General features: G+C 65.5%; 42 protein-coding genes and 1 pseudogene. 23 read left to right on the top strand and 20 right to left on the bottom strand.

Translation table 11 applies throughout. The features are described from left to right. Positions 1–334: 334 nt before the first annotated feature. From CSQ99_RS26245 to CSQ99_RS26220, 6 genes are all read right to left on the bottom strand, one after another. Complete coding sequence (locus CSQ99_RS26245; protein ID WP_099041925.1) at positions 335–1,099, bottom strand: enoyl-CoA hydratase/isomerase family protein; 765 nt, start codon at positions 1,097–1,099, stop codon at positions 335–337. Between the two features lie 16 nt (positions 1,100–1,115). Then, positions 1,116–1,559 carry a TIGR03618 family F420-dependent PPOX class oxidoreductase gene (locus tag CSQ99_RS26240; RefSeq protein ID WP_099041924.1) on the bottom strand — a complete coding sequence of 148 codons (444 nt, stop codon included), beginning with the start codon at positions 1,557–1,559 and terminating at the stop codon, positions 1,116–1,118. 5 nt (positions 1,560–1,564) lie between these two features. Beyond that, positions 1,565–2,281, bottom strand: a complete 717-nt coding sequence (locus tag CSQ99_RS26235) for an EthD domain-containing protein (protein WP_099041923.1) — start codon at positions 2,279–2,281, stop codon at positions 1,565–1,567. Between the two features lie 26 nt (positions 2,282–2,307). Further along, positions 2,308–2,670, bottom strand: coding sequence for a thiocyanate hydrolase (locus tag CSQ99_RS26230; RefSeq protein WP_099041922.1), 363 nt, complete (start codon positions 2,668–2,670; stop codon positions 2,308–2,310). Further along, entirely contained in the window at positions 2,667–3,332 is a 666-nt protein-coding gene (gene scnC / locus CSQ99_RS26225; protein WP_099041935.1) for a thiocyanate hydrolase subunit gamma, read from the bottom strand. The genes CSQ99_RS26230 and scnC overlap by 4 nt, the downstream gene beginning before the upstream one ends. A gap of 81 nt (positions 3,333–3,413) precedes the next feature. Beyond that, the gene (locus tag CSQ99_RS26220; protein WP_099041921.1) at positions 3,414–4,250 is read right to left on the bottom strand and encodes an SH3-like domain-containing protein; all 837 of its coding nucleotides are present in this window, start codon (positions 4,248–4,250) and stop codon (positions 3,414–3,416) included. A 392-nt stretch (positions 4,251–4,642) separates the two neighbouring features. Here CSQ99_RS26220 and CSQ99_RS26215 point away from each other — a divergent pair, with 392 nt between their 5' ends. Continuing rightward, a complete protein-coding gene (locus CSQ99_RS26215; RefSeq protein ID WP_099041920.1) occupies positions 4,643–6,631 on the top strand; it encodes an FUSC family protein in 1,989 nt (662 codons plus the stop codon). Here CSQ99_RS26215 and CSQ99_RS26210 read toward each other — a convergent pair. Together CSQ99_RS26210 and CSQ99_RS26205 are read right to left on the bottom strand one after the other, a co-directional pair. Beyond that, on the bottom strand, positions 6,603–7,229 hold the full coding sequence (locus tag CSQ99_RS26210) for a PaaI family thioesterase (protein ID WP_099041919.1): 627 nt from the start codon (positions 7,227–7,229) through the stop codon (positions 6,603–6,605). The genes CSQ99_RS26215 and CSQ99_RS26210 overlap by 29 nt on opposite strands. A 37-nt stretch (positions 7,230–7,266) precedes the next feature. Then, positions 7,267–7,824 carry a TetR/AcrR family transcriptional regulator gene (locus tag CSQ99_RS26205; protein WP_099041918.1) on the bottom strand — a complete coding sequence of 186 codons (558 nt, stop codon included), beginning with the start codon at positions 7,822–7,824 and terminating at the stop codon, positions 7,267–7,269. Positions 7,825–7,900: 76 nt separating this feature from the next. Between CSQ99_RS26205 and CSQ99_RS26200 the strand changes: the two genes are divergently transcribed. From CSQ99_RS26200 to CSQ99_RS26180, 5 genes are all read left to right on the top strand, one after another. Beyond that, positions 7,901–8,719 carry an alpha/beta fold hydrolase gene (locus CSQ99_RS26200; RefSeq protein ID WP_099041934.1) on the top strand — a complete coding sequence of 273 codons (819 nt, stop codon included), beginning with the start codon at positions 7,901–7,903 and terminating at the stop codon, positions 8,717–8,719. 160 nt (positions 8,720–8,879) lie between these two features. After that, positions 8,880–9,551 carry a GntR family transcriptional regulator gene (locus CSQ99_RS26195; RefSeq protein WP_099041933.1) on the top strand — a complete coding sequence of 224 codons (672 nt, stop codon included), beginning with the start codon at positions 8,880–8,882 and terminating at the stop codon, positions 9,549–9,551. Between the two features lie 69 nt (positions 9,552–9,620). Continuing rightward, on the top strand, positions 9,621–11,027 hold the full coding sequence (locus CSQ99_RS26190) for an allophanate hydrolase (protein ID WP_099041917.1): 1,407 nt from the start codon (positions 9,621–9,623) through the stop codon (positions 11,025–11,027). Further along, positions 11,024–11,716, top strand: coding sequence for a cysteine hydrolase family protein (locus CSQ99_RS26185; RefSeq protein WP_099041916.1), 693 nt, complete (start codon positions 11,024–11,026; stop codon positions 11,714–11,716). The genes CSQ99_RS26190 and CSQ99_RS26185 overlap by 4 nt, the downstream gene beginning before the upstream one ends. An 11-nt stretch (positions 11,717–11,727) precedes the next feature. Beyond that, positions 11,728–13,338, top strand: a complete 1,611-nt coding sequence (locus CSQ99_RS26180; RefSeq protein WP_099041915.1) for a SulP family inorganic anion transporter — start codon at positions 11,728–11,730, stop codon at positions 13,336–13,338. A gap of 47 nt (positions 13,339–13,385) precedes the next feature. Here the strand turns inward: CSQ99_RS26180 and CSQ99_RS26175 are convergent, their stop codons facing one another. Continuing rightward, positions 13,386–14,033 (bottom strand): hypothetical protein, encoded by a 648-nt coding sequence (locus tag CSQ99_RS26175; RefSeq protein ID WP_099041914.1) that lies wholly within the window; start codon positions 14,031–14,033, stop codon positions 13,386–13,388. A 192-nt stretch (positions 14,034–14,225) separates the two neighbouring features. On the opposite strand from CSQ99_RS26175, the gene CSQ99_RS26170 reads away from it, so the two are divergent. The 3 genes from CSQ99_RS26170 to CSQ99_RS26160 are packed head-to-tail and all read left to right on the top strand — an operon-like array spanning position 14,226 to position 17,739. After that, positions 14,226–15,905: a tetratricopeptide repeat protein gene (locus CSQ99_RS26170; RefSeq protein ID WP_099041913.1), complete on the top strand. Its 1,680-nt coding sequence runs from the start codon at positions 14,226–14,228 to the stop codon at positions 15,903–15,905. Positions 15,906–15,934: 29 nt separating this feature from the next. Continuing rightward, positions 15,935–16,414, top strand: coding sequence for a nucleoside deaminase (locus tag CSQ99_RS26165; protein WP_099041912.1), 480 nt, complete (start codon positions 15,935–15,937; stop codon positions 16,412–16,414). Then, a complete protein-coding gene (locus CSQ99_RS26160; RefSeq protein ID WP_099041911.1) occupies positions 16,411–17,739 on the top strand; it encodes an alpha-amylase family protein in 1,329 nt (442 codons plus the stop codon). The genes CSQ99_RS26165 and CSQ99_RS26160 overlap by 4 nt, the downstream gene beginning before the upstream one ends. Here CSQ99_RS26160 and CSQ99_RS26155 read toward each other — a convergent pair. Next, complete coding sequence (locus tag CSQ99_RS26155) at positions 17,714–18,163, bottom strand: DUF1810 domain-containing protein (protein ID WP_099041932.1); 450 nt, start codon at positions 18,161–18,163, stop codon at positions 17,714–17,716. The genes CSQ99_RS26160 and CSQ99_RS26155 overlap by 26 nt on opposite strands. A 52-nt stretch (positions 18,164–18,215) precedes the next feature. On the opposite strand from CSQ99_RS26155, the gene CSQ99_RS26150 reads away from it, so the two are divergent. The 4 genes from CSQ99_RS26150 to CSQ99_RS26135 all read left to right on the top strand — a co-directional run bounded on the left by CSQ99_RS26150 (position 18,216) and on the right by CSQ99_RS26135 (position 24,233). Then, positions 18,216–20,375, top strand: a complete 2,160-nt coding sequence (locus tag CSQ99_RS26150; protein ID WP_099041910.1) for an adenylate/guanylate cyclase domain-containing protein — start codon at positions 18,216–18,218, stop codon at positions 20,373–20,375. Between the two features lie 2 nt (positions 20,376–20,377). Then, positions 20,378–21,778, top strand: a complete 1,401-nt coding sequence (locus CSQ99_RS26145) for a mechanosensitive ion channel domain-containing protein (protein WP_099041909.1) — start codon at positions 20,378–20,380, stop codon at positions 21,776–21,778. Positions 21,779–21,789: 11 nt separating this feature from the next. Then, positions 21,790–23,022, top strand: a complete 1,233-nt coding sequence (locus tag CSQ99_RS26140; RefSeq protein ID WP_099041908.1) for an alpha-hydroxy acid oxidase — start codon at positions 21,790–21,792, stop codon at positions 23,020–23,022. A gap of 215 nt (positions 23,023–23,237) precedes the next feature. After that, positions 23,238–24,233 carry an esterase family protein gene (locus tag CSQ99_RS26135; RefSeq protein WP_099041907.1) on the top strand — a complete coding sequence of 332 codons (996 nt, stop codon included), beginning with the start codon at positions 23,238–23,240 and terminating at the stop codon, positions 24,231–24,233. Between the two features lie 158 nt (positions 24,234–24,391). Here CSQ99_RS26135 and CSQ99_RS26130 read toward each other — a convergent pair whose 3' ends face one another. Both CSQ99_RS26130 and CSQ99_RS26125 read right to left on the bottom strand, forming a co-directional pair. Further along, entirely contained in the window at positions 24,392–25,177 is a 786-nt protein-coding gene (locus tag CSQ99_RS26130; RefSeq protein ID WP_099041906.1) for a DeoR/GlpR family DNA-binding transcription regulator, read from the bottom strand. Between the two features lie 91 nt (positions 25,178–25,268). Next, positions 25,269–26,753, bottom strand: a complete 1,485-nt coding sequence (locus CSQ99_RS26125; RefSeq protein ID WP_099041931.1) for a GntP family permease — start codon at positions 26,751–26,753, stop codon at positions 25,269–25,271. Between the two features lie 231 nt (positions 26,754–26,984). Between CSQ99_RS26125 and lon the strand changes: the two genes are divergently transcribed. From lon to CSQ99_RS31570, 7 genes are all read left to right on the top strand, one after another. Continuing rightward, positions 26,985–29,318, top strand: a complete 2,334-nt coding sequence (lon, locus tag CSQ99_RS26120) for an endopeptidase La (protein WP_099041905.1) — start codon at positions 26,985–26,987, stop codon at positions 29,316–29,318. Positions 29,319–29,395: 77 nt separating this feature from the next. Further along, complete coding sequence (locus CSQ99_RS26115) at positions 29,396–29,728, top strand: TfoX/Sxy family protein (protein ID WP_099041904.1); 333 nt, start codon at positions 29,396–29,398, stop codon at positions 29,726–29,728. Positions 29,729–29,746: 18 nt separating this feature from the next. Continuing rightward, complete coding sequence (locus CSQ99_RS26110) at positions 29,747–30,394, top strand: endonuclease (protein ID WP_099041903.1); 648 nt, start codon at positions 29,747–29,749, stop codon at positions 30,392–30,394. After that, positions 30,391–31,113 (top strand): DUF72 domain-containing protein, encoded by a 723-nt coding sequence (locus CSQ99_RS26105; RefSeq protein ID WP_099041902.1) that lies wholly within the window; start codon positions 30,391–30,393, stop codon positions 31,111–31,113. The genes CSQ99_RS26110 and CSQ99_RS26105 overlap by 4 nt, the downstream gene beginning before the upstream one ends. Positions 31,114–31,149: 36 nt before the next feature. Continuing rightward, positions 31,150–32,355: an NAD(P)/FAD-dependent oxidoreductase gene (locus CSQ99_RS26100; protein WP_099041901.1), complete on the top strand. Its 1,206-nt coding sequence runs from the start codon at positions 31,150–31,152 to the stop codon at positions 32,353–32,355. Beyond that, positions 32,356–32,958 carry a hypothetical protein gene (locus tag CSQ99_RS26095; protein WP_099041900.1) on the top strand — a complete coding sequence of 201 codons (603 nt, stop codon included), beginning with the start codon at positions 32,356–32,358 and terminating at the stop codon, positions 32,956–32,958. 91 nt (positions 32,959–33,049) lie between these two features. After that, the gene (locus CSQ99_RS31570; protein WP_245909101.1) at positions 33,050–33,211 is read left to right on the top strand and encodes a hypothetical protein; all 162 of its coding nucleotides are present in this window, start codon (positions 33,050–33,052) and stop codon (positions 33,209–33,211) included. Here the strand turns inward: CSQ99_RS31570 and CSQ99_RS26085 are convergent. The 4 genes from CSQ99_RS26085 to CSQ99_RS26070 are packed head-to-tail and all read right to left on the bottom strand — an operon-like array spanning position 33,180 to position 40,379. Continuing rightward, complete coding sequence (locus tag CSQ99_RS26085; RefSeq protein WP_099041899.1) at positions 33,180–34,643, bottom strand: acetyl-CoA acetyltransferase; 1,464 nt, start codon at positions 34,641–34,643, stop codon at positions 33,180–33,182. The two genes, CSQ99_RS31570 and CSQ99_RS26085, sit on opposite strands and share 32 nt — an antisense overlap. After that, positions 34,643–37,003, bottom strand: a complete 2,361-nt coding sequence (locus CSQ99_RS26080; RefSeq protein ID WP_099041898.1) for a CaiB/BaiF CoA-transferase family protein — start codon at positions 37,001–37,003, stop codon at positions 34,643–34,645. The genes CSQ99_RS26085 and CSQ99_RS26080 overlap by 1 nt, the downstream gene beginning before the upstream one ends. Then, positions 37,000–37,875, bottom strand: coding sequence for a TIGR03619 family F420-dependent LLM class oxidoreductase (locus tag CSQ99_RS26075; protein WP_176561228.1), 876 nt, complete (start codon positions 37,873–37,875; stop codon positions 37,000–37,002). The genes CSQ99_RS26080 and CSQ99_RS26075 overlap by 4 nt, the downstream gene beginning before the upstream one ends. Before the next feature lie 29 nt (positions 37,876–37,904). After that, positions 37,905–40,379, bottom strand: a complete 2,475-nt coding sequence (locus CSQ99_RS26070; RefSeq protein WP_425437882.1) for a phosphoketolase family protein — start codon at positions 40,377–40,379, stop codon at positions 37,905–37,907. A gap of 173 nt (positions 40,380–40,552) precedes the next feature. Here CSQ99_RS26070 and CSQ99_RS26065 point away from each other — a divergent pair, with 173 nt between their 5' ends. Then, entirely contained in the window at positions 40,553–41,317 is a 765-nt protein-coding gene (locus CSQ99_RS26065; protein ID WP_176561227.1) for a CPBP family intramembrane glutamic endopeptidase, read from the top strand. Positions 41,318–41,335: 18 nt separating this feature from the next. On the opposite strand, the gene CSQ99_RS26060 is transcribed toward CSQ99_RS26065, so the two are convergent. Next, on the bottom strand, positions 41,336–41,923 hold the full coding sequence (locus CSQ99_RS26060; RefSeq protein ID WP_099041928.1) for a CGNR zinc finger domain-containing protein: 588 nt from the start codon (positions 41,921–41,923) through the stop codon (positions 41,336–41,338). A gap of 123 nt (positions 41,924–42,046) precedes the next feature. Here CSQ99_RS26060 and CSQ99_RS26055 point away from each other — a divergent pair, with 123 nt between their 5' ends. Continuing rightward, positions 42,047–42,538: a hypothetical protein gene (locus CSQ99_RS26055; protein ID WP_099041897.1), complete on the top strand. Its 492-nt coding sequence runs from the start codon at positions 42,047–42,049 to the stop codon at positions 42,536–42,538. On the opposite strand, the gene CSQ99_RS26050 is transcribed toward CSQ99_RS26055, so the two are convergent. Together CSQ99_RS26050 and CSQ99_RS26045 are read right to left on the bottom strand one after the other, a co-directional pair. Then, positions 42,535–43,554: a zinc-binding alcohol dehydrogenase family protein gene (locus tag CSQ99_RS26050; protein WP_099041926.1), complete on the bottom strand. Its 1,020-nt coding sequence runs from the start codon at positions 43,552–43,554 to the stop codon at positions 42,535–42,537. The two genes, CSQ99_RS26055 and CSQ99_RS26050, sit on opposite strands and share 4 nt — an antisense overlap. A 15-nt stretch (positions 43,555–43,569) precedes the next feature. Next, on the bottom strand, positions 43,570–43,875 hold the full coding sequence (locus CSQ99_RS26045; RefSeq protein ID WP_099041896.1) for a GlsB/YeaQ/YmgE family stress response membrane protein: 306 nt from the start codon (positions 43,873–43,875) through the stop codon (positions 43,570–43,572). 229 nt (positions 43,876–44,104) lie between these two features. Between CSQ99_RS26045 and CSQ99_RS26040 the strand changes: the two genes are divergently transcribed. Next, positions 44,105–44,356, top strand: coding sequence for a CDGP domain-containing protein (locus CSQ99_RS26040; RefSeq protein ID WP_099041895.1), 252 nt, complete (start codon positions 44,105–44,107; stop codon positions 44,354–44,356). A 53-nt stretch (positions 44,357–44,409) separates the two neighbouring features. Here the strand turns inward: CSQ99_RS26040 and CSQ99_RS26035 are convergent. Continuing rightward, positions 44,410–45,165 (bottom strand): annotated as a pseudogene (locus tag CSQ99_RS26035) (APA family fibronectin-binding glycoprotein); the annotation flags it as partial. Positions 45,166–45,189: the final 24 nt, after the last annotated feature.

The following is a 45,189-nucleotide window of genomic DNA, read 5'->3' as shown; positions in this document are numbered from 1 at the left end:
CACCATCGTCGTTGACCAACGACCGCCGCGGCACCGACTGACTCCGATCAAACGAAAGCCGCCCCGGCATCAAAACCGGGGCGGCTTTCACCTGCCTATTGACAAACGATGCCTACATATCAGCTGTTCGCCCGGGCCGCGCCGACCGATAAGAGCCCTCGCGTCGGTCGGCCAACGACTCATGGGCGGCCCGCAGCGCGGCCATCGCCACATCCACCGGAGTCGCCAACATGATTCGAACATACAAGCGACCACCGACAAGCTCGTCGCCGCAATGTGGCCTGTGAGGCTAATTAATACCAAAGAGGCGCAAGGGAATTGACGACGCGACGGGTTATTCGGCCGGGCCGCGCTTACCGGTGAAATCGGCAAGGGCTTCCGCGTTCGCAGCGGCGCCCATCAACACCTTGAAGTGCTCGATCTCTCTGGCGGTTGCCGCGTTGATCCCGTCGCGCGTCGGCGCGATGATCGTCTGCTTCACCGCTGTCAGACTCGAAATCGGTCGAGAGGCAAGAATTTCGGCGTGTCGGCGGGCCTCTGACAACAGGTCGTCGGGCTCACAGACTTTCCACGCCAGCCCCATGCGGTACGCCTCGGTGGCATCCACCCACTCCGAGGACAACAGTAACCAGGCGGCGTTCTGACGGCCCATCAGCCGCGGCAGCAGATACGACGACGCGGCTTCGGGTGCCACACCAAGGCTGGTGAACGGGGTCTTCAGCCGTGCGGTCGATGACATGAACACAAGGTCGGCGTAGCCGAGGATGGTCGCGCCGATGCCGACTCCGACTCCGTTCACCGCGCAAATCAGCGGCTTGGAGAAGTCCGCTAGTGCGTCGATCATCGTCGAGAAGTGACTGCCCTGCTGATTGAACTCGGGATCGGTGATTCGCCTCTGCATTTCGTTGAGGTCGTTGCCCGCGCTGAACGCCCGCCCCGCACCGGTCAACAGCACTACGGCGACTTCCGGATCGGCTGCCGCCTCCCCCAGCGCAATCGCGGTGGCGTGGTACAGCTCTTCGTTGAACGCGTTGAGGACGTCGGGCCGATTGAGGGTTAGTGTCCGCACCCGCTGGTCGTCGGCAATCTCGAGAATCACGCCAGCAGCGTATGCGTTAACCGTTGCTGTACACCCGAGCGGGTGCGATAAGCACGACAGTGCGTCGCTGCTCCGCCATCACCCGGTCGTATTCGGCCCAATCGCTGTGTGTTCCACCAGCGGCCGTGAACACCTCGCGCAACAGCAGTCGAAGCTGCTCCGCATCGGTGAGCCACGCCTGTGAATCATCAGGGCCCACCAACTCGGCCCTACCCTCGACGGTGGCCCATTGCCATCCATTACGGAATGTCACGGCCAGTTGAGGACGCGCGCGTAGGTTGGCCAACTTGACCTTGCCGTACGTGACGAACCCCAGCGCGGGTTGTCCAGTGTCGGGATGCGGCAGCACACCGACATTGACCAGGGATGCCTGGACGGTGGCGTCGGCGCGGACGGTCGAGACCACCGCAAGGCCGCTGTCGTCGGCCGCCAAGGCAGACGCCTCTTCGAGTGTGGTCATCTCTATCACCCAATCCTGTTGTCGGCGACGAACGGCGTTCGATAGACGTAGCGGCTCGTCGGTACGGTGTCTATGTCGCGATTCGCACCGAATGCGGTGGTGCTGGCCACCATTCGCTCCATCCGGCGGCTGAGTTCGTCGTCGTCTGGAGCGCCGAAGAACGCGTGCAGGTCGGTGATCGCCGCTTCGGGGAAGAGTTCTTCGACGATCGCGTCGATCACCGGAGCGCTCGGCGTCAAGGCACGCACCACCGCGTTCTGGGTGTAGCCGAAGGTCGACTGCGTTTCGATCGCCACCGGTGTGTGGTTGATGTGCCACCGCTGCCGCCAAGTCGCATCGTCCAAGTCGGCCGGTCTGCGCAGTAGTGCAACGTTGGCGAAGCCATCCGTGCGCGCTCCTTCGGCCGTCGCCGGTGGCGGCAGCGGCACCGACTCGGTGACCAAATAGGCGGCCACGTGATCCGCTTCGGATTGCAGCCGCGTGAGCGCCGCAGTCACCGCCTCGCCGTAGGACTGATGCGCCCACACGGTGATGATCCCCACGACGGGCGGTTCGAGCGTTGTCAGCGTCATGAGCGAATTGCGCACGACGTCGTCGCGCACGTTGACCACTAGGCCTGGCAGTCCCAGCTCTAGTAGGTCGGCAACGACCTCAGTGCGCATCCTGGTGCACCATGCTTCGTCGGAATCGGGACGTTGCAGGGTGATGATGACTTTCTCCACGGGTCGAACCTAGCGCGTGGAGGTGGTCAGGCTTCCAGCCTCACGCGGATGCTCGCCAGACGCGCCTTGAGTTCCGCCTCGTCGATGACGCCCCTGGCCACCAGCGAATGCGCCAATGACATCAGCTGGTTCTCCGGGTAGGGCAGGTTGGCGTACACCGTGGCGGAGAGTTCGTCCTCCTCGTCGCGCCGCTGCTTGAAGTCGGGGATGTTCTCGTCACAGGAGGCTCGATCGAGCGCGTCGCACATGCCGTCAAGGCTCGTTTTCCACGGCGGCACCGGATTTTCCACACCCCACTTCGCGGCCATCCGTGACCAGACCTGGTCGCGTTCGACGATCTCGTCCAGCGGGGCGACGCGAGCAGACGCCGGATTCTGCGCTGCGCTCATCCGGCGTTGCCCGGGTGAATGGCCGGACGGGTGTCGACGATCATGTTGGTGGTGACGCCGGCCTTGGGCAGCGCCACGCCGATCAGGGTGTCGCGCGTGAGGATCTCGACAAGCTGATCCTCGGTCCAGTCCTCGGTGCCCTCAGGCTGAAGCGGCATGACCATGAAGCGGTGCTTCTGATTGGAATCCTGTACGTGGACTGTGATTTCGTCCGGCAGATAGAGTCCGAACTCAGCCAGTACCTGCCGCGGCCAGCGGACAAGGCGCCGACGGTAATTGGGTGTCCGGTACCACTCGGGCGAGTTGCCCAGGATCGGCCGCGGGTAGCACGAGCACAACGCACAGACGATCACGTTGTGCACCGTCGGTGTGTCCGCGAGGATCTGGAACGCGGTGAAGTCACTCGGTGTCCCCCACCCCGTTGGGTGCAACCAGTCCACACCGACTTCCTTGCTCGCTGTCATCGGTTCCGCGAGAGCGAGTTCCTTGAACTTCGGATCGAGCCACGCCTTTGCCACCAGACGGGCTGCCGGCGTAGGACCGATCTGCTCGGCGAACTCGGTCATGAGGCGGTGGTCCTCAGCGGTGAAGATGCCCTTCTCGATGCACAGCTCGCGCAGCGCGATCTCCAAGACTTCGAAGTCGGTGACCTCGTCGACCATCGGGGCGACGGTCCGGTCGTGGTCGTGGTCGTGGTCGTGATCGTGACCGTGGTCAGACAATGCCAATCCTTTCTCGGGCGCCTATTTGGCGGATTCGAGCCAGCGCTCGGGGATCTCGGTGGAGATGACGTCGTCAGCAGTTCCGGTGTAGCCGTACCAGAGCTCGGACATGTTGAACTTCACGACGTAGAACCACTCGGGTCGCACCGGACGGTCCCACGTCTCGTCTTCGGCGGCCGGGCTCTCATAGGCGACGGCCTCGATCTCGCCGGTCGCGCCGCGCACGTATTCCGGCGTGCGCGTGTAGAAGATCACCGGGAGTTCGCGCACCACCACCGGGTCGCCGACCTTGAACTTCGGCGGGTCGGCCTGCCCGGAATAGCATTGCGGATCGCCTTTCCCGGCCGCTTCCTCGGCATGCTCGTTGCGCTTGACGTGCGATCCGTCGCCCTCGGATTTCGGTTTGGCTTCCAGCGTCTTGCCGTCCAGCCCGCCCGCGTAACGCGCCTGGACCTCGGCCATCCGCTCGCTCAGCTCGCTCAGTCCGATGTGGTGTTTTTCCACAAGGACCCGCGCGACAGCGATCAGCCAACGGCCGTAGTACGGCAGCCCCAGATACTCCGCCCGCCCGACATCGACATTGCCGATCCGGCGTCGTTCCTCCGACAGCCAGATGCCACGCCAGCCAAGGACCTCGCAGATGACATACGTCATGTGCTCCCAGAGTTCGTACTGTTTGTTCTCGTACTTCATCGGCGCGTCCGGCTCGCCCCCGACGTCGTGGACCGGCTTGAGGTATGCCGTGATCCGACCGTGGTCCAACATGTCCGGGGTCGGCGCGTCGGGCAGTTCGGGATACGCCGACTTCAATCTGGACGTCAGTTCCAGTTGAGCCGCGCGCTCCGCTGCTGTGCTCATCGAGGGTCCCTTCGTCGGGCCGACACGCCGGCTCGCATTGCTGATGGGCGAATTTGAACGGCGGAATCTGGCGGTGTCCGGAGCAGCGGGCAGAATCCAGCAACGCCGTCGAATACGACAGCATTGATGGGCATCGGCACCTCCCGGCAGCTCTCTTGACCCGGGCCGAGTCTATCGGGCGACATGAATCTATACAGCCGAATCAAAGACGTACGGCACCGAAACGGCTGACGAATACGTAAGCGGGAGCGGGCTTGCCCAGTACCACAGGCAAACTGACGGCCGGGCAAACTACGGAGAGCGGCTATCCGAAAAGCGAAGCCGCTTAGTTGGTCGGGTGACTCGAGGCGAGTTCTAGCGTCGATCGAGGTCGGTGGCGTCAGAATGGGTGGATGGTCATGGGCAGTCGGGTCTTCGACGCTTTGCGACCGCCCACGCCGGACATCGGTGCGGTGGTTCGCAGCTTGCTCGGGGTGCTGGCCATGGCGATCCTCGCCATTGCGCTCGATACCGGTGCAGCCACGATGTGGGTGGCCGGTGCCGGGGTGGTGTGTGGTGCCATCGCGTTGCAGGACAGCCCCGGCGGACGCGTGCAACTCGTCGTCATCGTGGCGTTGCAGATGGGTGGCGCCGTCTTGGTCGGCTCGCTGACGTCGGCGTACAGCGTCCTTTTCATCATCGTCGTGGCGGTGTGGTGCCTGGCAGCCGGAATGCAGTGGGCGCTCGGGAAGAATGCGGGCCTCGTCGCTGCGGCAGGCAGCGCGCTACTGGTCGTTGCGCCGCAGGACGCACCATCGGTGACATCCGTCGCGCTGCCGACGCTCCTGACGATCGCCGCGGGCTGTGTGCAGGCGGCGCTGATCGCGGTCTGGCCGCCGCAACGCTGGCGAACGCAGGGCGATGCATTGGCATGGGCCTATCGGTCACTGGCCACCGATGCCCGGCGCATCGCCGCGGATTTCGACTCACCGCTGGAAGCGGCCCAACTGACCTGGCTGCGGGATGCGTTCGCCGACACCCAGGCCACCAGGCGGCCGGAGGCCTATCACGGCGGGCATCGGCTGCCCGAGCGGTTGATGGTGGCATTGCTCGCGCTGCGGGGAACCCAAGAAGGTGAGCGGGACCGCATTTCGCAGATGCTGAACGACGCGGCGGTCGCGCTCGATGCAATCGCCGAGAACAAGCACAACGCGCGACGCGAGGCCGAGCACGCCCTGGTCCGCGTCGACACTGCAGTGGCGACGCTGAATGGGCCGAAAGCAACAGCTGCACAACGGTTCTCGAAGCAACTGCAGGAGGCGGCCGAGTTCCGGTTCCCGGATCTGCTCCAACCTGACGTGATCAGCCCGCTGCGGACGGCCCTGACCGGAGTTCGGACACACTTGACCTGGGCGTCACCGATCCTGCGTCATGCCGTGCGGCTAGCGACGGCGGCGGCGCTGGCGACGGCCGCCGATCGGTTCGCCCCGATCGCACACGGCCACTGGATCGCACTGACGGTCCTTTTCGTCCTTCGCCCCGAGACGGCGCACACCTACACCCGCTGCGTCGGGCGCGTCGGGGGCCTGGCCGGTGGAATCCTCGTCGCGTCCCTGATCACCATGATCTGGGCGCCGACGGGTGTGACGGCCGCGGTGTTGACCGTGGCGTGTCTGGCCATCACGTACTGGGTGGAGCGGTTCGGCTACATCGCGGCAAGCGCGGGGGTCGCCGCGGCCGCGGTGTTCCTACTCGAAATCAGCGCCACCTCGGCGGGCGCAACGGTAGAAGACCGGCTGTTCTCGGTGGTGATCGGCGGCGGACTGGCGGTGATGGCCCACGTGATGTTGCCCGACCACGCGCTGACGCGGTTGCAGCAACGCGCCGGCGAACTGCTCAAGACCGAAATCGATTATGCGGCAACAGTGGTCAAAGCCTTCGTTCATGAACTCGATCATCCCGCCGATGCGATGTCGGCGGCGTGGCAGCGCGCCTTTCGCGCCCGCGCCGCATTCGAAGCAGCGTCCGGCGCAGCACGGATGGACTCGCGGGAGTTGCGGCGGTGGCTGAGGTCCTACCGGACCGCACTCAACGCGGTCACCAGCGCGTGCACGTCGCTGGAACGCAGCCTGCCGACACAATCGCCCGCCACGCTCACCCCCGATTTCATCGCGGCGGTCGACGACTACGTCGAAGCGTTGCGGGGGGCTCCGCCGAATCCGGCACTGCCCTGGACGGTCGACGTCGCCGCGTTGACGGCGGCGGACAAGCTGGTGCGGGCGCAGGCGGGGCCGTTGCCAGGCGACAACGGTGCGGCGCGGGTACTGATCTCCGAGATCGCGGCCATCACGCGCAGCCTCACCGGGATCGTCCCTAGCCGCGAGCCCACTTCGGCTGGATGAAGACACCCTCCGCCTCGACGGTGATGCCTTCGTCGTCCGCGAGATGGCCGGCTGCGTAGGCCTTGAATCCGTCGGTGCGGGTGATTCTTGCCTCGGCATGCAGCTCTCCCAGCCGGGTGGGTCGCAGATAGCGCAGCGTGATGGTGCCGGTGAAGCGCGGCGTCTCTTCGCTGGCCGCCATTTCTCCGAGCACATGATCGAGGACCAACGCGGAGACACCCCCGTGCACGTGGCCCGGCGGACCTTCGTATGCCGCACCCAGATGGAAGTCGGTGAACACCCGGCCGTCGATGTCGCGCTGGATCCGCAGCGGCGGTGCGATCGGATTGCGGATCCCGATCACCGGGTTCCCCCACGCCAAACGATCCCCACCGGTGGTGAAGCGCACCCCGAACGGCCCGTCGCACTGCTCGGACCGCAACCGTGCTGTCGCCGCGTCGATCTCGGATTTCACCGCCGCCACTTCGTCGGCGTCGACCTCGGTACGGATCGTGGCATCGATGAGCTCGCGGACCGACTCGGCGAGTGCACCGTAGACGGTGCGCATGCGGTCGACCTCCGCGGCGGAGACGTCTCCGATATCGGTGTACTGCACCATCTGTGCACTAGAACACGTTCTAGTGGAGGTTGTCGAATCAGCCCCGTACCAGATCGTTGAGGCTCGCGCGCGCGGCGGCGTCGCGGCGGCCTCGTTCGAGTTCGATCAGTGCGCATTCTGCGGTGGCCGCGACCCAGAGTCGCGCCGCCTGGCGGGGATGGGCCCAACCGAGCGCGGTGAAATCGGCCGCCACGACCTCGACATTCATCCGATTGCGCCGCGTCACCTCGTCAGCGATCGGGAGATGACCGCGCGCTTCCAGAAGCAACGCCTTGACACCGCGATCGCGCAGGCAGGCGTCGAGGTAGGTACGCGCGGCGACGCCAAGTCGGTCCCTACCCGGTTTCAGGTCGCCGATGGCAGCCGTGACCTCTTCGAACAGCACGTCGTGGAATCGACGGTGCAGGGCGACCAGATAGGACACCCGATCCGGAAAGTGGTGGAAGAACGTGCCTTTCGACACTCCTGCAGCGGCGACAACGGCGTTGACACTCAGACCCTCGAGTCCGAGTTCCTCGGCGAGCACCAAGCCGGTCTCTATCAATTTGGTGCGTGTCTGCTGGGCCGCGGCCACCCGCTTGTTGGCTACCTCCACCGTGCCTCCCTTGCCAGAACGTCGGCTCGAGCATACGGTGTATTTGACCGACCGACCGGTCAATGAAGGGATCGCGATGCCCACACTGCTGACCAGGCTGGGAACCGTGTCCTACACCGACGAGGGTTCGGGCCCGACGATTCTCTTGTTGCACGCCGCTCTGCACGACCACACCGATTTCGACTCCGTGCGCGCCGAACTCGCGCAGGGACGCCGCGTACTCACTCTCGACTGGCCGGGACATGGCGCCTCTCCACTACCATCGGTACCCCTGCGCGCCGTTCAATTCGGCGATCTGTTGGTTGAATTCGCCGAACTGCTCGACCTACACAATCTTGTCGTCGTCGGGAACTCCGTCGGCGGATACGCGGCGTGCCGGCTCGCGCTCGAACGGCAGGAGCGGGTTTCGGGCGTCGTTCTTGTCAATACGGGAGGTTTCACACCGCATAGCGTGTTCACCCGCGTCATGTGCGCCGTGATGGGGCGGCCCGTCGTGGTCAGGGCGGTGTTCGGAGCCTTCGTCCGCGCGTACATGCAGCCCAAGACCTCCACCGACGAAGCCATCGTGCGTCGCGTCGTGGGCCGCGCCAGAACCGCGGAGGGCGCGAAAATTGCTGCCGCACTGTGGAAGAGCTTCACCGATCCCGGGCACGACCTTCGGATGCGAGCCTCCCGGATCGCCGCACCCGTGCTGATCACCTGGGGCGCCAAGGATCCGACGGCCCCGATGCGCTGGGGCAGGGAGCTGGCCGAGTCCATTGAAGGCTCGACGCTCGAGGCGTTTGGAACCGGACACGTCGTGTTCTCGTCCGAGCCGGCGGCCTGGCTCGACACCGTGCTGCCGTTCGTGGATGCCACACACGGGGTCCGGCAGGGCGTCACCCGCCCACTGTGAGCCTGCCGGCGGCAGAGCCGAAGCCGCGCCAGGTGTGTCGATTGCCGGCACGGCTCAGCAGGGGCGCCAACGTCGACGCCGGCGCGACGCTGTGGTGGTGAGGTCGGGCACCCGCCGACAACGAAGCGAACCGGACGATAAGTTCCTACGATTGACCGCCATGACCGCGCCACGGATCGACGACGCGCGCAGGGCGCTGCCTGCGACGCTGGTGGAAGTCGCCGAACACCGCCTGCGCGAGGCCATCCTCAGCGGCGCGCTACAGCCCGGTCAGAAGGTCGTCGAAGAGCAACTCTGCGCCGACCTCGGAATCAGCAGAGCACCGCTGCGGGAGGCGTTGCGGTTACTTGCTCAACAGGGTCTGGTCGAACGTTTCCCGCGCCGGGGTTCACGCGTCGCGGAGTGGTCGTCGGAGGACATCCTGCAACTCTTCGCGCTACGCCACGTGCTGGAATGCCACGCGATCGAGTCGGCGCTACCGCTGGCGGATGTTGACACGTCTCTGCAATCGGTGCGGTCGGCCTTGGACGCGATGCGCGCCGCCACCGACGACCTTGGCCGCGACGATGCGCATCGTCTATTCCATGCCGCCGTGGTAGGACTCGCAGGCAACCGCCAACTCGACATCGCGCTCGAGCCCATCTTGCTGAAACTGCAGTTGCCGATGGCGATGAACATCCGTGCCGAGGCGCGCCACCGCAGCGCACATGAGGGCATCGATCGGCATCAGGCGATTCTGACGGCACTCGCGACCAACGATCAGTCGGTGGTCATCGCCGCGCTGAATGAGCATGGCCATCTCGACTATCTCGACCCGCGACTGCAGCGCTGACAAGATCGCTAACAAGAACGACACACACCCGACCCGCGATCGCCATCATTCTGTCGACAATCGACAGATATGGCTGCTGACGCGCACGGACCGTGCATCGGACCTTCCGTGGCCGAGATCCTGGAATCGCATGCAGCCGGGACCGGTTCACCGACCAAGACTGCGGCACGGGTTGCCGATGCCATTGCGGCTCGTGGTGACGACGGCACCTGGCTGTCCACAGTCCCGCGCGAACAGTTACTCGCGGCAGCCGAAGAGATCGAGACCCGTCCTGGTGCAAGGACTTTGCCGCTCTACGGTGTGCCGTTCGGCGTCAAGGACAGCATCGACGTGGAGGGCGTCGTCACGACCTTGGCGTGCCCCGATTACGCCTACGTCGCGACGGCGACCGCGCCGGTGGTGCAGAAGCTGCTCGAGGCCGGCGCGCTGTACGTCGGCAAGACCAGCCTGGACCAGTTCGCCACGGGACTGAACGGCACCCGTACCCCATACCGAATTCCGCGCAGCGTCTACGGCCGCGACTTGATCTGCGGCGGATCGAGTTCGGGTTCGGCACTTGCGGTGGCGCTGGGGCAGGTTCCGTTCGCAGTGGCCACCGACACCGCCGGGTCGGGACGTGTCCCCGCGGCACTCAACGGAGTCGTCGGTTTCAAGCCGTCGCGCGGTCTGATCAGCACGGTCGGCCTCGTCCCTGCCTGCAAATCGCTGGACTGCATCAGCGTGATGGCAGGCTCGATCGACGACGTCGACCGCGTCTTCAATGTGATGGTTGGCCGCGATGACGCCGACGCCTGGACGCGAGACCGCGGACCGCGTTACGGCGGAGACCCGATCCGGGTGGGCCTGCCTCCCGTCGAGGAACTGGAGTTCTTCGGCGACACCGTGATGCGGGACGCGCACATCGCGTTTCGTGCGCAGGCGTCTCGGGTCTGCACCGTGGTCGACGTGTCCCTTGAACCGTTTCTAGCAGCCGGCTCGCTGCTGTACCAGGGCCCATGGGTTGCCGAACGCCTCGTGGAGTTCGGTGATTTCCTTGCCGCGCGACCGGATTCCATACATCCGGTCGTGCGGGAGATCCTGCGGGGCGGTCAGAGGTACACGGCGGTCGACACCTTCGCGGCACTGCAACGACTGGCCGAACTCAAGGCATCGGCGGCGCGGCTGTGGCAGTCGATGGATGTGCTGGTGGTGCCCACCGTCGGAACCACGTTCACCGTATCCGAGGTGCTCGCGGCGCCGATCGACTGCAATACGATGCTCGGCCACTACACCCATTTCGGAAATCTGCTCGACCTACTCGGCGTCGCAATTCCGTTGGGCACCACACCGGACGGCCGTCCCTACAGTGCGATGCTGCTTGGCGCCGCCCTGACCGATGACACCGTTCTGCAATTCGCGGCGAACCTGCTCGACGAACCACGCGAACCGTCATTCCCGGAATCCGTACAACCCGCCGCCGTCGAGGAGCACATATGAACAAGCGCATCGAAGTCACGGCGGAACCTTCGCCGTTCACGCTCGTCGCAGGCAAGACTGCGCTGATAGTCATCGACATGCAGCGGGATTTCCTGCTGCCGGGCGGTTTCGGCGAGAGCCTTGGCAACGACGTCAGCCGGCTATTGAAGGTCGTCCCTCCGTTGGCGACCTTGATCGCCGCGGCGCGCGCAGCGGGAATCATGGTGATCCACACCCGCGAAGGCCATCGGCCCGACCTTTCGGACTGCCCGCCGGCCAAGCTGAATCGCGGAGCACCGTCGCAACGGATCGGCGATCCGGGCAAGTACGGACGCATCCTGATCCGCGGCGAGTACGGGCACGACATCGTCGACGAACTTGCGCCCATCGACGGTGAGGTCGTCATCGACAAGCCGGGTAAGGGCGCCTTCTACGCCACCGAACTCCAGGACGTGCTCGCCGCAGCGGGTGTCACGCAATTGCTGATCACCGGGGTCACCACCGAGGTCTGCGTGCATACCACCACCCGTGAGGCCAACGACCGCGGCTATGAGTGCTTGGTCGTATCCGATTGTGTGGGTTCATATTTCCCCGAGTTCCACCGCGTGGGCCTGGAGATGGTCAAGGCCCAGGGCGGCATCTTCGGCTGGGTTGCCGACGTAGCCGCCGTTGTCCCCGCGTTGCAGACACTGACCGCCACGGCCGCCTGAAGGGAACTGCCATGAGCACCGACGTCACCAATTCACCCGCCGACCCATCGGTGGACCCGCCCGCACCTGGTGCACCCGCTCCCGCGATCCCGTGGTGGACACGCGGTGACCTCAACGCATTCTTCGGACTCGGTTTCAACATCCTGGTCAATGTTCTGACACTGACAGTGCTGATGATCGGAGTCATCGCCGTGCCGGCAAGCGATGTGCTCGGCACGGTGCTGCCCGCGCTTGGCGTTGCGTTGATACTCGGAAACCTGTACTACACATTCCTGGCGCGCCGACTCGCCCGGCGGGAGAACAGAACCGACGTCACAGCGCTGCCCTACGGGCCCAGCGTGCCGCACATGTTCATCGTGATCTTCGTCGTCATGCTGCCGGTGTACCTGAACACCGACGACCCGATACAGGCCTGGCAGGCCGGCTTGGCATGGGCCTTCCTCATCGGCGTCATCGTCATGATCGGCGCGTTCGTCGGCCCCTACATCCGCAAGTTGACGCCTCGCGCGGCAATGCTCGGCACGCTGGCCGGGATCTCCATCACCTTCATCTCGATGCGACCCGCCGCACAGATGTGGGAGGTGGCCTGGATCGGTTTACCGGTGCTGGCCATCATCCTGATCGGGTTCTTCACCAACGTGAAGCTGCCCGGCAACATCCCGGTCGGTCTGGTGGCACTGCTGGTGGGAACCGCGATCGGGTGGGCGGGCGGCTACATGTCGGCACCCGATGTCGGACAGGCGGTTTCAGACATCGCCATCGGGATACCGGACCTGCGAATCGACATGCTGCTCAGGGGTCTGGCCGACCTCGCTCCCCTGCTGGGCACCGCCATTCCGCTGGGGGTCTACAACTTCACCGAAGCGATGAGCAATGTCGAGAGCGCCGCGGCGGCGGGCGACAACTTCAACCTGCGCAGCGTGCTGCTGGCTGACGGCGCCGGCGCAGTCATCGGCTCAGCGTTCGGTTCACCTTTCCCGCCGGCGGTGTACATCGGCCACCCGGGATGGAAGGACGCCGGCGGCCGGGCCGGCTATTCCCTTGCCAGCGGCGTAGTGATCGGAATCCTATGCTTCGTCGGGCTTTTCGGTGTGCTGGATGCGCTGCTGCCCGTTCCCGCGATCGTGCCGATCCTGCTCTACATCGGCCTTCTGATCGGCGCGCAGGCCTTTCAGGCGGTACCTCGGCTGCATGCCATCGCAGTGGTCGCCGCGATTCTGCCCAACCTCGCCCAGTGGGCCCATGGCCTCATCGACAACGCATTGAACGCGGCGGGTACCTCGGCGGCCGAGGTGGGCATGGAAGCACTCAACGGTGCGGGCGTGGTCTACGAGGGGCTCAAGACCCTCGGTGAGGGCGCGGTGCTCGTCGGCCTGATTCTGGGCACGATGGTGACGTTCATCCTCGAGAAGAAGTTCTTCTACGCCGCCATCGCCTCAGCCGTCGGCGCGGTGCTCTCGTTCATCGGGCTCATCCACGCACCTGAGGTGGCGTGGGCGGCCAGCCCGGCAGTCGCGCTGGGTTATGTGTTCTTCGGAGTCGTCTGCGTCGCGTATGCATTCCTGCCCGGCGCCAAGGACCCGGTCGAGGTCGACGAAACGGACATAGTGGCGGGCCACTGAAACGGACATCGTCGCGGGCCAGTGACCCGCGACGATGTCGCGTCCGGCTACTCCGCAGGCAGATTCGCCTCTATGGCAGCGGCCTGCTTCGTGGCGATGTCGGTGGCGACCTCCGGCGGAACCGGGTCACCGGGCTCGCTCTCGAAGTTCAGCGACACCAGCGCCCTGTCCTGGGTGAACAGGATGACGGTGACCTCCTTGCTGCCGTCGGGTGATGTACCCACGGCCATCACGCCGTTGGTACCGACCTCCAGTGGCTCCGGTGGACCGGTGACCACGGTGTTGAGCGTGGCCGTGTTGCTCTGGAAATTCGAGTCGGCGGCAGCGACGTCCGGGAAGACCAGGATCGTGTCGATGATCTGCTGCTTGCCGTCCGGACTTGCATACACCTGGGCCGCACCGGGATTGCCGCCCGGGTTCAACTGGATACCGCCCGGAGTCTGGGTGTCGCCACCCATATCGGCGGGGGGAAGGAGAAGTGTGCCGTAGTCGGTCGGCTCTGCGGGTGCGCTGGTCTCCTCCGCGGTGCTCTCCGCCGTGGCCTCCGATGAGGTTTCCTCGGCGGATGTGCTCGATGAGGTGGCCGACGTCGACTCGGACGTGGAGTCTTCGCTCTTGCTGCAGCCGGCAGCGGTGACCCCGACGACCAGAGCCGCCACCGCCAAACTCGTAACGGATAAGCGCGCGATATCCATGATTTCCTCTCCAAGAGTGCATCGGGCCATAGTCGGACCGGCGGATATACATCTACATCACCGTCAATAGCTTTGGTGTCGTTTGTGCAATCAAGATCGGCGTGTCGCGCCCCGGGACACGCGGCCGACACCGGGCGGTGATGCGTGCCTTCGGCCTCCCGTTTTGCCCGCCGCTGAATTATCGTGCGAGCCATGACGGTAGCCAGCCCCGGCGCGACCGATACGTATTACGACCTCGGCTCCTACCACCGGTCGGTCGAGTCCCCGTCGCCGCTGGCGCAGGTGTGGTGCGACCGCGGGCTGATCTGGTCCTATGCGTTCAACCACGAGGAAGCCATTCGGTGTTTCGACCGTGCCCTGGAGCTCGACCAAGATCTGGCGATCGCGCGATGGGGCGTGGCCTATGCGATCGGACCGAACTACAACAAGGCCTGGGAGGCGTTCGACCCGGTCGACCTGGGGGCCGCGTTGGCCCGCGCACGGATGGAACTGCAGCTGGCCACGACGGGTCGCGCGTCAGCGGTTGAACGAAGACTGATCGAGGCGCTGCAGACCCGCTTCCCCACCGATGATCCGAACGACGCCGACGCCCTGCAGGCTGGCTCCGGGGCATACGCCGACGCAATGACAGAGTTGGCGACCGCATATCCCGACGACATCGACGTGCAGACGCTGGCCGCCGACGCACTGATCAACCTGACGGCGTGGGCATTGTGGGACACCAGGACCGGTGAGCCCGCCCCCGGCTCACGGGTGATCGAGGCCAAACGCATTCTCGACGACGCTTTGGCCACGCCCGCGGGCCGCGAGCACCCCGGGATCCTGCACCTCTACGTACACATGATGGAGATGTCGGGCAGCCCGCAGGACGCTCTTGCCGCCGCGGACCTGCTGCGAGATCTCGTGCCCGATGCGGGACATCTGCGGCACATGCCCAGCCACATCGATGTGTTGTGTGGCAACTACCGCGATTCGGTGGTCGCGAATCTCGCAGCGGTAGAGGTGGATCGACGATTCGTCGACCGCGAGGGACCCCTGAATTTCTACTCGCTCTACCGCGCACACAACCTGCACTTCGTGGTGTACTCCGCGATGTTCGAGGGCAATTCGCGGACCGCTCTGGATGCCGCGGCCGAACTCGCCGGTCAACTCACACCTGAACTGCTGGTCATCGAGTCGCCACCGATGGCCGACTGGTTAGAGGCATTCGTGCCGTTGCGGACACACGTGCTCGTCCGGTTCGGACGGTGGGACGATCTGATCGCGGCGCCGCTGCCCGACAATCCCGCGTTGTACTGCAGCACCGCCGCCACGATCCACTACGGCCGTGGCGTCGCACACGCCGCAAAGGGCCAATTGACGCAGGCGCACGCCGAACGCGCGGCTTTCGCCGCGGCGTACGCGCGCATCCCGGAAACCCGGTACCTGTTCAACAACACCGTCCTCGACATCCTCGCGGTGGCCGCCGAGATGCTGGACGGCGAAATCGCCTACCGGGAAGGCAGATTCGATAAGGCGTTCGCCCATTTGAGACGAGCCATCGAACTCGACGACTCACTTCCCTACGATGAGCCGTGGGGCTGGATGCAACCGACCAGGCACGCCTACGGTGCGCTGCTGCTCGAACAAGGCCGCGTCGAGGAGGCCGCCGAGGTGTATGCCGCCGACCTCGGCCTCGATCCCGAATTGGCCAGGCCGTGTCAGCATCCGGGCAATGTGTGGAGCCTGCACGGCTATCACGAATGCCTGCAACGCCTCGGACGCACAGCCGAGGCGGCGATCATCGGCCAACAACTCGACTTGATGCTGGCACGAGTCGATGTGCCGATTCAGGCGTCGTGTGCATGCCGGCTAGCGATCACGGGCGCCTGACACCATCCCGGTCCGTAAACTCATCGACTGTGGCCATCGACGACGATGATCTTGAACGCCTGAGCCGTTGTGTGGAACTCGCGCGCGAAGCGCTCGCCGACGGCGACGAACCGTTCGGCTCGATCCTCGTCGACGATGCCGGCCAGGTGCTCTTCGAAGACCGCAACCGCGTCAAGGACGGTGACCGCACCCGCCACCCCGAGTTCGCGATCGCTGCGTGGGCGGTCGCGAATCTGACGCCCGACAAGCGGGCCGGCGCGACGGTGTACACCTCGGGCGAGCACTGTCCGATGTGCGCGGCCGCCCACGCATGGGTTGGTCTGGGCCGCATCGTGTACGCCACATCGTCGGAACAACTGACTCGCTGGCTGACCGAGTGGGGGGCCAACCCACCGCCGGTCGCCCCGCTGCCGATCACGACGATCGCCCCGCGCGTCGACGTCGACGGCCCAGCGCTCGAGTATGCCGATGAGATGAAGGCACTCTACGAGGGGAAGTTCCGGCCGTGACAGGGTCTTCGCGCCGACGCACATCCGCCACAGAGCCGGCGTGGGTCGAGCATGTGATCTGGTGGCAGATCTATCCCCTGGGCTTCGTCGGCGCGTACCCGGCGGAAGCCCCTCCTGGCGCCCACGAGCACCGGCTGCGCCGCATCGTCGAATGGCTTGATCACGTCATCGAACTCGGCGCATCAGGGTTGGCGCTGGGGCCGATATTCGCATCGCGCACCCACGGCTACGACACCACCGACCACTACCGCATCGATCCCCGGCTAGGGGACGAAGGGGACTTCGACCACCTGGTCGCCGAGGCGCATGGCCGCGGGTTACGGGTACTGCTCGACGGCGTCTTCAACCACGTGGGCACGGACTTCGCCAACACATCATGGTTCCGGAAGGGGGGCAACGGTTCTCAGGTCGGCTACGACACCTTCGAGGGCCACGGCGAGCTGATCTCCCTCGATCACGACAACCCCGAGGTCATCGACTACATCGTCGACGTCATGACGCACTGGCTCGCCCGCGGGGCCGACGGTTGGCGTCTCGACGCCGCCTACGCGGTGCCGGACCGGATCTGGTCCCAGGTGCTGCCCCGCGTCCGCTCGGCGTTTCCGGACGCGTGGTTCGTCGGGGAGGTCATCCACGGCGACTATTCGGCGCGGGTGCGTGACGGCGGCTTCGACGCCGTGACGCAATACGAACTGTGGAAGGCGATCTGGAGCGGCATCAACGATCAGAACTTCCACGAACTCGACTGGGCACTGGTGCGGCACAACGAATTCCTCGACACCTTCGTGCCGATGACGTTCCTCGGCAATCACGATGTCACCCGGATCGCGAGCCGCCTCGATGACATCAGGCACCTCGACCACGCGCTGGTGGTCCTGCTGACCACCGGCGGCACACCAAGTGTCTACGCCGGCGACGAGTCCGCCTACCGGGGCGTCAAAGAGGAGCGATTCGGTGGCGACGATGCGGTGCGGCCCGAATTCGGTTCTCCGCCAGAAGGTGTCGAGCGGCTCGGCCACGATGAGTTCAGACTGCACCAGTATCTGATCGGGTTGCGCAGGCGACATCCATGGCTGCACACAGCGCGCACCTCACCGCTGCAGCTGACCAATCGCCAGTACGTCTACGAGACACGCAACGGAGCCGACGTGCTGGTGGTGGCGCTCAACATCGACGATTCACCATTGTCCGTCTCGCTGCCCGAGGCCGGCTTCGATGCGGGCACCATCGTCGCAGGGTCGGGGGCACCACCTCAGGACGTCGTTTCGCACGCGGAGGTCGAGGCGCACGGCTGGCTGATCATCGCGCCAACTGCTCGACCGTGAGCGCATCCTCGACACCGTCGTAGAGCCGATCCAGGACCGCGCGGAAGTCGGCTTGCACTTCGGCGGACTCGGCGGCGCGGGCGAACAGCGTCATCGATGAACGCACTTTGAGATTGTCCGGCCAGCCGAAGATCTCGTCAGCAGAGGAGCCCCGGACGCCGGCAACCACCCGAGCACATTCCCGCAGCCGCGGGCCAAGCACCTCGTGGCCGAGATACGCCTTCGCCTCGGCCAGCGAGGCGATGCCGTAGCGGATCGCCGTCGGGCTGCGGCCGAGCGATTGCAGCTGAGGAAATACGAACCAGATCCAGTGGCTGCGTTTGCGACCGCTGCGCAGTTCGGCCAGCACCGTGTCGTAGACGCGATCCTGGGCGTCGACGAACCGCCGCAGATCGAACGGATCGGCGCGCTCAGATGACAACAATTTGCGCACACCCCCTCCTTCGCAAGTTTTGCAAGATAGTCTTTGCGATTCAATGACGACAATTGTTGATCCGGAATCGTCGACCCCGGCTGCGCGGACCAAAAAGCCCAGAAATCTGCGGCTACCGGTCGCATCCCGGGTCAGCATTCAGTCGAAGTTGTTGATGATGCTCCTCGTCACGAGCGTCCTTTCCGCGGCCGTGGTCGGCGCGATCGGTTACCAGTCCGGCCGGTCGTCATTGCGTGAGTCGGTCTTCGACCGGCTGACGGAGACTCGCCAGTCGCAGAGCCGCCAGCTGCAGGAGGGCATCGGGGACCTCAAGGACTCGCTGGTGATCTACTCGCGAGGGGCCACGTCGACGCAGGCCATCCAGGCCTTCACCGCAGGCTTCGACCAGCTCAACGCGGCGACCATCAGCCCGGCGCAACAGCAGTCCCTCGTCGACTACTACACCAACCAGTTCGCACCGACCAAAAAGGCGATCGGCGACGATGTGGACATCGACGCGGTGCTGCCGAATACCAACGCCGCGCGCTACCTCCAGGCCTATTACACCGCACCATTCTCCGATTGGGATAAGTCGATCAAGTTCGACGATGCCCGCGACGGCAGCGCCTGGTCGGCCGCCAACGCCCGGTACAACGACTTCTTCCGAGAGATCGTCACGCGGTTCGAGTTCGAGGACGCGTTGCTGTTCGACACCCGCGGCAACATCATCTACACCGCGTACAAGGGTGTAGATCTCGGTACCAACGTGTTCACCGGCCCCTTCAAGGGCGGACCGCTGGCCGCCGCATACAGTGCGGCGCTCGATTCGAACACCGTTGACTACGTAGGCATCACCGACTTCGGAGAATACGAACCGGCCGACGAGCCCACTGCGTGGTTCATGTCGCCGGTCGGCCCGCAGGGCAGGGTCGACGGGGTGCTGGCGCTGCAGTTCCCGATCTCCAAAATCAACCGGCTGATGACGATGGACCGGCGCTGGCAGGAGTCCGGCATGGGCAAGACGGGCGAGACGTTCATCGTCGGCCCCGACGATCTGATGCGGTCGGATTCCAGGCTGTTCCTCGAGGATCCCGAGGCCTACAAGCGCGACGTCGTCGAGGCCGGCACACCACCCGATGTCGCAGAGGAGGCCATCGAGCGAGGCGGCACGACCCTGGTACAGCCGGTGCCGACCGAGGCCACCAAACTCGCGCAGCGCGGACAATCGGGCACGCTGATCGCGCAGGACTATCTGGGTTACGAGACCCTGCAGGCCTACGCCCCTGCCAACATCGAGGGCCTGCGATGGAACGTCATCGCCAAGATCACCACGGCAGAGGCGTTCGCCCCGGTGTCGGCATTCACCCGCACGCTGGTGTTGTCGACGGTCGTGATCATCTTCGTCGTCTGCCTGGCCGCAATGCTGCTCGCGCGATTGTTCGTGCGACCCATCCGCCGGCTCGAGGCCGGCGCGCAGAAAATCAGTTCCGGGGACTACAACATCACCCTGCCCGTGCATTCACGCGATGAGTTCGGCGACCTCACCGCCGCCTTCAACGATATGAGCCGCAACCTCACCATCAAGGAGGAGTTGCTCGCCGAGCAGCGCCGCGAAAACGACCGGCTGATGTTGTCCCTGATGCCTGAGCCGTTGGTGCAGCGCTACCGGGAGGGCGAGGAGACGATTGCACAGGATCACCGGGACGTCACGGTGATCTTCGCCGATGTGGTCGGACTTGACGCGCTGTCATCGGAGCTGAACTCCGACGAGCTGCTCACCATCGTCAACAAGCTGACCCGTCAATTCGACGCCGCGGCAGAGAATCTCGGCGTCGAGCAGGTACGCACCCTGCACAACGGTTATCTGGCCAGTTGCGGGCTCAGTGTGCCGCGCCTCGACAACGTCAAGCGCACAGTCGATTTCGCGATAGAGATGCAACGCACTATCGAAAGGTTCAACGCCGAGACCGGATACGAGCTACAGCTGCGCGCCGGCATCGATACCGGAACGGTGACGAGCGGCCTGGTCGCACGGTCCACCCTCGCCTACGACATGTGGGGGTCGGCGGTGAACCTGGCGTACCAGGTACAGAGCGGCTCGCCGCAACCGGGCGTCTATGTCACGGCGACGGTCTACGACACGATTCGCGACAGCCGAAACTTCACCTCTTCGGGCGTGATCACCGTCGACGGCGAAGAACAGCCCGTCTGGCGGCTGGCGTAGCGATGAGCAGCGTGTTCGATTCTCCGTGGTTCTACTGGGCCGTCGGGGTGGCCGTCGGTTTCCCCGTCTGCTTGGTGTTGCTCACCGAGTTGCACAACGCGCTGCTACGCCGCGGCAGCGGGCTGGCCCGTCCGGTGCATCTGGTGCGCAACTACATACTGCCGCTGGGTGCACTGCTGATCCTGCTCGTGCAGGCCATCCAGGTCTCCGGTGAGGCGACGCCGGTGCGGGTCGTCGCGACCGTGTTCGGTTTCGTCGTACTGGTTCTGCTGCTGTCCGGCCTGAATGCCACGATGTTCCAAGGTGCGCCGGAAGGCAGCTGGCGCAAGCGAATCCCGTCGATCTTCCTCGACGTGGCCCGATTCGCGGTGATCGCCGTCGGCCTCGCCATCATGCTCGCCTACATCTGGGGCGCGAATGTGGGTGGCCTGTTCACCGCGCTGGGCGTGACGTCCATCGTGATCGGCCTTGCGCTGCAGAACTCGGTGGGGCAGATAATCTCGGGCCTGCTCCTGTTGTTCGAACAGCCGTTTCAGCTCGGTGACTGGATCGACGCGCCGTCGGCACGTGGTCGCGTCGTGGAAGTCAACTGGCGCGCCACGCATATCGACACCGGTAGCGGCATGATGATCATGCCCAACTCAGCGCTGGCCGCCGCCTCGTTCAAGAACTTCAGCCGACCGGCAGGCACCCACTCACTCAGTGTCACCACCGTGTTTTCGGTAAACGACCCACCCGACGACGTCATCGCGATGCTGAACCGCGTGGCCGCCATGCTGCCACAGTTACGACCGGGCGCGACGCCGTCCAGCGTACGTTCCGACTCCCAGGAGTACAGCACGGGAGTTCCGGTGCGCTCCCCCGCGGATGACTTCGCCGCCAAATCACAGTTCCTGCGCTGGGTCTGGTACGCCTCACGGCGCGCCGGTCTGCATCTCGACGAGGCCGAAGACGAGTTCTCCACATCCGAACGGGTGCAGACGTCGTTGCGGATCATCGCGCCGACCCTGCGGCTGAATCACCAGGACCAGGAGGGTCTGCTCCCCCAGGTCCGTGTCACGCGTTACGGCGCCGGTGAGTACATCCAGCACACGGGGCAGGTCCCCAAGCGGATGACGTTCATTGTCAACGGGAAGGTCAGGCTCGCGGCGACCGACCGTGCGGGTGGCATCATTCCCGTCCGGACGCTTGAATCGGGCGACTTCCTGGGTCAGACGGCGCTGACACTCGAACCGGTGACCGCGGCCGCCTATGCGCTCAACGAAGTGACTGTGTTGCAGATGGATCGCGCTGTCATCGAGGACCTGGTGTCGCGAAAACCGGTGTTGCTGCAGGACTTCGGTCGTGCCATCGAAGAAAGACGCGAAAGCCTGCGGCGGGCGTTGGCCGCGGCCGAGGACTGAGCGCGGTCACGATGAAGCGCCGCTTACCCCGACCCCAAGAACTGGCCCCGCTGCTGCAGTTCCGCAAGCCGCAGGTGAACTTGAAGCAACGCCGACTCGAAAGTGCACTGACGATCGAGGATCTGCGGCGCATCGCGAAACGACGCACCCCCACGGCGGCGTTCGACTACACCGACGGCGCCGCCGAAGAGGAGCTGTCGTTGGGGCGGGCACGACAGGCTTTCCGCGACATCGAATTTCACCCGACGATCCTGCGTAATGTCGCCGAAATAGACACCGGGGCCACTGTGCTCGGCGACCGGGTGGATCAGCCGTTCGGGATCGCGCCGACCGGTTTCACCCGGTTGATGCAAACCGAAGGCGAGATCGCCGGCGCACGCGCCGCCGCACGCGCCGGCATCCCGTTCTCGTTGTCCACGCTCGGGACTTCCTCGATCGAGGATGTCAAGGCCGCAAATCCGCATGGTCGCAACTGGTTTCAGCTCTACATGTGGAAGGACCGGGACCGGTCGATGGCGCTGGTTGAGCGGGCCGCGGCCGCGGGCTTCGACACGCTGCTGGTCACTGTCGACGTCCCTGTCGCGGGAGCCCGTCTACGCGACACCCGCAACGGGATGTCGATACCGCCGGCGCTGACGCTGCGCACGGTCCTCGACGCGGTGCCGCACCCCCGCTGGTGGTTCGACCTGCTGAGCACCGAACCGCTGTCGTTCGCGTCGCTGGACCGGTGGCCCGGCACCGTCGCGGAGTACCTGGATACCATGTTCGACCCGACCGTGACGTTCGAGGATCTGGCCTGGATAAAGACACAGTGGCCGAACAAGCTGGTGGTCAAGGGAATTCAGACACTTGAGGATGCGAAGTCAGTGGTCGACCTTGGCGCCGACGGAATCGTGTTGTCCAATCACGGCGGCCGCCAACTCGACCGCGCACCGGTGCCATTCCACCTGCTGCCACGCGTCGCCGCGGAACTCGGAAACGACACCGAGGTTTTGCTGGACACGGGCATCATGTCGGGCGCCGACATTGTGGCGGCGATCGCGCTGGGAGCGCGATTCACGTTGATCGGGCGCGCGTATCTGTACGGCCTGATGGCCGGCGGCGAGGCGGGCGTCGACCGCGCCATCGAGATCCTGTCGGGCCAGGTCAGTAGGACTATGAGGCTTCTCGGTGTGACGTCGCTCGACGAGCTGGTGCCTCGGCACGTGACACAGTTACACCGGTTTGGCCGAGGCGTGTCGTAGCCCGGCACGAAATCACTCCAGTCACACAATTCCCACTGGCCACGCTACATATCCGCTGTTCGGCGAGTCCTCGCCGAGTCGGAATCGTTAGCCAACCGCGATATCGCAACCGTGTGTTGCGGGGCCGGACTCGCCCCGTCCACGTGTTTCATTACGCAGGCAGAGCAACGGCAAATGCTTTGTGGCACGCAATGAAAGGTGGGTTGGTTGCCGTTATGAAGGTCTTTGAGAGGTTTCGGAGTAAGTGGTTCCGCAAGCTGGCGGTGAGCGCCGTTGCGGCGGTGACTCTGCCCGGGCTGATCGGCTTCGTCGGGGGTTCGGCGACAGCTGGTGCGTTCTCCCGGCCGGGTCTGCCGGTCGAGTATCTGGATGTGTTCTCCCCGTCGATGAACCGCAACATCAAGGTGCAGTTCCAGGGTGGAGGTCCGCATGCGGTGTACCTGCTCGACGGGCTGCGCGCGCAGGACGATTTCAACGGCTGGGACATCAACACCCCGGCCTTCGAGTGGTACTACCAGTCCGGTCTGTCGACCGTCATGCCCGTAGGTGGCATGTCGAGCTTCTACACCGACTGGTATCAGCCGTCACGGGGTAACGGCCAGGACTACACCTACAAGTGGGAGACGTTCCTGACGAACGAGCTGCCCGCTTGGCTTGAGGCCAACAAGGGTGTTTCGCAGCTCGGCAACGCGGTGGTGGGCATCTCGATGGCCGGCGCCACGGCGCTGACGTACTCGATCTACCATCCGCAGAAGTTCATCTACGCCGCATCGTTGTCGGGCTTCCTCAATCCGTCCGAGGGCTGGTGGCCGATGCTGATCGGACTGGCGATGAACGACGCGGGCGGCTACAACGCCGAGAGCATGTGGGGTCCGTCCTCGGATCCGGCGTGGAAGCGCAACGACCCGATGGTCAACATCAATCAGCTGGTGGCCAACAACACCAGGGTCTGGATCTACTGCGGTTCCGGTACGCCGTCGGATCTGGACACCAGCGGTGGCGGCGGCAACATGATGGCCGCGCAGTTCCTCGAGGGATTGACGTTGCGTACCAACGTCAGCTTCAAGGACAACTACGTTGCCGCAGGTGGCACCAACGGGGTGTTCAACTTCCCGCAACAGGGCACGCATAGCTGGGGCTACTGGGGTCAGCAGCTCGACATGATGAAGCCCGATATCCAACGGGTGCTGGGGGCGCAAGCCACCGCCTGAGTTCCACCCACAACAGGGAGCCTGCCGTAACCCCCGAACGGCAGGCTCCCTGGCATTTGCGTCGGGAGATCTCGCCCTCGGGTCGCTGAATGTTTCACCAAGGCGTGGATAGCGGCCGGTAACTTCCTGCACGCCTGCATATTTGGCGAGGTGTCGAATCACCGCCTTGTCGGCGTCAGCACCCGCACCCCACGCTCGGTGAACGCTGTGCACGCCGCCTTCGGGGCCGCCGCGTCGAGCACGACCGTCCACGACTCGGCGATCGGGATCCATGCGGGGGTGCACTGGGCGAGCTTCGAGGAGTCGGCGAGCAGCACCACGCGGTCAGCGCGGGCGGCGGCCTCCTGCTTTATCCAGGTCTCCTCGACCGTCGGCTCGCCAAGGCCACGGGTCGGGTCGACGGCGTCGGCGCCGAGGAATGCGATATCGAAGTGCAACCGGTTGAGTGCCAGCGACGCGAGTGGCCCGATCACCCCGTGGCTGAGCGGCTGTACCCGACCGCCGGTGAGCACCACGTCGACGTTGGCCGAACGGGCCAGCACAAGCGCCGCCTCCAGCCCGCGGGTGACCACCGTGAGCGGCCTGCCCTCGGCCAGCCGCCGTGCAAGTGCCAGGCACGTCGTGCCGGCATCGAGGAAGACCGTGCCCTCCGGCGGCACCAGCCCCAGCGCCACGTCGGCTATGGCCGCCTTCGCCTCGAGGTTGAGCCGCTCGCTCTCGGTGAACGGCCGCTCGCGGAACACGTCGGTGGCCAGCGCGCCGCCGTAGGTACGGGCCAGGCGCCCCTGCTGCTGGAGGGTCGACAGGTCGCGCCGAACGGTGGACGTCGAGACGGCGAGCCGCGCAGCTAGCGTCTCCACATCGGTTACGCCTCTGTCGCGCACAAGTCCGATCATCGCGTCATGCCGCGCATAGGTCGCGCGCCGCATACCCCTGCCGGACATCACCCTCCTGTCCGGACTCCCCCTCAGGAGCCGTAGGTAGCTCGGATGTCATCGCGGTACGGCGCGTCCTCGAGCGCGGTGGAATATCGGTTCAGAGGACCGCACTTGCGACGAGCAGCAGCGGCAGCGAGGCCAGCCACACCGCTGTGGTGATGCCCGACCAGCCGCGCAGGGCAGCAACACCCTCGAGCCCGGTGAACCTGGTGACGACCCAGAAGTAGGAGTCGTTGAAGTAGCTGAACACCATCGACCCAGCACAGCACGCCAGTGCTGCGACCAGGGGCGAAAGGCCAAGACCGGCCACCAGCGGCACCGTCACCGAGGCGGCGGTGATCATGGCGACCGTGCCGGAACCCTGGGCGAGTCTCACCAGCGAGGCGATCAGGAACGGGACCAGGACGCCAGGCATGCTGACGTCGGCTATCGCCTCGGCCAGCGCATCGCCGACGCCGGAGTCACGCAGCACCTGGCCGAGCGCGCCGCCGGCTCCAGTGATCAGAATGATCAGCCCGGCCGACGCAGCGGCCTCAGCGAGCCAGTGGTGCACCTTCGCGCGCGGCGTCCACCGTGGCAGCAACAGGTAAACGGCGAGCACGATGCCTATGACCAAGGCAACCACCGGGTTGCCGACGAAGCCGAGCACCGCCGCGTAGCCAGCCGGGGTGTACTCATCGTCGGGCGACAGCACGCCCTGGTTGGCACGGTCGATCGCCGCGGCGACGGTGTTCATCACGATCAACAGCAGCGGCACGAACAGCGGCAACATGGCCAGGACGAACGGGACGGAGTGCTCCTTCTCACCATCCGGCACCGCACCGAGTTTGTGGACTGGCCCCTCGGTGTCCTCGACGTTCGCAACGCTCCCCGAGGTGCCCGGGCTGCCCGTGCTCTCCGTGCGGCCCGCGCTGGCACTGACACTGACACTGCCGTAGACGTCCGCACGCACCCCATCGGTCAGCTCGCTCTCCAGCTTGGGGCCGATCCAGGCGGCGTAGAGGACAACGACCGGTAATAGCAACACCGCGAAGACGAATCCGACGAGGATCAGGCCGCCGAGGTCGGCGCCGAGGATGCCGGCGACCCCGAGCGGGCCCGGTGTTGGTGGCACCAGGTGGTGGGTAATCGTCATGCCGCAGCCGAGCGCGAGCGCGAGCGTGACGTAGCGGCCTTTGATGCGCCGCGCGATCGAGCGCGCCAGCGGGTTCATGATGACGTAGCCGGAATCACAGAACACCGGGATGGAGACGATGGCGCCGGTGCCTGCCATCGCCCAATGCTCGCGTCCACGACCGAGGGCACGCACGAACGTGCGTGCCAGCGTATCGGCGGCACCCGAAACCTCGAGTATCTTGCCGATGCCCACGCCGAGGCCGATGACGATACCGATCGAGCCCAGTGTGTTACCGAATCCCGTGGTCATCGATTTGATGGTGTCCAAGGCTGGTGAACCAGCGACGAAGCCGGTGACCAGTGCGGCGATCAGCAGCGCGACAAATGCGTCGAGACGGGTGCGCAGCACCAGCACCACCATCGTCGCGATGCCAAGGGCCAGCGCAAGAAGCAACCTTATTTCCACCGAGACCTCCCAGAAAGGCCCGCATATGTGCGGCCCGTCACGATCCTGACCGACCAAACTGCGGAATGCAAGCACTTCTACGATAGAAACTGCGGACAATGCGCAATTAGGTTGGCCCGCCTGATCCTGTCGCTGGATGTCCGGTGCAGCGGGGTGTGGGCCCAGTTCGGGGAAGGGAACAAAGGCGGCGTCAACAAGGTTGAGTCGATCTGACTGAACTTTGGAGGAACCATGGCTGAAGCCAAATCAGTGCCGGTGCTGTTCCTGAACGAATCGATCGTGCTGCCGGGAATGGTTGTGCCGATCGAGCTGGACGACGCGGCCCGTGCCGCCGTCGACGCAGCACAGGCCACCGAGTCCGGCGAGCTGCTCATCGCCCCCCGCCTCGAGGACCGGTACGCGTCATACGGCGTGCTCGCATCGATCGTGCAGGTCGGTCGCATAGCGGGCGGTAATGGGAGCGCGGCGGTCGTGCGCGGCACCAAGCGTGCGCACATCGGTGCGGGTGCCAACGGCCCCGGCGCCGCGCTGTGGGTCGAGGTGACCGAGGTCATCGAAGACGCTGCAGGCCCCACCGACGAGGTCAAAGCGCTGGCTGCCGAGTACAAGAAGCTGCTGCTGGCGATGCTGCAGCGCCGAGAGGCCTGGCAGATCATCGACTTCGTCAACCAGCTGACCGACCCGTCGGCACTGGCCGACACGGCCGGCTACGCGTCGTACCTGACGCAGGTGCAGAAGCGCCAGCTGCTGGAAACCCCCGACGTCGCTGAGCGGCTCAAGGTGCTCATCGAATGGACCGGCGATCAGCTGGCGGAGGTCGAGGTCACCGACAAGATCGCCGACGACGTCCGCGAGGGCATGGAGAAGACGCAGAAGGAATTCCTGCTGCGTCAGCAGCTCGCCGCGATCCGCAAGGAGCTGGGCGAAGGTGAACCCGACGGGTCTGACGACTACCGGGCCCGCGTCGAGGCCGCCGATCTGCCGGAGAAGGTCCGCGAGGCCGCGCTGCGCGAGGTCGGCAAGTTGGAGCGTTCCAGCGAGCAGAGCCCCGAGGGCGGCTGGATCCGGACTTGGCTGGACACCGTTCTGGAGCTGCCGTGGAACGTCTCCACCGAAGATTCCACCGACCTGAAGTCGGCCCGGGAAATACTCGACGCCGACCACCACGGACTGACGGACGTAAAGGACCGCATCGTCGAGTACCTGGCGGTTCGGGCCCGACGCGCCCAGCGTGGGATGGCCGTCGTCGGCGGCCGCGGTTCCGGCGCCGTGATGGTGCTGGCCGGTCCCCCCGGTGTCGGCAAGACATCGCTCGGTGAGAGCGTGGCCCGGGCATTGGGCCGCAAGTTCGTGCGCGTCGCCCTCGGCGGTGTGCGCGACGAGGCCGAGATCCGTGGTCACCGTCGCACCTACGTCGGTGCACTGCCCGGCCGTATCGTGCGCGCGATCGGCGAAGCGGGGTCGATGAACCCCGTCGTGCTGCTCGACGAGATCGACAAGGTCGGCTCCGACTACCGGGGCGATCCGTCTGCCGCCCTGCTCGAGGTGCTGGACCCGGCGCAGAACCATACGTTCCGCGATCACTACCTGGAGCTGGATCTGGACCTGTCCGATGTCGTGTTCCTGGCGACGGCCAACGTGATCGAGAACATCCCGTCGGCGCTGCTGGACCGCATGGAGCTGATCCAGATCGACGGTTACACCGAGGACGACAAGGTCGCCATCGCACGGGACTTCCTGCTGCCCCGGCAGCGGGACCGTGCGGCGCTGACCGAGGACGAGGTGACGGTGACCGAGGACGCGCTGCGCAAGATCGCGGCCGACTACACCCGCGAGCCCGGCGTGCGGCAGTTCGAGCGGTTACTGGCCAAGGCGTTGCGCAAGGCCACGACGAAGCTGGCGGTGGACCCGGCGGTGCTGACGATCGACGAGCCCGATCTCGTTGACTACCTGGGTCGCCCGCGGTTCCTTCCGGAGTCGGCCGAGCGCACGGCGGTGCCCGGTGTGGCCACCGGACTGGCGGTCACGGGGCTCGGCGGCGATGTCTTGTACATCGAAGCCGGGGCGACCGACGGAGAGGCCGGGCTGCAGCTGACCGGTCAGCTTGGTGACGTGATGAAGGAGTCCGCGCAGATCGCGCTGTCCTACGTGCGTGCACACGCCGAGCAGCTGGGCGTCGACCCGAAGTCCCTGGACCGCAGGATCCACGTGCACGTGCCCGCGGGTGCGGTGCCCAAGGACGGTCCGTCGGCCGGCGTGACGATGGTGACGGCGCTGGTTTCGATGGCCACCGGGCGGCAGGTCCGCTCCGATGTCGGCATGACCGGTGAGGTGACACTCAACGGCCGCGTGCTGCCGATCGGCGGCGTCAAGCAGAAGCTGTTGGCGGCGCAACGCGCAGGACTGTCAACGGTTTTCATCCCCCAGCGCAACGAGGCCGACCTGGACGACGTCCCGGCCGATGTGCTCGAGTCGCTGGAGGTCAAACCGATGGTCGACGTCGCCGACATCATCGCGCAGGCGCTCGCACCAGCAGAGGCTGAGGCGACAACGGCCGCTGCCTAGCCGCGAAAGTGCACTCAGGGTCGTGGTCCCATCGCGGGTCACGACCCTGAGTGCAATGTCGGCAGTAGTTTGATCCCATGGCCTATGACGAATACTTGGCTGACCGCGTTCGCGAACTCGTCTCAGGTGAGCGCGGTGTCGCCGAGAAGCGGATGTTCGGCGGGCTGGCGTTCCTCATCGGCGGCAATATGTCGGTGTGCGTCAGCGGCCAGGGCGGGCTCATGGTGCGGGTGCCGCGCGACGACACCGAGAAGCTGTTGGCACGCGAACACGTCGAACCGATGGTGATGGCCGGACGTGAGACCCGCGGCTGGTTGCGGGTGGGCGTCGACGGTCTCAAGACCAAACGACAGCTGCAGGCGTGGGTGAGCCGCGGTGTCGACTACGCGAAGAGTTTCCCCGCCAAATAGCACGGGTACGCCGCCCATGTGCCAACGGCATCGACCAAGAAGCTACTGAAAGGCCTGCTCGAGCGGGCCGGCACGACCTATGCCCAGCAAGCCGGTATACGGCTGCAGGACAAGCCCATGCCGCTGTTCCAGTTGCTTGTTCTCTGCATGCTCGCGAGTAAGCCCATCGATGCGGCCATCGCCACCGATGCGGCTCGCGAGGTGTTCAAGGCCGGTCTGCGAACCCCCAAAGCGGTTCTACAGGCCGACCGGTCGACGATGATCACCGCTTTCGGGCGTGCGCACTATGTGCGCTACGACGAAAGCTCGGCGACCCGGCTGGTCGACATCGCACGAACCGTCCACGATCAATACGCCGACGATTTGCGCGGGCTCGCCGACGCGAGCGAGCACAACCCCACAGCAGCTCGGCGATTGTTGAAGCAGTTCAAGGGGATTGGCGATACCGGCGCCGACATCTTCCTGCGCGAGATACAGGACCACTGGACCTGGGCACGCCCCTTCTTCGACGACCGCACCCTGGCCGTCGCCAAACAACTCGGCCTCGCAGGCAGCGCGGTCGAGCTCGGGGACCTGGCGCCGCGTTCGGCCGCGAAACTCGCCGCGGCCCTGGTGCGCGTTTCACTCGATACCGATCTTCGGGACGAACTGCTGAAGGCGACGTGATTCGCGTCGGCACGTCCGGCTGGTCTTACGACCACTGGGCGGGCGTCTTGTATCCACCCAAATTGCCGGTGGCCAAGCGGCTGGCGGTCTACGTCGAGGAGTTCGACACGGTCGAGCTCAATGCCAGTTTCTACCGATGGCCGAAAGACGCGACCTTCGCGGGCTGGCGACAGCGGTTGCCCGACGGTTTCACGATGTCGGTCAAGGCCCAGCGAGGACTGACCCACTACCGGAGGTTGCGTGCACCGGAACCATGGATGGAGCGGTTCGAGCGGGCTTGGAAAGCGCTCGCTGACAAGCGAGAGGCGCTGCTCGTTCAGCTGCATCCCGAGCTGGAACGCGACGACGAGCGGCTCGCTCACTTCCTGAGCCTGATGCCCGACTGGATTCCGGTGGCCATGGAGTTTCGGCATCCCTCCTGGGACGACGACGTCGTCTTTGCTCTGCTCGAACGACACGGCGCCGCATATGTGGTGATGAGCGGCGCGGGTCTGACGTGTGTTCCGCGCGCGACCAGCGATCTTGTGTACATCCGCATGCACGGGCCGCCGCAGGACTCGATCTACGCGGGCTCGTACACCGATGACGAGCTGCGCGAATGGGCCGACAGGATCGCCGGTTGGCACGGCGAGGGACGCCGGGTGCTGGTCTACTTCAACAACGACCTGGGCGGACACGCCATCCACAACGCGCGAAAGCTCAAAGAACTGTTGGCTTGATCCAGCCGCATCCCGTCGCGAGTAAGGTCAGGTGGCATGACAACGTCGTCGACATTCGCCATCGTGGGCGGCGGCCTTGCTGGGGCCAAGGCCGCAGAAGCATTGCGTGACAAAGATTTCGGTGGACACATCGTGCTGTTTGCCGCCGAGGAGCACCTGCCCTACGAACGTCCTCCGCTGTCGAAGGAGTTTCTGCTCGGCAAGAAGCAATTCACAGAATTCACAGCAGCGTCGTCCTCCTGGTATCGCGACCACCATGTCGAGCTGCAGCTCGGCACCGAGGTGACCGCGGTCGACCCCGGTGCTCACACGGTGTCCCTGCCAGACGGCACCACCGTGAGCTACGACAAGCTCCTCCTGGCTACCGGGTCCACTCCGCGTCGGCCATCGATTCCCGGCGCCGATGCCGACGGCGTACATTATCTACGTACGATCGACGATGCCGAGGCTCTGAACTCTGTTCTCACAGAGGGGGTTTCACTTGCGATTATCGGCGCAGGCTGGATCGGCCTCGAAGTGGCAGCAGGCGCTCGGGCACGCGGCGTATCCGTCACTGTCGTGGAAACCGCGGAAGTGCCGTTGATGGGCGCGCTCGGCCGTGAGACCGGTGAGGTGTTCGCCGCGATGCATCGCGAGCACGGCGTGGACCTCCGGCTGAATGCGACGGTCGACGAAGTCACCACATCCGGAGGCAAGGCAACTGGGCTGAAGCTCGGCGACGGCTCGACGATCGCCTCCGACGCGGTTCTGGTAGCCGTCGGAGCCGTCGCCAACAGCGGTCTCGCCGAGCAAGCCGGCCTCGCCACCGGGCATGGCGGCGTGCTCGTGGATGCGTCACTACGCACCAGCGACCCGGACATCTTCGCGGTGGGCGATATCGCCGCGGCCGAACATCCCCTCTTCGGCACCCGGATTCGCACCGAGCACTGGGCGAATGCCCTCAAGCAGCCGGCCGTCGCGGCCGCCGGGATGCTCGGCAAGCCGGAGGAATACACCGAACTGCCCTACTTCTTCACCGACCAGTACGACCTCGGCATGGAGTACGTCGGGCACGCACCCGACTACGACCGCATGGTGACGCGCGGCGATGTGGCCGGCCGCGAATTCACGGCGTTCTGGCTCGACAACGACAACCGCGTGCTCGCCGGGATGAACGTCAACATCTGGGAAGGGCTCGACGACATCAAAGCGCTGATCCGGTCACGAGAGCCGGTCGACCCGGACCAACTCCTCGGCGCATAGGTGAACCCGCGCACACTTCCCATCTCGCTGGCCGCGGTGGCAATCCTGGCCGCGGGCTGCTCGGGAGGGACCGTGGTCAATACCGAAGAGGCGCCGGCAGCGGCGCCCGCCAGCACGTCGGTGGCGCCGACCCCACCGGCGAGCAATGCGCATCTGGCGAACGCATTCGACTACGTCGCACACCCACCGGGCGGGACGAGCTATTACTTCACCTCCCCCAGCGGTACCTGGGCGTGCGCGATCATGCCGCGAGTGAAGGTGGGCTGCCTGTCCGCGACGAACTGGCCGTCGGCGATGGGCATCACCGGGGAGCCGGACTCGGTGACCGACGCCGCCGGTGAGGCCACCACGCCTAACGCACTTGTCCTTACGCGTGAGGGCACCGCGCAGTTCGTCGCGATCGAGCAGCCGGAATACTCCCTCGACCCCGGAGCCGCAAAGGTCTTGCCGTTCAACAGAATCCTGGCCGCGGCCGGATTCCGCTGCAACGTACAGGAGGCAACGGGTCTCTCCTGCTTGAGCGAACTCAGCGGAAAGGGCTTTACATTCTCCCCTGACGGTCTTGTTCCCCAGTACACCGATGTGCCCGCGGAGGCTCCATGAGAATCGAAGCGGGACAGGTTGCCGTGGTCACAGGAGGCACCAGCGGCATCGGCCTCGGCCTGGCCGCGTCCTGGCCCAGCGCGGTGTGAACGTGATGATCGCCGATGCGCGCGAGGACGCGATCCCCGTCGCCGTCGACGCGCTGGGCGACGAGACCATCGAACGGTTCGGCCGGGTGGACCTGGTATGCAACAACGCGGGCGTGGTGGGCTCGACTGAGATCACAGCAGGGTCGCGGTGCCATCCTGGTTGACCGCAACCTTGGCACCCGCGATATCTTCGCGGACAGTCACTTCGACATCGCCGGGGATCACGGCGAGCGCACGCGCGTCCTCGGGCGTGCGGACGGCGAGAAACGCCTTCTCTGGCGATCCGTCTCGATCGAACGGGGTCGTCCACGATTCGACGGTGCCCACCCCCGACCATTCCACCACCGCCTCCCGGGTGGGTTCGCGGTCGACGGCCTCTTGCACGTCCTCCCAGCGGAATTCGTGCGCCGGCGGTTCCGTCCCGTACACGCCGAAGCTGTGCTTGGTGAGGTAGCCACCGTTGGCGGTGATCAGACCGCGCTGGCCCGGATTGGCGACCAGGCGCTCAGCCATGGTGGCGATCGAGTGCGTCACGTAGTTGTTCCAAGGGCCACCGGCGAAGGTCAGCCCGCCCGTCACGGTCAGGGGCCGGGCCGGATCATCGGTCGGCAGGCCCAGTTCGTTGGCCGCGACCTGCACCGCGGAGGGAAAGCACGAGTAGAGGTCGACCAGTGCCATGTCGTCGACCCCTGCGCCTGCCAGTTCCAGTGCGCGGCTGCCAGCGATCCGGATGGCCGGCGAGGTGTGGAACTCGGCACGATCGCTGATGGCGTAGGTGTCGTGGGCGTCGGTGCCCGCGTAGGGAAACACCCAACGGTCTCGCGGGATCTGCAGGTACGTCGCCTTGTCGACCGACATCAGCACCAGAGCCGCACCCTGATCCACCATGTTGTTCGAGTTCATCAACTTCGTGTACGGCCAGCTGACCATCCGGTTGCTTGGACTCGGCTCGGCGATTTCGTTGCCCGACAAGGCCTCTCGGCTCCATGCATACGGGTTCGTCGCAGCCACTGCGCTGAACTGTGACCAGAGTTCGCCGATGCGGCGACGATGGACGTCCGGAGTTTCGCCCGCAGCGATCCGCAGTGCCTGCTCGAACATCGGATAGACGTAAGCGGGACGGTCCAGCTTGATTCGAAGGTCCGACGGGCCCGCGAGTTCGATGCCTTCGTCAGAACCTGCGGCGATCGGAACAGAATCGTCCTGGCTGGTCCATTGGAGTTTGCCGCCCGCCTTCCGCACCCGTGAACGGGTGCGCCATGTTTCGGCTCCCGCGATCAGCACGACGTCAGATCGGCCCGCCTGGATGTCCAGACACGCCTTGTTGACCAGCGTCTGCGGCACGTTTCCGCCGATACCCGTGTAGCGCGTGTTGGCACCGTCGGCCTTGATCCGCTGCGCCAGAAGGAGTCCCGGATCGCGGTACCGCCAGGACAGCAGGTTCACCACGCGCACGGAGTCGACGGCCTCAAGCACGCGCGGATCGGCTGCGGCGCGGGCAGCCGACACCATCAGGTCGACCGGCTCCACCTCCGGGCTCTCGTCGTGCTGGTTGACCTGGCCGTAGCCGATCAGCACCGGCGTCCGCGGATCCATCATCGACTCCCTTGTTGAGTGAAAAGGACACCGTCGGCAATGAGCCGATCGGTGTCGTCGGCGCTCAATCCAAGCACCTCGCCGCAGATCTGTCGGGTCTGGTCCCCCGGCATCGGGGCGGGCCGAAGCTCCGCGGCGGGGATGCGCGTGTAGGGCGCGGGTCCCGTCTCGCTGAGCATCGGCGCGTCGAACAGCGGATGCGCCATGTCGGAGTACAACCGCCGAAACGCCACCTGCGGGTCGACTGGGATGTCCACCGCACGGTTCATCGGACCGGCCGGAATGCCTGCCCGTTGCAATATTTCGGCGACCTGTGCCTTGTCATTGCTGCGCGTCCATTCCGACACGGCGGTGATGAACTGGTCTCGCTCGAGTGGGAGATCGTCACGGCCCATCACCTGCGCGAGCGCGGTGCGCTCGGTGTCGGACCGAACGGAGATGACACACCATTCGTCGTCGCCGGCGCACGGATAGACGCCGTGGATCGACTCATCCCCGGTGACCGGCACCCCCGCGGTGAGTGCGGCTTCGGTGACGTAGGCGGTGGCGAGTTGGTTGACCGCCGCCTCGGCCTGCGGGATGTGTACGTGCGCACCTGTTTCGGTGCGTTCGCGCCGGATCATCGCGGCCAACGCCGCGAATGCGGTCAGTCTGGCGGCGACGTGGTCGGGGAAAACGGTGGTCGCATCAAAAAATTGGGAGGAGGAGAAGCTTCCTTCCGAAATCGCGTCCTGGGAGGTCCACAGCCAGGTGACGCCCGTCGCCGCCCGCACCAGCGGTCCGTACCCCATGCGGTCGCTCCACGGGCCGCTCGCCCCGTACGCGCTGCTCTCCGCCAGCACGATACGCGGATTGATCTGCCGTAACCGCTCATAGGAAAAGCCAAGCGAATCAAGCGTTCCCGGCTTGAAGTTGGCGAAAATGGCATCCGCGTCGGCGACCAGGCGCCGGAAGAGCTCGGCCCCCTCGGGATGTCGCAGGTCGAGGCCGAGGCTCTTTTCGTTGCGGTGCGTCAAGGCCCACGATCTGCTCATCGTCATGCCGGGAGCGGTTTGGCGAAGACCATCGGGATACGCGGCGCTCTCCACCTTGATCACCTCCGCGCCCAGGTCGGCGAAAAGCCGGCCCAGTTCACCACCTGCGACGATCACGCCGAGGTCGAGAATCCGCAGGCCATCGAACGGCCGCTGGACGTCGGCCTCGCGCGGTTCACCTGCGAAAGGGGCTGCGGGCCAATCGGGTTCATCGGCGCCCGCCTCCGGTGCCGGGCGCGCCACCCCGGCGCGCTGGCCGTCTACGACCACGGGCCCCACCGGAACGGTCAGGGTCACATCATGGGTGATCGGCAGGTCGATCAGCGCACCTACCTCGCGAAAGTGCTCTGACGCCAAGGTCTCTGCCGCACTGAGGACCGCGGCCACCGGGACCCCACGCGTCTGTCCGCCTGCGACCAAATCGTCCATCGTCTGCGAAGCGAACAGGTCGGCGATCGCGGCGTTCAATTCGCGCGAGGCGGCGTAGCGTGCCGCGATCGTGTCGAACTTGGGGTCGGCAAATTGCGCGGGCTCACCGAGCCAGCCACGCATTCCGCGCCATTGCCGCGCCGACAGCAGGCAGATGCGAACGTTGCCGTCCTTACAGGCGAAGATCGGATAGATCTGCTGATTGCGCGGCCTGCCCCGCCAGAGTTCCCCCGCCGCTTTCAGGCCGACGGCCGCTTGGCCCTCCGAACCGAACGGCGGATCGAGCGACTGCAGAACCGCCTCGAAACGAGAGAAGTCGATGTAATCGCCTCTGCCGTCGCGTAACCGGCGATAGAACGCAGCCAGTGCCGCCCATGCCGCCTGCACCGCGGCCGTCCCCGATGCCACACCGTCGGGCGGCAGTACCGGCTTGCCCGTCGTTGGACCGGTCCGTGACAGAGCGGTCGACATCGCGTACAAGACGGCGTCGGTGGCCTGCCGCGAACGATATGGACCGGCGGAGCCGAAGTCGGTCACCGACAGCGCCACCAGGTGCCCGAACTGATCGGCAAGGGCGACACACGATGTTCCGAAAGCCGCAGCGGTTCCTGGGTTGCCGCTGTCCACGACGATGTCGGCCGCACCTGCCAACTCGACCAGTCGCTGCCGGTCTTGCGCACTGTCGGGATCGAGCACGGCACTGCGCTTGTTGGCGTTGTGCACCGCGAACGCGATGCTGGCGCCCGCGACGCCGGGCAGTGCGTGGCGCGCATCGCCTCCGCCGGGAAGCTCGACCTTCAAGACGTCGGCGCCCAGGTCCGCGAACAGGCGCCCGACGCCATCGGATGATGCACCGCCCAATTCCAGAACGCGTACGGAGCTCAGCAGTCCGCTCACCGGGCCACCAGCCGTTCCACCCAGTCGAGGTGGGCGTCGGTGGTGTCGGCGACATAAAGCAGGTCGACGAACGTGTCGGGATAGCCGTTGTCGGCCAGCACCTTGACGGCCTCGGCCACCTGCTCGACGGGCGCACCCCCGGCGACGTTGATCCGGACGCAGGTGTGAATGGCCGATGGATCACGTCCAGCGGCGCGCGCCGCGTCGTCGATCGTCTGCCGCTGCCTGGTCAGCATGTCGAGGTTCACGCCGCGCGGGACCTGCACCACCGGTGTCCAGCCGTCGGCGCGCAGGCCCACCCGCTCGAGTCCGGCCGGCGTGAATGCGCCGAGATAGATCGGCGGGCGCGGTTTTTGCACCGGTTTGAGGTCGACCCAGGCTTCCGGAATGGACCAACGTTCGCCATGGTGCGCAACGGGATTCGTCGTCCACAATGCCTCCAGCGCGTCCAGGAGCTCGTCGAGCTGTGCGCCGCGGCGCCTGAACGGCGCACCCGCCGCCTCATACTCCTCGGGCGACCAGCCGATACCGAAACCCGGCAGCAGTCGCCCGCCGCTGACCACGTCAAGGCTGGTCAATTGCCTGGCCAGTTGGACCGGCGGATACCACGGGGCGACGAACACGCTGGCGCCCAGGCGGGTCCTCGTCGTCGCGGTTGCGGCCACCGCCAGTGCGATGAACGGATCGATTCCGGTCCGGAACTGTGCGGGGATGGTGTCCCTGCCCGCGTATCCGACGGTGGGTTGCACCGCCGCGAGCAGCCGGTCCCCGACCCAGAGGCTATCGGCGCCGAGTTCTTCGGCCGTCGAGGCGAAGCGGGCCAGCTCTGCGTGGGCAGCCGCCCCATATTGCGGCACTGCGAATCCGAGCACGACCGACAGGGTAGTGCGTGCATTCGCGACTACTCGTTGTCGCCTCCAGTCGCTGCCGTCGCGGCAATATCCGTCTGCCCCGCCAACTGACGCGCGTCGGGCCACACCCAGTCGCGCACCTCGGGAAGGTCGTCGCCGTACTCACGGGTGTACTGGCGGGCCGTGATCCTCATGTCGACCATGCGCTGGCGCAGCGTTGCGCAGCGTGACTGCAGGAAAGGCACCCGGTCGATCACGTCGATAACCAGGTGGAACCGGTCGAGGTCGTTGAGCATGACCATGTCGAAGGGGGTGGTGGTGGTTCCCTCTTCCTTGTAACCCCGCACGTGGACGTTGTTGGCGCCGTCGCGCCGATAGATGAGCCGATGGATCAACCAGGGATAACCGTGATACGCGAAGATCACCGGCTTGTCGCGAGTGAAGATCATGTCGAATTCGCGATTCGACAGACCGTGCGGATGCTCGGTGTCGTCCTGCAGGCGCATCAGGTCGACGACATTGACGAAGCGGACCTTCAGGTCGGGCAGGTGCTGTCTGATCAAGTCGACGGCCGCGAGACCCTCCAGCGTCGGCACGTCCCCGGCGGTCGCGATGACGACGTCCGGGTCGGTGCCGACTTCTTCGGAGCCTGCCCACTCCCAGATGCCCAGTCCCCTGGCGCAGTGCGCGATCGCCTGATCCATGGTGAGGAAGTTGGGGTGCGGCTGCTTGCCCGCCACCACCACGTTCACGTACTGCCGCGACCGTAGGCAGTGGTCATAGGTGGACAGCAGGGTGTTCGCGTCCGGCGGCAGGTACACCCTGACGATCTCGGCTTTCTTGTTGACGACGTGGTCGATGAAGCCGGGGTCCTGATGGCTGAAGCCGTTATGGTCTTGGCGCCAAACATGGCTTGACAGCAGGTAATTCAGGCTGGCGATGGGTCGGCGCCACGGTATGTGGTTGGTGACCTTCAGCCATTTGGCGTGCTGGTTGACCATCGAATCGATGATGTGGATGAACGCCTCGTAACAATTGAACAAACCGTGCCTGCCCGTCAGCAGATATCCCTCGAGCCAGCCCTCGCACTGGTGCTCGGACAGCATCTCGACGACACGCCCAGCCCGGGCGAGATGCTCATCGACTTCTGGCCCCACGAACTCGGCGTTCCACTGTTTGGCAGTGGCATCGAACACCGGTTGAAGGCGATTCGAGGCGGTCTCGTCGGGGCCGAAGATCCGAAAGTTGTCGGGGTTGAGCCGAATAACTTCAGTGAGCCACTGGCCGAGCACCTTGGTCGCCTCAGCGATGGTGGCGCCCGGGACGGGTACGTTCACGCCGAACTTCCGAAAGTCGGGCAGCCGCAGATCTTTCAACAGAATTCCGCCGTTGGCATGCGGATTGTCGCTCATTCGCAGCGCGCCATCCGGTGCCAGATCGGCGATGGCAGGATCGAGTCTGCCGTCCTCGTCGAATAGTTCGTCGGGCCGATAGGAGCCCAACCAGTCGGCGAGCACTCGCAGATGCTCTGGGGTATCGCGGGCGCTGGCTAGCGGAACCTGGTGTGCGCGCCAGGATCCCGTGGTCTTCTTTCCGTCAATGTAATCCGGACCAGTCCATCCCTTAGGAGTGCGGAAGACGACCATCGGCCACGTCGGCCGGCGCTCATCACGCTCGGCCGCCCTGGCCTTGATCTCCGAAATCTCGTTGAGCACCTCGTCGAGCAACGATGCGAACCGCCGATGTACGTCGGCGATGTCGTCGCCCTCGTTCGCCTCGAAGAAATACGGGTTGTGGCCGTAGCCGACCATCAGGCTTCGAAGTTCATCTGTGGGTATGCGATCCAGAACCGTCGGATTGGCGATCTTGTACCCGTTCAGGTGCAAGATCGGCAGCACCACCCCATCTTTGGCCGGGTTGACGAACTTGTTCGAATGCCAACTCGTCGCGAGCGCGCCGGTCTCGGCCTCGCCGTCGCCGACGACCGCCGCGACCAGGAGGCCCGGGTTGTCGAACGCGGCACCGTACGCGTGCGAAAGCGCATACCCGAGCTCGCCACCCTCGTGGATGGAGCCCGGCGTTTCCGGGGCAACGTGCGACGGTATGCCGCCGGGGAACGAGAACTGGCGAAACAGCCGCCGAATGCCGTCGGTGTCCTGGGTGATTTCGGAGTACACTTCCGAATACGTGCCGTCGAGGTAGGCGTTGGCGACCAGCCCGGGACCACCGTGGCCGGGCCCGGTGATGTACATGGTCGACTGGCCCCGCTCCTTGATGACCCGGTTGAGATGTGCGTACAGGAAGTTCAGGCCGGGCGTGGTTCCCCAGTGCCCGAGCAGACGAGGCTTGACATCGTCGGCCGACAGCGGCGCCTTCAGCAGCGGGTTGGCCAGCAGATAGATCTGCCCCACAGACAGGTAGTTCGCTGCGCGCCACCAACCGTCGATCTTGGCCAGCGTCTCGTCGCTCAGCGCGCGCGATTCGGCGGAAGGCCAAGTCTGCATCAAACCGGACTCTGTGGTCATCGCACCGTGCTCCTGTCGCATCGGGTTCGGGTTTCCCATACCCATCAAACGCCGGTGCTTCACGTTGTGCCCGACGGGTGAGACTTGTTCACTCCTCGGCCACCCACCACCATGGTGTTTATGCCTTCGCTGTCTCAGGCGACACTCAGCGAAGACCGGTAGAATCGCAACCCGTGTCCGATCAAGCGCTGGTAGCCGAGACTCCGCACCCGCTGATCGAACAATTGTCCGCACTTCATCACTTCCGCATCTATGCGGATATCGCCGTGGTTGTGGTGGTGCTCGCGCTCACCAACCTGATCGCGCACTTCACCACCCCGTGGGCCAGTTTCGCGACGGTTCCAGCGGCCGCGATCGGTCTCCTGCTCCTCGTGCGGTCGCGGGGCCTGGGCTGGACCGAACTGGGCCTTGGCAGGGAGCAATGGAAGTCCGGCGCGGGCTACGCCCTGGCCGCCGTCGCCCTGGTGGTCACGGTGATCGCGATCGGCGCATTGCTGCCCTGGACGCGCCCGATGTTCATGAACAACAACTACGCGACGATCTCCGGCGCATTACTCGCGTCGATGATCATCATTCCGCTGCAGACGGTGATCCCAGAGGAAGTGGCGTTCCGTGGCGTACTGCACGGTGCGCTGGACCGCGCATGGGGCTGGCGAGGTGTCGCGGCGGCGGGCTCGTTGCTTTTCGGCCTCTGGCATATCGCGACCTCATTTGGCCTGACCAGCAGTAACGTCGGGTTCACCCGCATATTCGGCGGCGGCCTGCTAGGCACAGTGGCAGGGGTTGCCCTTGCGGTCGCGGCCACGGCCTTCGCCGGTTTCGTGTTCACCTGGCTACGTCGGCGCAGCGGGAGTCTGATCGCACCGATCGCCTTGCACTGGTCGCTCAACGGATTGGGTGCGCTGGCCGCCGCTCTGGTGTGGCATCTGTCGACCTGACCGCGCTGGCCCAGGAAGTCAGGCCCTCGCCTTCCGTCGCGCGCGAAACTCACGGTTCTTCAGCTTGTTTCCGCACGCAGACATCTCGCACCAGGTTCCGCCGTGGTTACGGGATCGGTCGTAGAACGCCCACCGGCATTCGTCGTTCGCGCAGACCTTCAGACGCGCCCAACTGCCGTCACGCTGCGCGTCGCGTGTGATCAGCAACAGTTCGACCAGGCGCTCGGCCACCGAATCACCAGCCGCCGCGAGTCGTACCACCCCGTCGGTGTCGAGTTCGGCGCGCGCGGCGCCGCGGTCGGCGACCGCACGAAGCGGCACCAAGTCCGCCTCGACCGGCGCCGGCCCACCGCTGTTGTGCGACAAAAGCGTGCGCAACGCCTCGCGCACACCACTCAGCAGCTGCAAATCGGTGCCATCGAGGGCGGCATCGGATGCCAACAGCTCGTTGGCGATGAGCCACGGGCGCGCATCCTCGGGATCGGCGAGCCTGTCCGGCCCAGTGGGCAGCTCTACGGTGTTGACCAGCGCTTGAACTCGAAGCAACCGTCCGGGCGCCGGCTTGGATTCGTCGTCGGCAAGCCAACGTTTCGGTTCCGCAACCATGAATCCACCGTAAGCTTCCATGACCGGTATATCAACTTGACTGGTCACGCATGACCACTGTAACGTCTTAGACAGTCATAAGAGTAAAGCGAATGCCGAAACCCGGCAAAGAGGTAGATACCCATGGCTGACAACAAGATTCCAGCCGAAATTATTTCTAGTTTTTCCAACGCCGGCTCCGCCACTCCGGATCGGGCGGTGCCCCGATCGTCGTTGGCGTCACGGCTGACGGCACGACTTCGAGCCGGCCAGTTCGACGGGCTTCTTGCCGTCGGCGTACCCGCACCGGCGGGCAGTGCGCTCGCCGTTCATGAGGCGCGCCTGACGTCGAACGCGGAACGGGAGGCAATCGCGCGTTCATTGCGCGCGACGGTCACCGATGCCCGCGGCCGCGGCCTGCTGCTGTCGTCTCGGGTGCCGTTGCATGTTGCCAACATCACGGCGGCCGAAGACGTGATCGATGCGATCACGCTGAGGTTGCACGCACCGCGGCCGGTGAGCGCGCGAGGAATGGCACGTTTGCGCCAGATTCTGGGCGACGGAACGGGTCCGCTCTATCGATACGGCCACGGCGATCTGCGGGGTCGGCTCGGCGCCGCCCTCGCTGCGCTCTAAACCAGCAGTACCGCTGCGCCGGAGATGCGGCCCTCGACGAGATCGGCGAGTGCACAATCGGCCTTGCCCAGCGGGTACTGCGGAGTCGTCACCTCCAGGTGGTGGCGACCGGCGAAGGCGAGGAACTCGCGGGCGTCGGCGCGGGTGTTCGACGCCACGGACCGTAACTGGCGCTCTTGAAAGAGGTGGCGCTGGTAGTTCATCGGCGGGATGTCGGACAGGTGGATACCGGCAACGGCCAGAGTGCCACCGCGGTCCAGCGACTCGAGTGCGGGCAGCACCAGATCACCCACCGGGGCGAACAGAATCGCGGAGTCCAGCGCCACCGGCGGACGGTCATAGGCGCCCTGCACCGACGCCGCGCCCAACGCCAAAGCCAATTCCTTCGCCATGTCGCCGCGCGTCATCACGTGCACTTCGGCGCCCCGCGCGAGAGCAACCTGCGCGGTGAGGTGTGCGCTGCCTCCGAACCCGTAGATGCCCAGCCTCCCGCCTGCAGGGAGGTCGGCGCGCAGCAGGGCGCGATAGCCGATGATGCCCGCGCACAACAGCGGCGCCAATTCCGTGTCGGAGTACCGATCCGGCAGAGGGTGCGCGTAAGCCGCTGGGACGGTGGCAAATTCGGCATATCCACCATCGGCGTCCCACCCGGTGTACCGAGATTCTTGGCACAGGTTCTCGTTACCGCTCCCACAGAACTTGCATCGGCCGCATGTGTATCTGAGCCACGCGATACCGACGCGGTCGCCGACGGCGAACTCACCGCCCTGCGCTGTCGGGCCTACTTCGACGATTTCGGCGACGACTTCATGGCCCGGAATCACTCCGGAGCGGTGCACGGGCAAGTCGCCCTCGGCCACGTGGAGGTCGGTGCGGCACACACCACAAGCCCGCACCGCGACGAGAAGCTCGCCGGGCGCGGGCCGTGGTACCTCAGTCGTGACGTACTCCAGTGGCCGAGTGTTCATCGGACCGGGCCGGCGGACCCGCCACGCCTTCATGGTTGGGGTGCTCATCACCCCATCGTGACGCTAGGCCTTTTTCCGCACCAGGCCGACGAGCCACAGCAGGATCACCGATCCGAGAATTGCGGTGAAGAAGGTGAACCACCAACCTCCATCGGCGGTGTCGAACCAGAAGCTGAGGAGGAAACCACCGATCAAGGCGCCGACTACACCGATGACGATGTTCATCAGAATTCCGGATCCGCTGCCCTTGACGATCTTTCCGCCAATCCAGCCGGCGAGCGCTCCGATGATGATGTAACCGATCCAGCCGACGCTGGTGAGCGTTGTGGACCGTTCTCCGAGGAACTGAGTAGCCGCAATGATGTCCATCAGCGTCTCCCGCCTATCGCTGCCCTTGGCTCAGCGCAGCCGCCGCGCCAACTTGAGATATACCGCACGTGGATAACGATTCGGCCGCTACCACGGTCAAGATCCGCTGTCATCAAGACTGCGAGGATTCCCGATCCCTAATCGGTCACGAGCGCATAACCTGGGAATAACGTGCGCGTGACGGCCCCGTACCGGTCACGGCACCGCTACCGCAGGAAGAGGTGGAGGCATGAAAGCACTTGTTGCACTGACGATCAGTGCCCTCGCGACGAGCGGAGTCGCCCTCGCCCTGGCGGCTCCGGCGAACGCCGGGTGCCAGGCGGGCTGGACGCCGTGGGGCGGCGGCGAGATCTGCGACGGGCCGATCGCACCCGATGGCAACTTCGAGCGCTGCCAGTCCACCGGAGTCCTCGGGTTCGGCGGCACCAATTGCTTCATCGTCAACGTGGGCAGCGCCCAGCCGCCGTGGGTCGGTCCCTGAACGCCAACTGACGGTGAGGCATTCGGGTCCGTCCCGCGGCGGACACCCGGCGGTCAGCCCGGCGGCAGCATTCCTGGCGCATCCTCCGGCGCGACGGGCACCGGCACCCCGACGGCCGCAGGTGCAGGCGGAGGCGGCGGCGCATTCGGATCCGCAGGCGGAGGCGGCGGCGCATTCGGATCCGCAGGCGGAGGCGGCGGCGCATTGGGATCCGCAGGCGGAGGCGGCGGCGCATTGGGATCCGCAGGCGGAGGCGGCGGAGCGACCGGTGCGGCATAAGGCCGGATCGAATTGGCGAGGATCGCGGCCTCGTCCTTGGGGATCGGGTTGGCGTCCGTCCCGAGCCAGACGACGAACCAGCGCTGCGGTGTGCGCTGGCCGCGCGGGGTGCCGGGTTCGACCGGCTCACCGACCACGCCCGCCCAGATCTGGCCGGTGGGCTTGTTGGTGTCGGTGAACTTCACCTCGTAGTAGGAGGCGACACCCGGCATGCCTGCGGCGTCGAGCGGAATCGTTTCCTGATTCATCCGGGTGCCGGGGAAGGGCATGAAGAACTCGCCCATATCCGACGCCAGCCGCTGGGCGGCCTTGGTGTTATCGGTTTCGGCGCCCGCGAACAGCTTCAGATCAAGCCGTCCGAGCAGAACGCTCGTATCGTTCGGCGGCTCTGCGCCTTCCGGTGCGATCTTCGTCAACAGTGCCTGGCCGTAGGACAACTGGGTGGAATCCGAAACCTTCCATCCCGCAGGGACCACATAGCTCAGGCCGCCGGCGGCGTTGTCGACGCGGCCCGGATCGACGGGCGGCGGCCTGAGCTATGTGGTCCCTGCGGG

This window comes from Mycobacterium neglectum (assembly GCF_002591975.1).
Taxonomy (GTDB): Bacteria; Actinomycetota; Actinomycetes; order Mycobacteriales; family Mycobacteriaceae; genus Mycobacterium; species Mycobacterium neglectum.
The sequence above is the reverse complement of the archived record's forward strand: the minus strand, read 5'-3'. Positions and strand labels throughout refer to the sequence as shown.

Bases quoted from the DNA above. Each gene is read 5' to 3' on its own strand.
- CSQ99_RS26240 (WP_099041924.1), bottom strand. From the start codon at position 1,559: ATGACCACACTCGAAGAGGCGTCTGCCTTGGCGGCCGACGACAGCGGC.
- CSQ99_RS26230 (WP_099041922.1), bottom strand. From the start codon at position 2,670: ATGAGCGCAGCGCAGAATCCGGCGTCTGCTCGCGTCGCCCCGCTGGAC.
- scnC (WP_099041935.1), bottom strand. From the start codon at position 3,332: ATGGTCGACGAGGTCACCGACTTCGAAGTCTTGGAGATCGCGCTGCGC.
- CSQ99_RS26220 (WP_099041921.1), bottom strand. From the start codon at position 4,250: ATGAGCACAGCAGCGGAGCGCGCGGCTCAACTGGAACTGACGTCCAGA.
- CSQ99_RS26215 (WP_099041920.1), top strand. From the start codon at position 4,643: ATGGTCATGGGCAGTCGGGTCTTCGACGCTTTGCGACCGCCCACGCCG.
- CSQ99_RS26210 (WP_099041919.1), bottom strand. From the start codon at position 7,229: ATGGTGCAGTACACCGATATCGGAGACGTCTCCGCCGCGGAGGTCGAC.
- CSQ99_RS26200 (WP_099041934.1), top strand. From the start codon at position 7,901: ATGCCCACACTGCTGACCAGGCTGGGAACCGTGTCCTACACCGACGAG.
- CSQ99_RS26195 (WP_099041933.1), top strand. From the start codon at position 8,880: ATGACCGCGCCACGGATCGACGACGCGCGCAGGGCGCTGCCTGCGACG.
- CSQ99_RS26190 (WP_099041917.1), top strand. From the start codon at position 9,621: ATGGCTGCTGACGCGCACGGACCGTGCATCGGACCTTCCGTGGCCGAG.
- CSQ99_RS26185 (WP_099041916.1), top strand. From the start codon at position 11,024: ATGAACAAGCGCATCGAAGTCACGGCGGAACCTTCGCCGTTCACGCTC.
- CSQ99_RS26180 (WP_099041915.1), top strand. From the start codon at position 11,728: ATGAGCACCGACGTCACCAATTCACCCGCCGACCCATCGGTGGACCCG.
- CSQ99_RS26175 (WP_099041914.1), bottom strand. From the start codon at position 14,033: ATGGATATCGCGCGCTTATCCGTTACGAGTTTGGCGGTGGCGGCTCTG.
- CSQ99_RS26170 (WP_099041913.1), top strand. From the start codon at position 14,226: ATGACGGTAGCCAGCCCCGGCGCGACCGATACGTATTACGACCTCGGC.
- CSQ99_RS26150 (WP_099041910.1), top strand. From the start codon at position 18,216: ATGACGACAATTGTTGATCCGGAATCGTCGACCCCGGCTGCGCGGACC.
- CSQ99_RS26145 (WP_099041909.1), top strand. From the start codon at position 20,378: ATGAGCAGCGTGTTCGATTCTCCGTGGTTCTACTGGGCCGTCGGGGTG.
- CSQ99_RS26140 (WP_099041908.1), top strand. From the start codon at position 21,790: ATGAAGCGCCGCTTACCCCGACCCCAAGAACTGGCCCCGCTGCTGCAG.
- CSQ99_RS26135 (WP_099041907.1), top strand. From the start codon at position 23,238: ATGAAGGTCTTTGAGAGGTTTCGGAGTAAGTGGTTCCGCAAGCTGGCG.
- CSQ99_RS26130 (WP_099041906.1), bottom strand. From the start codon at position 25,177: ATGTCCGGCAGGGGTATGCGGCGCGCGACCTATGCGCGGCATGACGCG.
- lon (WP_099041905.1), top strand. From the start codon at position 26,985: ATGGCTGAAGCCAAATCAGTGCCGGTGCTGTTCCTGAACGAATCGATC.
- CSQ99_RS26115 (WP_099041904.1), top strand. From the start codon at position 29,396: ATGGCCTATGACGAATACTTGGCTGACCGCGTTCGCGAACTCGTCTCA.
- CSQ99_RS26100 (WP_099041901.1), top strand. From the start codon at position 31,150: ATGACAACGTCGTCGACATTCGCCATCGTGGGCGGCGGCCTTGCTGGG.
- CSQ99_RS26085 (WP_099041899.1), bottom strand. From the start codon at position 34,643: ATGGATCCGCGGACGCCGGTGCTGATCGGCTACGGCCAGGTCAACCAG.
- CSQ99_RS26070 (WP_425437882.1), bottom strand. From the start codon at position 40,379: ATGACCACAGAGTCCGGTTTGATGCAGACTTGGCCTTCCGCCGAATCG.
- CSQ99_RS26060 (WP_099041928.1), bottom strand. From the start codon at position 41,923: ATGGTTGCGGAACCGAAACGTTGGCTTGCCGACGACGAATCCAAGCCG.
- CSQ99_RS26055 (WP_099041897.1), top strand. From the start codon at position 42,047: ATGGCTGACAACAAGATTCCAGCCGAAATTATTTCTAGTTTTTCCAAC.
- CSQ99_RS26050 (WP_099041926.1), bottom strand. From the start codon at position 43,554: ATGAGCACCCCAACCATGAAGGCGTGGCGGGTCCGCCGGCCCGGTCCG.
- CSQ99_RS26045 (WP_099041896.1), bottom strand. From the start codon at position 43,875: ATGGACATCATTGCGGCTACTCAGTTCCTCGGAGAACGGTCCACAACG.
- CSQ99_RS26040 (WP_099041895.1), top strand. From the start codon at position 44,105: ATGAAAGCACTTGTTGCACTGACGATCAGTGCCCTCGCGACGAGCGGA.